We start from the raw sequence: 55,336 nt of genomic DNA, 5'->3' as shown, positions 1-55,336 counted from the left end.
CATCATCAGCCCAGGTCACAGCGGGACGGCTCCGATCCCTGGGACGGCTTGAGCCGTCCCACCCGAAAAGCCGTCCCAGGGCTGACCTGCGGAAATGACCCTGGGACGGCCGGGACGGCTACCCCCCTCAAAACCGCGCCAACGCACCCTTTCGCGCTCCCTGCCCCCGACCTCTGGGGCCACCTCAACAGCCGATCACGGAACCCGGAAGGACACGCCCAGCATGGCCACCGCCACCGCGAACAAGCCCCTGACCGTAGCCGAGCTGTGCGCCGAACTCGGCATCTCCCGCTCAACCTTCTACGACTGGCGCCAGAAGGGCCGCGCCCCCCGCTGCCTCAAACTCCCCAACGGCGACCTACGGATACGCCGCGCCGACTTCGACCGCTGGCTCAACAGCCTGGAGGACGCCCACTGATGAAGGACATCACATACGACGTCCGCGTCTATAAGACCGAGGTCTACAAGGGCAAGCGAGTGACCTCCTACACCGTCCGATGGAGCGCCGGAGGAAAGTCCTGGAAGGAACCCTTCCGGAACGCCGCCCAGGCCGACGCCTTCCGCTCCGAGTTGATGACCGCCGCTCGCAAGGGTGAGGCTTTCGCCATCGCCACCGGGCGCCCCATCTCCTGGAAGCGGCAAGAGACGGTCCTGAGCTGGTACAGCTTCACCCTCGCCTACGTAGACGCCAAATGGCCGTACGCTTCCCCCAACCATCGTCGGGGCATCGCGGAAGCCCTCACAGACGCCACTGAAGCACTCTTGACAGGCGAGAACGCGACCCCGGATAGGGACGTATACCGGGCCGCTCTCCGCTGGTCCTACAGCACGCGCGTTCGCGACAAGGCAGAAGCGCCGGCAGAACTCTCCGCCGCTTTGCGCTGGTTGGATCAGCACACGATCGCTCTGGCCGCATTCACCGAACTGGGGAAGGGCGCCACCCTGGCCCGCGCGGTGCTCGATCGGATCAGCCGGACGAAAGACGGGAAGCTCGCCGCGGCGAACACTGCGAACCGGAAGCGAATGGTCCTCAACAACGCTATGGAATACGCGCGGGAGATCGGAGCCCTGCCAGCCAACCCGCTCAAGGCTGTGAAGTGGACCAAGCCCCGAACGCTTTCCACCGTGGACCCTCGCACCGTGATCAACATCGAACAGGCTCGCCGGTTCCTCATGGCGGTGCGCAAGGACAGCAAGCGGGGAGAGCGAATGGAGGCGTTCTTCGGCTGCATGTACTACGCCGCCCTACGCCCGGAAGAGGCGGTTGACCTGCGCCGGGAACATCTCGTGAGCCTCCCTGACGACGGCTGGGGCGAGATGCGCCTGACCAACGCTGAGCCCCGCGCCGGGAGCCGCTGGACCAACAGCGGCCAGCCCAGGGAACGTCGCGCCCTCAAGCATCGGGCAGAAGGCGAGACAAGATCGGTCCCGATTCATCCGGAGCTGGTCACGCTGCTACGGGCGCACCTGAAGGCGTACGGCACCGGCCCCGATGGGCGCGTGTTCGTGGGACCCCGGGGCGGGCTCATGACCGATCGCGCCTACCTCAAGGTCTTCCATGACGCTCGTGGGAAGGCATTCTCAGCCGAAGAAGCCGCGTCGCCCCTGATGGATGTGCCGTACGCCCTGCGGCACGCCGCCGTGTCCACGTGGCTTAACGCGGGAGTCCCGGCGCCCCAGGTTGCCGAGTGGGCAGGGCACAGCGTGGACGTGCTCCTACGGGTCTATGCCAAGTGCATCCACGGGCAGGAGACCGAAGCCATGCGCCGGATCTTGGACGCCACGAAGCCCTGAAAACTTCGGCACGTATTCGGCACGATCACCCGTAGGGAGCCGTTGACGGCCGGACACCACCGGACACACGAAAAGAGCCCCGGACCCGCATCACTGCTGGTCAGGGGCTCTTTTTCCTGCTGGTGGCAGGTCCAGGGTTCGAACCTGGGTAGGCTGAGCCGACGGTTTTACAGATGCCGGGAAGTTGTTGATCGTCAACCGTTTCCGTTGCTGGTCAGCGGCCTATTGGACGGCCAGGAGAACCGGCGCCGCGCCTCTCGTGCCCCCTGTGTGCCCTGCGGTTCTGCGGACCGCTCCCCGTGCCCCGCCTGTGCGTCGAGGGCTTCGGCGACCTCCTTGTCACGTCCTTCCACGGCCCGCGCGTAGTGCCGAGTGGTCACACTCGCGTTGGAGTGCCCGAGCCGACGAGCCGCCGCCATGACGCCGTGCCGATCGGCTACCCACGTGGCATGCGTCGCGCGGAGATCATGGGGAGTTACGTCTTTGAGCTTCGCATCCTCGACCGCAGGGTCGAAGTGCCAACGCCTCCACGCGTTGTAGTGAAGGGGCTTGCCCGTCCGTCCGGTGAACAAGAGCGCGTCGGGGTCGTCGGGCAGCGTGGAGAGACGAGCCTTCAGGTTGGTCACGACGAAGGCGGGCAGAACGATCTCTCTCTTCTGGTGAGACTTGGGCGTGTCGAAGACGTGCTTGCCGGCGATCTCCGCCAGGGACTCGGCGACGAGGAGACGACCATTGTCGAGGTCGACGTGACGACGCCGGAGCGCGAACGCTTCACCGATACGCAGGCCGCCGTAGGCGAGGAGCTGCACGATCAGGTCATGCGGTGACCGCATGGCCGCGATCAGGGCCTTTACCTCACCCTCCGTCAGGATGTGCGGCTCAGTCTCGGGCATCCTGGGCAGCCGCACGCCCCGGCACGGCGACGTCTTGATCATCTCGTTGTGCACGGCAGCCGCCATGATCTGAGACATCAGGCGGTACGCCTGACGGACGCGCGAGGCGCTGAGCCCGCGCTTGGTCATGCTGGCGACCCATTCGCTGATCGTGATCGGGCGGACGTGGCCGACCTCCAGCTTGCCGAACCGCGGCTCTATGAGCGTCCGGAGAAGCGAGGCGTACGACGCTCTCGTCTTGGGCTTCAACGTCGGGCTGACAGAGGTCAGCCAACGCTCGCCCCACTCCTTAACGGTGATCTTCGCCTGATCCGGGCTGATCCACTCGCCGCGAGCTACCTCGGCCTCTTTGAGCCGTAGCCACCGGTTCGCGTCCTTCTCCTTGGCGAAGGTGTGAGGGGCTGTATGCCGCTGTCCGTCCGGTCCCCAGTAGCGCACTTGCCACCGGCCCGAGGGCAGTTGCCGTGCGTTGCCGAAAGCGCGTTCCCGCTTCGCCATCACGCGGCCCTCCCGCCCTCGTAGCCGTCGAGCGTGATAGCTGGCACGACTCCGGCCGCGATAAAGGCGTCAAGCGCCGCTTCGGGGATACGCACGTTCCGGCCGACGTGGACGAAGGTGATACGCCGTTCCTCGATCAGTCGTCGGGGGAAGCGCTCGGAGGTGTTGAGGCGTTCCGCTACCTCCTTCACCGTGAGCAACCGCCCCTTCAGGAGCTCTTGAAGGGACGGGAGCTCCTGTCCGGCCTTCCTGGTCACGCTGCCCTCCCTTCAGTTGCCGAAAAATCTTGGCCGTCGCCGAGCGCTTGGAGCTGGTTCATGTGGTTGCGCCAGCGCTGCCGTTCATGAACCGACCGCAGGAGGCGCACGCCGATCGGGGCCAGGTCGGGATCACCGGGCTTGACCGGCCGCCAGACGTAGCGGTGGGGGTCGACCGGTTCGTCTTCGATGCCGAGGGCTTCCAGGACCCAGGTGCGCCGGTCCTGCTTGTGCTCGGTCAGGGTCTTGTTGGACCACTTCCGCGACACGAGCACGCGCCGCCCCGCGTAGCCGAGGTGATCGGGCTTGTGCGCCTTACCCCTGCACCGCCCCGGAGCCATCCCCCGCTTGGCGCCCTTGGGCTGCACCCCGTACCGCAGCCAGTTCGGGCACGTCGGCGAGCACGGCTCGAACCGCAGCGCCTCAAGCAGCCGCTCCGCATGCGCCTTCCGGCGTGGGTCGTCGGTGCCGAGGGCGTCGCCTAGGCTCTTTGTCAGGTACTTCGAGAGGTACTGGATGAGCTGGTCAGCATCGGGGGTTCCGGCGAGCACACCCTTGATGTCGGCCTGATCGCCGAAGCGCAGCACGTGCAGGGGTTCGGCGTCCTCGTCGGCGTCGAGAGCGTCGAGAGCCTGTTCCCAGGTGGGTAGCACTTCCCCGGTGGTCGGGTCGAGGTAGCCGGCCCCGTCCTCCCACACCGGCAGGTGGTCACCCTCGAACCGGACCGTGTCCGTCGCAGGCCACCACACCTGGTGATACGTGGCGGCGATGATCTGCCGCAGCTCCGCACGCGGGAGGGTGCCGCGGATCGCCATGTGCAGGTGCGGGGCGAGCCGCTTCTGCGGCTCGACGGTGGCGAAGTACTGCACGTCATATCCGGCGACCCGGCGGAGGTTCTGCACGAAGCGGTCCACGAGCTTGGAGAAGTGAAGGGCGTCGCGGGCCGCCCGGCCGTAGTCATACTGGTCCGGGTCGAGGGGCGCGCCCTCCAGCACCCGCCCATACGACGGGAGCGTGAGTGTGACGAACATGGAGGGCCGGTAGGTCTTGCCGTCCGAGCCGGTGAAGGTCCGCCCGAGCGTGGTCTTGGTCATCTGCCGCTTGGGCAGGTCCGGGGCGTCCTGTCGCCGCTTGGTCGAGCGCGTGCGCTTGCCGGAGGTGCGGCCGAGGACGTTGCCGCGCATGCCCGCCCGGTTGATCTCCTCGTCCAGGTCCTCGATTGCGGCGTCCAGGTCGGTGGTGTCGCCGCCGGCCTTTTCGACCTCGTCCCGCCATGCCTGGGCGTCGGCCCGCAGTTCGACGAGGTGCCGCTGATAGTCGTCGGGGTTGTCGGGGAGGTTGATCGGTTCGTGGTCGAGGTGCCAGCCCTCCCGGCACTGCGCCCGCCGGAGTTGCCGGTTGCGCTTGGCGCACGGCGGGCACTTGCTCTCCAAGGTCGCCCCACAGGGGACGTCGATGACCTCGACCTGACCGGTGCGGATGTCCTGCCGGCGAAGCGGAACCGGGCGGATGCACACGCCGTACTGCTTGGCGATCTCTTCCACGACCTCACGGGCCAGCGGTTGAGCCATCCGGACGGCACGAGGGGTGGAGCGGTCGTGCGGGTTGGTCACCAGTCACCCCCGCACCCGTCGAGGGCGTCGACCAGGTCGAGGCCATCAACGATGACGGTGGCTTTCTCGCCGCACTCGTGGCACTCGACGATGCCGCGCACCGGGTCGAGCCACAGCACGTCCAGGGCGCCGCAGCCCGAGCAGCGCAGGCCGTCGAGGATGTGAGCCAGGCGCATCATCGGCCCTCCCCCGCGAACTCGGCGACCATCGCGGAGATGTCGGCGTCGGAGACGTAGGCCGCGCGCACCCGCACCGGATCGGGGGAGGTCTCCAATCGGACGTAGCCGACGCCCGCGCCCAGCTCCGGGACCGGTGAGATGTGATCGGCCAGGGCTCCCCGGTCGCGTGCGCCGTCGCCGAGGACCATGTCCACCTGTTCGGACTCATCGAGCCGGAGTGCGATTTTGTCGGGGAACAGGTTGCGGATGTTCATGACCTCCTTGCGCGGGTCCTGGAGCGCGGCCATGACCCCGACGCCCACCGCCCGGCCCTGCGTGGTCAGGGTCGCCAGGGCCGCCGTGATGCGCTGACGGAGTTGCTTGTCGGGCTGGTAGGCGGTCAGGAACGCCACCTCGTCCACGAGGACCAGGACGAACGGGTCCGCCACGGTCGGTGTGTGCGAGCGCTGGAGGCCGGCGAACCGGTCGGCCCGCTCCTGCATCACGCACACGGCCTCGTCGAGCAGATCGGCGCACTCCTTCGGATCGGCCGCGTACCGGGAGCCGAACAGCGCACGGCCGAAGGACAGCTCCATCCGCTTCGGATCGAGCGCCCACACCTGCACCAGGCCCGCCCGCATCGCCGGGAGGAGGCCGCGGATTGTCGACCACAGGTAGGAGCCCTTACCGGCCCCGGTCGCGCCCGCGATGAGGACGTGCGTGCCGTGGACCTTGAGCCGAAGCGGTGAGCCGTCCTCGCACCGGCCGACCTCCACCGGCCCCACCGAGGCAACCTCAGGGATAGGCACGGCGGGCAGCGGCTCGGCGAGGGGGTCGCGCCGGGGGAAGGTGAGCACGAGCCGCCCGGCCCGCGCGACGGCCACCCGGCAGGAGGGTGCGCCGAAGCCGTGGGCCAGGTGCTCGATGCGGTCGGCCCAGTCGGTGACGGCCTGGCCGTGGAGCATCTTCACGCTGACGCGGTCGGCCCAGCCGTCACACTCCACCCGCACCAGGCGAGGCAGGTAGTCACGGCCCCGGATGTGCCGCCCGAGGCCAGAGACGACCATGACCGGTTGCCAGTGCCGCCGGTAGACGGCGACGAGCCGCCACCAGGCGAGCAGGGGCCAGCCGACCAGGCGCAGGAACGAGGCCCGATCCAGCAGCGCCCACGACAGTCCGGCCGAGGGCAGGAATCCGGCCATCACCAGGGCCAGGCGCCAGCCGTACAGGGTCCAGATCACCCCGAGACCGACCGGGACGGCCACGGCGACCGGATGCCGCACGACGAGACGGACCAGGCCCGCAACCAGCCGCGACAGCCAGATCGCCAGGGTGACGATGGCGGGGGTCTGCATGACGGCCGGGCGGAAGACCACGGCCGTGTCCGGGGTGGTGGAGACGAGGTTGCGTGCCTCGTCGCCGGGAAGTTTCTTGAACATTAGGCTTGGTGTCCTCTCAGGCATTGGCGTGTATGAGAGATCCCGGGGGCCGCTGGAATGCCAGTTCCAGCGGCCCCGTCCTTGTGTCAGGCCGCCGGACCGGTGGCCTGAGCGTGTTCGGTGTGGTCGGCGTGCAGGCGCTCGCAGTCGGCCAGGTACCTTGCGGCGGCGTTGAAGATCTGCCGGGCGATGTCCAGGTCTTCGGCGGTAACCGGCCCGGCCGCCCCAGTGGCCGAGACCGTCACGTCCGCCTCGCCGGACTCCAGGACCAGGTACGGCCGCCCCGACTCCAGCACTCGCGCGCTGACCGCGGTGATCGAGCCGTAGAACGAGACGCCGATGCGGGGACGCTCACCGGGATCAACCGACATCGACAGGTGCGTGTACGGCCGCCAGTTCACGCCGCCACCTCCTTGCCGTTGCTGGCCGCCTTGGCGTGAGCGCGAGGAGCGCGCATCTCCCGTGCCCTGATGGAGTAGGCGAGCCGTCCTGACCCGTTGACGTACGGGGTCACGGTGAGCCCGTCGAACTCGACCGGGGTGAACGGCAGGCCCGCAACCGGGGCCGGGGGCACCGGCTGAACCGGAGCGAGGATCTTGACGGCCACGGTCTTCTGCGCCGCCTTCAGCGACGGGTCAGCGTCCATCACGGGGATCTGCCAGACGAGTTCGCCCGTCTGCTTGTCCCGCGCCTGGACGAAGCGGCCGTTGCTCGACGCCTCGAAGTCCTTGACCGGCTCGACCTCGCCCACGGCGTAGCAGCCGTAGGGGAAGATCTGGCCGAAGCTGATCGGAATGGGTCCCTGTAGAGCCATGATTACCGCCCTCCCTTCTTGTACTGTCAGCCACCTTGACTGACCAAGTTGTGTCTCCATTAAGCACTGAACCCACTTGGCTAGTCAAGCAGTCCAAGTGGGTTCAGGCGGGAAAGTTGGATTACCTAATCGGGTAGGCGTCCTCAAGTTCGTGACGATCGCCGGGAAGGACCGTCTCCACGACGGCCCACGGCTTGCCGGTCGCATCGCAGGCGACGGCATAGACAGCCAGCAGCGCGGCCGAGGTCTTGACGCCGAGAAGGTCGCGCTCTTCCTGAGTGGGGTTGCGTGCGGTCACATGCTCGACGATGTGGTCCAGCTCGACACCGGCCGCGGCTTCGACGTAGCGCCGTACACCCTGCTTGAGATCTTCGGGCTCTGTCAGCGGGCTACCTTCGGCCACGTCCGCCGGCACCCAGGTGGAGGAGATCTCAGATGCTTCGTCGTCGCGGGTGACGAGGGTCTTGCGGAGGACGACCGGCGACTTGGGCGTGATGTCGAGGTAGGCCGCAATGCGGTTGGGGGCCGGCACCGGCCCGGCCGACAGCAGCGAGCTTCCGACCTGGGTCTCTTTGCGGTCGAGCAGTTCCCGGCCCGTGCGGACCTGCCGTCCGGAGGCGATGGCGGGACGGCCGCGTACGAATCGGCCCTTGCCCTGATGGGTGACGATCCACCCCTGATCTCGGAGCACGCCCAGCGCCTTGACCACCGTGGGCCGCGCCATGCCGAATTCGGCCATGAGTTGGTGTTCGCTCGGCAGCGGTGAGCCGGGCGGATATGCGCCTGATTCGATGCGCCGTTCAAGCTCGGCGATCAGTTGGGCGTACTTGGGAGGAGTGTATTCAAATGACATCAGAGCCCCGCATTCAACATGCCTGTCTAGCCAAGCAGGCTAGCAGTGCAGGTGTGTCGTGCGAAGGCCCATTGCCGACAGGAGCCCGTAACCCAAGGGCAGCCGACCGCAGCCCTAACGGACCTCGCCCGTCAGCAGGTCGAACCAGGTCGCCCAGCCCTGCCGGACCGACCACCGGTGCGTCTCGGCGATCTCGGGTTCTTCGTCCTTCTGGACGGTACGGCGGATGTAGGCCAGCCCGCCGGACTGGCACAGTTCGTAGAACCTGGCCTGACAGTCGCAGGTCCAGGCCAGGATCAGGACCCGCTGCGCAGGTGTGGGCTTCCACCACTCCAGCTTGCGGAAGTATCCCCGGCGGATGGGGACGTGTGCGCTGTGCAGGCGGTCCGGCTCGTCGAGGTCGTTCACGAGGCATCTCCCGCCAGGTATGGCGGACGGGGGTACTGCTGGCGCAGTTGCCCGTACCGGTGAGCCACCCGCCGAGCAGCGGTGACGACGTCAGAGGCCGGGCCGAAGGCGTAGACGGGACGCCCGCTGGTCGAGGTACGGCCCGAGCGCCAGCGGAACCAGCGGCCATCGGTCCACACGACCAGTTCGACCCAGACCGACACCAGCGCCAGCCCGTACCCCTCATGGACGTCGGCGGCCACGCCGTACTGCTCCAGCTCCAGGCGCAGCCGCTCGGCGCACTGGGCAGCGGTAACGGCCAGGGGGCGACGGCCCGCCACGAGCCGATCGGCGCTCATGACGCCACCGCCCTACGGCCCGAGCCCGAGCACTCGAAACACTCGACCGTGGACAGCTCCACGATCACGCCGTTAAGCCGGTACTCGGCATCCGCCGACGCCCGCCGAACGAGCCGCCAGCCCTTCCCCCGGCAGGCCCCGCACCTCTCCGTCTCCGTAACCATGGGGCAAGGGTCGTAATTGCAGGTCGCTCAACCCATCCCGCGCCGATATTCCGGCCGGGCATGCCGATATCCCTTGACGGGTTAACCCCAACCCGGAAGCTTGGAAATACAGGCAGTCAAGCAGACGCAAGGGGAAGCGCCTTATGCCCGCAGAAGCGGCGGAACCGGTCATGATCCCGCCCGACCTCTGGCAGCGCCCCGAAATGCTCGACGCCCTGAAGAAACGGAACATCGGGCAGGTTTTCCGGCTTATCAGGCAATACGCGGGCGTGAGTCAGACTCGCATCGGCATTGCCGTGAACCTCAGCCAGGGCAAGGTCAGCGAGATCATGCGCGGAAGCGCGCAGGTCACCGCACTTGATGTGTTCGAGCGCATCGCCGATGGACTGCGCATGCCCGACCCGGCCCGGCTCGCTCTCGGACTCGCCCCCCGCTCGTCCGGCCGATCCCAGATCATCGACGCTGCCTCATCCCGTCGCGCTATCCCTTCTCGGGATGGGATGCCAGCGAGTCAGCTCCTTAGCGTCGAAGGCGTGGTGATTGGCCCGCGTCCAACTGACGACCTGTGGGATGTCGACCTTCTGACGCTGGCCTGGGTAGTGGGAAGGCTGGATGCCCGGATGGACCGACGAACGATGCTGCTCCTCGCGGCCGGAATGACCGCCGAAACCGCGGCCTCTATCGCGGACCCCTGGGAGCGCCTTTCCCGTGCGCTGAGGGGGCCGCAGGTGCTCGACGACGACACGATTGAACGGCTCGAAGCGCGCACCATCGGCTTCCACCGGCTCGAATACGTCATGCCCGCCCGAGCCATCTACCAAGGGCTCACGACGCACATTAACGAGCTGAGCACCCTGCTTCAGAGCGGCCCGCCCGAGCGCTACCGGCGCCGCTTGGCGGCAACAGCCGGCGAAGCCGCAACGCTGGCGTCCTGGATTGCCTGGGACCTCAAGCAGCCCGCGCAGTCGGCCTCATTCGAGCGCGTCGCCGCCCTGGCCGCCGAGGAGAGCGGGCACCGCGTCATCCAGGCATGTACGTACGCCTACCGGTCGTACGCCACGACCGGCCCCGAGGCCGTCGAGCACATCCGACGCGCCCAGCAGTTCCTCCCGGCCGAAGGAGACGACGCGACCCGCGCATGGTTGCTCGCCCGCGAAGCCGAAGAGCTGGCCTCACTCGGCGACGGCCAGGCCGTCGAGCTGTTGCAGCGAGCCGAGGAAGCCCACACCCGAGCCCGGCCCCACCGAGAGCGCGCATGGACCCGCTTCCTCGACGCCGGACGCATGGCCGCCTTCCAGCTCTCGACCTACGTACGGCTCGGCCACGAGCAGCACGTGACAGAGGCCGGCCAAGCCGCCCTTGCCGCTCTCGGCCAAGACGAGGACCAAAAGCGCGTGTCCGTCGTCTACGCCGACATCGCACAGGCACAGCTCCAAATCGGCGACGTGAGCGAGGGAGTCGCCTACGCCCGCCGCGCCCTCGAAGCAGCCCAGCGCACCGAATCCACCTGGGGCATGCAACACCTCGCCAAGGTCGAGAAGGCCCTTGCCGCCCGGCCAGACCATGCCGCCCGTGAACTACTCGGCGACATCCGCGCTACTCGCCGCGCTCTGGGACCGTCTCCCGCCTGATCCACTCCAGGTAATCCGGCGTCCCCTGCACGATCGGCACCGCGACGATCTCAGGCACCTCGTACGAGTGCAACTCACGCACGCAGGCCGCAAGGTCCTCGAAGCGATCAGCGGTCGTCTTTATGAGCAACAACCACTCCTCCGCCTGCTGAACCTCACCGGCCCACCAGTAGGTAGAGGAGATTGGCGCGACTACTTGAGCGCACGCCGCCAGACGTCGAGCGACGATCTCTGAACAGATCCGGTCAGCCTCGCCCCGACTGCTTGCAGTGACATGTACCTCGATCGCGGACGCTACTCCGGCCATTCCGCCACTCCGTAGACCTCAAGGGCCGCAGCCGTAGCCATCTTGACATCACGCTTCACGAAGGCATCAGCCAATCTCCTAGCATGGTCCGGCCTGATCGCCTCCGGCAGCGGTACTGGGATACGGCGAAGGTACTGTGCCTGAAACCGCAGCGTCTTCCCTCGCATCTTTACTGCATACGCATCTACGAAGGCTTCAGCAACCTTAGAAAGCAAAAGGCCGCCAAGCACCTTCAAATCCCATACTTCTGATGTGACGAAGTACAGATTGTGATGCGGGTAATGGCCGCCCTCATCTAGAACGGGATGGCTGATGAGCTTCATATCCGGGAATAGAAGTTTCGGACGATCTACGAGCCCGCGCTCCACCTTATCAATGGTCTTATACCACTTGTCTGGATTCTTCTTAGCTACGTAACGCCCACGCAGAGCAGCAGCGTTTCTTGCGAGATAGCTGCGCAGCTTGGGGAAATCATCGAGGTCTACGAGGTTGCCCTGATCATTCCAGGGATTGACGAGGTAGTGCCCCGACCACTCCAAGTATCCGGTTGTCGTGTCCCGAACCATCGCCAGGGGTAGCAAGCGCTCCTTCTCGACCGCGTCTCGCTCTTTCGTGATGAAAACCTTGTCGGCTCCAGTTGCAATGCCGATGCCTACTCGTACGCCCGAGGCCGAGTCTCCGAGTGCCGTGAAGCGCTTAGCGAGGTCTTCCAGTACAGCCAGCCGAGCAGGTGACCCTGTTGGCCAGAGATCGTCACCCGAGAACCAGTGCGGCAACCTTGCCGCCTCGTATGAAACACCTCGCGTTGTTTCGTCGCTGGCTTGCCCAATCCAGGTCATGACCTCGCCGGCGGCAGTCTCACCGAAGTCTCGCGTTGTGTCAGCAACGATCGCGGACCTTTGCCGGCCGCGACGAAGCACAGTCACTGCGGGATAGGCGGCAACTTGCTCTTCAAATGCATCGACATCATGCATAGTGATGCAAGCATCTAGAGCGTATTCGCTCGTTACTAGACGGCGTAGCTCTCTGCCATATTGGTTGCGCATCCAACGGTCAGCGCAGATGAAACCAAGTCGCCCACCGTCTCGCAGAGATCGAAGCCCGGCTTCGAAGAATCCGATGTAGATATCGGCGCGCCCAACCATGGTGGGGCATAGAGCGCGATACAGATTTGTGCGACTTTCAGGCACGTCTTCTAGCCGAATGTATGGCGGGTTACCTACTACGAAGTCCACACTCTTTTTAGCTCGACCCTCTAGTAAGTAGTCGCCACGACGCACCCAAGCGCGGGCGATTGTTAGAGCGTGGTCGTCGCTCCATCCTTCATGAACCAGCACGCGCCGAACTAGTGCGCGAGCTTTCTCGACGTTCCTAGGCAAGAGGTCGAACGCCGTGACGGCGGCTACTGCATCGAGAACTGGCCTCTCGTGTTTCCTACAGGACTCGCTTACGCGTCGCGCCACGGCCTCAAGGAATGCCCCAGCTCCACAGGCAGGCTCGACCAGTCGCATTGCCGCCAAGTCTCTGTCCGACCGGTAGTCGACAAGGTCAAGAATCATCTCGACCACCCACCTACGCGTGAAGACCTCGCCGTGCTCCACTGCTTCATCTGGGATCTCTGCCAGGATGGCCGGCGACACGACATTTAGATCAAGAGCGAGGGGTTCCACGCTGCCACCTTACGAGGATCTAGTGATCGACAGTTGCACCCGCCCTGCCGAGTGTCCAGCATGGCGAGCAGGGTCGGTCGCGTCCAGAGTTGGACCCTGGCTTGATCGACCGGCGCCGCTGTAGCCTTGATCGTCATCGGCCCTATCCCCACTGGGCCGAGAGGAGCAAGAGGCGTGCGCAAAGAAGACGTTCAGCAAGCAGTCGAAGCGTTCTGGAACACGCGAGGAGCCCAGGCCGCCGCACTCGAAGACCAAGGCAGAGCCGGCGGAGCCGCCCGCGCCAACGGGCACATGAGCAGCATCACCAGGCTGGTTGCGCAAGAGTTCTTAGATGCAGGTATCGCAGATCACTGCATCATCGAGCGGCAACCGTACTTGCCCGGCTACTACCGGGTGCGAAAGCAGTGGGATTTGGTCGTCATCTGCGACGGAATCTTGGTGGCAGCCATCGAGTTCAAGTCTCAAGTCGGCAGCGTAGGCAAGAACATTAACAACAGATTTGAGGAAGCTCTAGGCACAGCTACAGATACACATGCGGCACAAACTAAGAACGCAGCGTATGGCGAGGTCCCGCCGTGGCTAGGGTACGTCTTCGTTCTGGAGGAGACAAGCGAAACTGAGCAAGAAAACCGGTCCGTCAACGCGCTCTTTCCGACAGATCCGACATTCAAGGGCATGTCATACAATCAACGCTACCAGGAGATGGTTAAGCGTTTTATCGGAGACGGGGTCTATCAAGCAGGATGGTTCATCGCATCCAAGCGCACCGATGAGGGAATTGAGTACATCGAACCCCTAGCCACCGCCACCGCCGAAGCTTTTGCCGCCCAAATCAGAGGTCGCGTCGCTTATGTGGATGCTGTCCGCAATGCGGGTCACACATAGGTACGAGCGATCAGACCGCGCAGCTAAGCCTGAATCGGACTAGCCAACCAAGATCTCACGTACTTTTAGCACACCGATGGTAAGCGGAGGCAATGCCATGCGCCCAGTTATGTCGTATATATACTCGCGCGCGAATGGATAAAGGGCAATCTGCCCCGTGCTTTCTGCGTAGGCCTCAAGTTCGGAGGGACTAGGAGGGTCCTCTTTCCGATCAAGGTGCAGCATAAAAAGACCCGCGAGTTCAAACTCGATATTCGCGATAGCAGTATCGTTAGTTTCAAAAGGATCGCTAATTCCCGGTCGCTGCTCAGCGACAAGCAGCTGATACGCGGCCCTCACCACAAAAGAGCTACTGCCTTCTTCATACTCAACTACAGGCTTGAGGTCGAGGTTGTAGGCAAGTGGCGCATTAAGTCCCGGTAGGCGGACAATCTCCACCTTCGCGTTCAATAGACGAACGTCACTTATCTCAGCACGTGCAGATATACGGGCGGCCCTTCGCTGCGCATCTGCCATATCAGCAAGCTCGCTCATGCCGACGCTACCCAATCATCTCCAGAGGAGCTAGCCTCCCAAGCGCTAGCAAGGTCCCCTTTGCGGATAGAGACCACTTTAGCCTGCGTACTTCTCGTACCTCTATATGCCAAGGTGCTTGTCGATATCCAATCAGTTTCTGCCGTAATTATCACGACAAGCTTTATCCGTGCGCCTACTGCTCTCGCATACCTTTGAAGTGTTGACAGACGCGGATCGCTACCCTCGGTCTCGAATCCGGAGACTGTAGGCTGTCGCACTTGCATTCGCAGAGCTACCGTCTTTTGCGACAAACCCATCCGCCGTCGCAGCTTTACCAACTTATCGATGATGCCGTGGCGCTCCTCGGCATCTTCGTATGCAGCCCGAAAAACCGGGTTCTGCTTAGCACACTCGAGATAAGAACCGAACTCATCCTCAAAGTGATCTGGACCAGCTCCAGGCACGCCGTTCCCATGGATGCTCATCATCGGCTCCCACTCCAAGATCCCCTGCGCCTCGCCCACCCTAGGCATAGGTTCAAACCGATACTACCCCCAACCTGGCAGCTTAAGACAACCAGATGTTGAATGTTGAGACTCAGGTGGCCGGCTCCTTACCGAAGACTTCTCGCCAGCGTGCAGCTCTGGCCTTGGCCCTGTCCAGATCCGCCTTCGGCGTCTTGGCCTGGTTCTTGTAGAAGGCGGTTAACGCTACGCAGTGGGGTCCCCACAGCATGAACAGGACACGGTAGTGGTTGTTGAGGTGCCGGTGTCGCAGCTCGAAGATCCCGTCTCCGAGGGAGTCCACGTCCTTGAACCGCGACTCCCCCTTGAGATAACGGTCAACCCGTTTCGCCAACCCCGCCTGCCCCTCTGCAGGAAGATCTTCGAACTCATCCCTGGCACGGGGCCGCCCTCCCCGATCGCTGCGAAACCAGATCCACTTGCGCGCGGCCGGGGACGATGCGTCTCCCGTCGAACGCGCAGGCTCGCCGCTCCGCTTTCCCCCTCGGCCGCCCATCTACCTTCTCCATCGGCGCCTACTGTGAAAAACCGGGACCCCTCATACGAGGAGTCCCGGTCAAGCGATCATCAGCGACCGCTCTTGTTCTTCGTCGGATCGACGTTCACCCAAGTCTGGCCAGGCTTCGGCGTGGGCGGGAGACGGTGCCCCTTCGGGACCGTCACCTCGATCCCACCGCCCTTCGGGCGGTACTGCCCCGACGTGGGAGCCGGCTGTCCCGGCTTGCCCGTCTTCTTAGACATCGCCATCACCTCCATCCTGAGCCTGAGCGACCGATGGCAGGCGGCAAGGTGCGGCAGCCGCCGACCCCGCCTGTAAGGTGCTTCTGCATTCGCCATATGCGAGAAGACCCCGTTCGGGCGCTGACCCCCCGACGGGGTCTTCTGGGCTCGAGAACCAGCATACCGCCTCCCATATAGGTCGCAACCTATCAGGCAGCACACCGTGATCACTCGATTGCGATCATACGTTCGGAAAAGTGCGGTGATTTTCCAATCATCACCCTGAAGGCGTGGGTCTTGCCGAATTGGCCTCTTAAGGATCAAGGCGGCGGCGCGACGCGCCGCCGCACAGCGGCCCATCGCCCGCCCGCCGTCCGGGCGTGCGGCCTGGGGGCCGGTCCCGGCCGGCAGCGGCTCGGGCCGCCCGCCGTGCGCACACCCCGCCGTACCAAAGCATCTCGCCGACGTGAGCGTCACACCGCCGCATGGGCAACAGCATCCCGTTATTGCCCGCGCTCGCTCCTACGTCGAAAGAATGCGCAGGTAGGGCTCGAGCTCAGCCTGCGCCTTGTCGATCCCGTTCGAGAGTGTCCACAAGTGGTACCACTCGTTGTCCTCGGGCATCAGTGCGCGCCGCACCGTACGCTCAGCCTGATGTCTCAACTCTTCCGAGACCTCAAACCGTATCGGTTCAAGGTCTTCATCAAGCTCCAGCGGATACCCTCGTTGAGCGGCAAGACGGTAAGCCACCAGCGCTACCCCGGCCAGAGCTTGTTCGGTCTCCCAGCTATCAAGACCGCCTTCGACACCGATCACGCACGCAAACTTGGACCCCAGCAGATCGGGCAGGTCCTCCGGCCGGGCCTCTCCTAATTCATCAAGCAGATCACCCGCCGCATCGTTGTCCAGCGGGCCAGTGCCCCATGCCCCCATGACCGCCCTCGTCCCCTGTCTGCCGTCCTGATTCGATCAGTATGCCTCCGGCGGGGGCCTCGGCTCCGGGATGATCGCCCGCGCTGCGGCCGAGTCCGTAGCTGGCTGAGGTGGAAGCCTGATCATCCCGCCCGCCACGACCCAGGCAAGCCCAGCAGACCGGCTCCTACGGCCCAAGCCCGTCTGTGACCCCTGACGTCCAATTGCCGAGGAACGGCGACCGGCTGACGTACACGCGAAGACGGGCTTGCCCCTCCGTCCCCGGCCCGCTGCCGCTCCGCGGTGGGTCGAGGCAGACGGGATGATCAGGGAGGCGAGGCGTGCGCGTCCGCGCAGGAGCACCCCGATCGCGTGCCCCGAGCGTGCCCTAAGCCAGGGTCAGACACGGGGAATCAGGGGTACTCACGGATCAAGAAACGAAGAAGCCCCCGACCGGCATTTCTACTGGTCAGGGGCCACTTTTCCTGCTGGTGGCAGGTCCAGGGTTCGAACCTGGGTAGGCTGAGCCGACGGTTTTACAGACCGCTCCCTTTGGCCACTCGGGCAACCTGCCTTGTCTTCCGCTCGCCGCGGCGACAGGTAGAAGAATAGCGGACTTCCCGGGTGCACGTGACATGGGTTCCGGCTCGCCCCTCGCGTGGCGGGCGGGGGTCCCGGAAACCCGGAAGCGGGCGCGGCGGTCCACCGGTCATAGTGGAACGGTGATCAGACAGGCCGAGTCGGCGGATCTCGCGGCGCTGGCGGAGATCGAGAGAGCGGCGGACGGGATGTTCGTACCGCTCGGCATCGTCTTCCCGCCGGGCACCACGGTCGTCGAAGAGTGCGTCGATCCCAGGCGTGTCATCGTGGCCGGTCGGCCGCCGGTGGGGTTCGCCCTGCTCGGGGTGGTCGACGGCCTGACCCACCTCGACCAGATCGCCGTACATCCCGATCACGGCAACCAGGGGATCGGAACGCGGCTCCTCGATGCCGTCTGCGCGGCGGCCGGAACGTTCGCGGATACCGCCGCGGTGACGCTGACGACCTTCCGGGACGTGCCGTGGAACGCCCCCTGGTACGCCCGGCGCGGCTTCCGCGTCGTACAACCCCACGAGTGGGGGCCGGAGCTCACCGCGCTGATCGAGCATGAGCGGGCCCTCGGCATAGAGGTGTCGCCCCGCGTCGTCATGAGGAAAGACCTCTGATCACATCGGGGCCCACTAATCTCGAAGGGCAACGGAGAGAGGACACGGACACCGATGGCCGACAGCAGTTTCGACGTGGTGAGCAAGATCGACCACCAGGAGGTCGACAACGCCCTGAACCAGACGGTCAAGGAGGTCGGGCACCGCTTCGACTTCAAGGGCACGGGCGCGAGCATCTCCTGGTCGGGGCAGAAGGACATCGAGATCAAGGCGAACAGCGAGGAGCGGGCCAACGCGGTTCTCGACGTCTTCAAGGAGAAGATCGTCAAGCGCAACCTGTCCCTCAAGATCCTTGACGCGGGCGAGCCGAAGCTGTCCGGCAAGGAGTATCGCCTGATGGTGTCCCTCAAGGAGGGCATCGACCAGGAGAACGCCAAGAAGATCTCCAAGCTCATCCGGGACGAGGGCCCCAAGGGCGTGAAGGCGCAGATCCAGGGCGAGGAGCTCCGGGTCAGCTCCAAGAAGAAAGACGACCTCCAGCAGGTCATCTCCCTGCTCAAGGGCAAGGACCTCGACATCGCCCTCCAGTTCGTCAACTACCGGTGAGACGCGTCACAGCACGACACTGACGGAAAGGCCCTGACCTGCGGGTTCAGGGCCTTCGTCGTTTCCGGGCATCCCCGCGCCACGACTATTTGGTTGCCCGAAGCAACGATCACTATATGATTGCTTAGGGAAACTAAGTTTGATCACACGGGGAAGGACTTCGATGGCGACTGCGATGACCAGGGAGACGCCGCCGGGCACGGCGGCCCCCGCGATGACGCACCGGGAGATCCTGGAGGCGCTCTCGGGGCTGATGTTGGGGTTGTTCGTCGCGATCCTGTCGTCGACCGTCGTGTCGAACGCGCTCCCCACGATCACGGCGGACCTGCACGCGAACGAGACCACCTACACGTGGGTGATCACCGCGACCCTGCTCGCCACGACGGTGTCCACCCCGATCTGGGGCAAGCTCGCCGACCTGATGAGCAAGAAGATCCTCATCCAGCTCGGACTGACCATCTACGTCATCGGCTCGGCGATCGCCGGTCTGTCGCAGAACCCCAGCATGCTGATCGCGGCACGAGTGATCCAGGGCCTCGGCGCCGGCGGCCTCACCGCGCTCACCCAGGTCATCATGGCCGCGATGATCTCGCCGCGGGAGCGCGGACGCTACTCCGGCTACCTGGGCGCGGTGTTCGCCGTCGCCACGATCGGCGGCCCGCTCGTCGGCGGCCTCATCGTCGACACCTCGTGGCTCGGCTGGCGCTGGTGCTTCTACGTCGGCGTGCCGTTCGCGGTCCTCTCGCTGATCGTGCTGCAGAAGACCCTGCACCTGCCGGTCCTCAAGCGCGACGTGCGCATCGACTGGGGCGGCGCGACGCTGATCACCGCCGCGGTCTCGCTGCTGCTGATCTGGGTCTCCTTCGCCGGCAACAAGTACGACTGGCTGTCGTGGCAGACCGGCGCGATGGTCGGCGGCGCGGTCGTGCTCGCGCTGCTCTTCCTCGTGGTCGAGTCGAAGGTGAGCGAGCCGATCGTCCCGCTGCGCCTGTTCCGGGTCCGGACGGTCAGCCTCAGCGTGGTCGCCAGCGTGCTGGTCGGCGTCGCGATGTTCGGCGGTACGACCTTCCTCAGCCAGTACTTCCAGCTCGCCCGGGGCGAAACGCCCACGGTGGCCGGTCTGATGACGCTGCCGATGATCCTCGGTCTGGCGATCTCCTCCACGGTCTCCGGGCAGATCATCACCCGCACCGGCCACTGGAAGGTCTTCCTGGTCTCCGGCACCTTCTTCCTCACCGCCGGGTTCGCCCTGATGGGCACGCTCCGGTACGACACCGACTACTGGCTCGTCGCGATTTTCATGTTCTGCGTCGGCATCGGCATCGGCATGAGCCAGCAGAACCTCGTTCTCGCGGTGCAGAACCAGGTGCGCGCGGAGGACCTCGGCGCGGGCAGCTCGGTGGTCTCGTTCTTCCGCTCCCTCGGCGGCGCGATCGGCGTCTCCGCCCTCGGCGCCCTGATGGGCGACCGCGTCAAGCACTACCTGGAGGACGCCCTGGCCGCGCTGGGCGTGCACGGCGGCACCGGCCAGGAGAGCGGCGCGATCCCCAAGCTCTCCGCGCTGCCCGCCCCGATCCGCACGGCGGTGGAGAGCGCGTACGGCCACGGCATCGGCGACCTGTTCCTCTACGCGGCCCCGCTCAGCCTCCTGGCGTTGATCGCCGTGCTGTTCATCAAGGAGGTCCCGCTGCGGACCAGCGCGATCACCGTCCGCGCCGACGCGCCGGAGACCGACGAGACCCTCGACCCCGAGGTCGCCTCCCAGCCGAACGGCGCCGTGACCGGACGCCACGCCCAGCGCGACAGGCAGCAGCACGACCTGCAGCGGCCGATCACGGCCGAGCCCGAGTTCGCCTCGCCGAACGGCCACGCCGCCACGCAGCTCCTGAACGCACAGCCCCTGAACACACAGCCTCTGAACGCACAGGTCCTCACCGCCACGCAGGCCCAGCCGTACGCCGCGCTCGCGATGGAGACGCACGAGCCGGGCGGCGTGGGCATCCGCGGGTTCGTCAAGGGCCAGGACGGCGTGCCCGTGGGCCGCGCCACGCTCACGCTGATCGACGTGCGCGGCCACCAGCTCGGCCGTACGGTCACCCGGGACGACGGGGGCTACGCGCTCCAGGCGCCGGGCAGCGGGACGTACGTGCTGATCGCGTCGGCGGGCGACCGGGAGCCGCAGGTCGCGACGCTGGTCGTGGGCGACCAGCCGCTCGACTTCGACATGGTGCTCGCGGCCTCGGGCCGGCTCGTCGGCACCGTACGCGGGGCGGACGGGGCGCCGGTCGCCGACGCGGTGGTCGTCGTGACCGATGTGCGAGGGGAGGTCGTGGCCAGCGGTTCGACCGACCCCCAGGGCGGCTTCTCCTTCTCCGGCATCGTGGCCGGCACCTACACGCTCACGGTCAGCGGCGCGGCCTACCGTCCTGCCGCCGTCCCGATCGAGGTGCTGGGCACCGGCCAGACCCGGCACGACGTCGTGCTCCTGCCCGGCGCGCGGGTGCGGGGCACGGTCCGCGTCAAGGACGGCGTGCCGCTGGCCGACGCCAGGGTCACGCTGCTCGACGCCGCCGGCAACGTGGTCGGCGTGGCGACCACCGGCGAGGATGGCGAGTACGCCTTCACCGATCTGACCGGCGGGCAGTACACGATCGTCGCGAGCGGCTACCCGCCCGTGGCGAGCACGCTGAACCTGGGCGGCCAGGGCGACGAGCCGTACGACGTGTGGCTGGGACACGAGCGATGAGCGTCTCCGAGACGATGCCCAGGGGACTGCACGCGCTGGTCAGGAGCAAGGACGGCTGGGCCGTGCAGCACGCGGTCGTCACGGTGACGGACACGGTCGGCCATCAGGTGGCGCGGGCGGAGGCGGACGCCGACGGGCAGGTCGTCACCGCCCCGCTGCCGCCGGGGGTCTACACGGTTGTCGCGACCGCGATCGGGTACGCGCCCGCCGCGTCCACCGCGATCGCGACCGCCTCGGGGGCCGCCGAGGCCGGCACGCTGGTGCTGGCCCGGCAGGGCGGCACCGAGCTTCCGCCGCCCGGCGTGTGGACGATCGACCCCGAACACTCGAAGATCTCGGCCACGGCCCGGCACCTCGGTCTCAGCAGCGTGCAAGGGCGGTTCACCGAGTTCTCCGGCCGGATCGAGATGGGCGCCACGCCGGAGGAGTCGTCCGTGGTCGCCGAGATCGTCGGTGAATCCATCGACACGGGCAGCCGGATGCGCGATGATCACCTGCGTTCCGCGGACTTCCTCGACGTCCCGGTGCACCCGGTGATCACCTATCGGAGCACCGGGCTGTCGCCGGCAGGCCCGGACCGCTGGACGGTGCACGGCGTGCTCACGCTGAGCGGCGTCAGCCGCCCGGTGGATCTCGACATGACCTACCTGGGCACGGGACCGGACCTGTGGGGCGGGCTGCGCGCGGCGTTCCGCGCGGTCACGGAGCTGCGCCGCGAGGATTTCGCGATGACCTACAACCAGGTCGTCCAGGCGGGGATCTCGCTGATCGGGGCGACACTGAAAGTAGAGCTGGACATCCAGGCGGTGCGCGGGTAAACCCCCTGCCACACGCAGTCAGGAGGAGGCAGGCCATGACGGAGGCGGAGATCGCTCCCCGACCGCCCACGGCCGGCGAAAACGAGGCGTACTGCGCGGTGGAGCGGCAGCTCGCCATCCTGCTCCGGCGCGCCAAGGCGTTCTCCGTCGGGATGGGGCGCAAGGTGCATCCCGAACTGGACCCCGGCGCGTACGGCCTGCTGGTCCGCATCGACCAGAGCTCGCCCATGCGGTCCAGCGACCTGGCCGCCTACCTGCGGGTCGGCCGGGCGACGATCAGCCGCCAGCTCAAGGTGCTGGAGGAGCTGGGGCTGATCAGCCGTAGCCCCGACCCCGAGGACGGCCGGGCCCACCTGCTGGCCCTCACTCCCGAGGGCAGCAAGCGGCTCGACGACGCGCGATCCGCGCGCGAGGGCCAGCTGCGCACGCTGCTGGGCGCCTGGCCGGAGGATGACGTACGGCTGCTCGCGCGGATGCTCGAACGGTTCAACATACTCACGGAAGGCCTGCATCCCTGACATCAGGTTTCACGCACGTTACGGGCTACAACCCATGCAGTGGCCAATCCGTCATAAGGGACGCTTAAACTGCGCCTCAGACGTTTTCGCACCATAGCAAGGAGGCCGGTGTGGCTCCCTGGTCCACTTATCGGAAAGCGGCGAGCATCGGGGCGGTGGCTCTGGCGGCGACGCTGACCGTCACCGCGTGCGGGAGCGACTCCGCCGACTCGGGCACGGCGACGGCCTCGGCCGCCCCCGGCGGTGTCGCCCTCGTGAACGCTGGAAAGATCACGACCTGCACGAACATCCCGTACGAGCCGTTCCAGTTCAACCAGGGCGACAAGGTCGTCGGGTTCGACGTGGACATCGTCGACCTGGTCGCGAAGAAGCTGGGCGTGACCCAGGACATCGTGGACATCGACTTCGCGGCGATCAAGAGCGGCGCCGCGCTGAACGCCCGCAAGTGCGACGTGGCCGCCGCCGGCATGACGATCACGCCGGAGCGGCAGCAGAACCTGCTGTTCTCCGAGCCCTACTTCGACGCCACCCAGGCGCTGATGGCCAAGAAGGGCAGCGGGATCACCTCGCTGGACGACGTCAAGGCCAAGAACCTCAAGCTGGGCGCGCAGGCGTCCACGACCGGCCTCGACTACGTCAAGAAGCAGGGCTTCGAGCCGATCGAGTTCGCCGACTCGCCCAAGGAGCTGCTCGGCCTGCAGACCGGCCAGGCGGACGTGATCGTGCAGGACCTCCCGGTCGTGCTGACCTGGCTGAAGAAGTCCGACGTCGGCGCCAAGTTCGAGCAGGTCGCCAGCCTGGACACCGGTGAGCAGTACGGCATCGGCATGAAGAAGGACAACACGGCGCTCAAGAAGGTCGTCGACGAGGTCCTCGCGGCCGCCAAGTCCGACGGCACCTACAACGAGATCTACAAGAAGTGGTTCGGCACCGAGCCCGGCGGCGCGTCCGGCGGTGGTTCGGGTGCCGAGACCGGAACCGAGTCGCCCGCCGCCGGATCATGAGTGCTGTGAGCGAGCAGCAGGCGCCCTCCCCAGCTGAGCCCCGCAAGGGGCTCAGCCCGCGCAAGAAGCAGCGCATCAGCCGGGCCGTCCAGTACGCCGTGCTGGTGGTGATCCTCGTCGTCCTGGCCGCGCTGGCCGACTGGAAGGCGATCGGCGAGTCGTTCCTCAACCTCGACGTCGCCGGCAAGGGCCTGCCCGACCTGTTCACGGTGGCCTTGCGCAACACCGTGATCTACACGCTGTCGGGCTTCGCCCTCGGCTTCGTCCTGGGTCTGGTGCTGGCCCTGATGCGGCTGTCCTCGGTCGCGCCCTACCGGTGGCTGTCGGTGACCTACATCGAGATCTTCCGTGGTCTGCCGATCCTGCTCATCTTCCTGATGATCGGCAGCCTCCCGCTGGCGTTCCCCGGCTTCGAACTCCCCGGCGGCGTGTACGGCAGCGCCGCGCTGGGGCTCGGCGTCGTCTCGGCGGCGTACATGGCGGAGAACTTCCGGGCGGGCATCCAGGCGGTGCCGAAGGGGCAGATGGAGGCGGCGCGGTCGCTCGGCATGCCGCACATGCGGGCGATGATCTCGATCATCATCCCGCAGGCGATCCGGATCGTGCTGCCGCCGCTCACCAACCAGCTCGTCATGCTGCTGAAGGACTCCTCGCTGGTGCTGATCCTCGGCGTCACGGCCGCCCAGGTGGAGCTGGCGAAGTTCGGCAACGACCAGTCCTCCACGTACGCCAACCCCACACCGATCCTCGCGACCGGTCTGACGTACCTGCTGATCACGATTCCGCTCGGGTATGTCGCGAGGCGGATGGAAGCGCGTCAGGGAGCGGGCCGATGAGCACCGTCGAGATCAAGAACCTGCACAAGTCGTTCGGCACGCTCGAGGTGCTGCGCGGCATCGACTTCACGGTCGAGAGCGGCCAGGTCGTCTGCGTGATCGGGCCGTCCGGCTCGGGCAAGTCCACGCTGCTGCGCTGCGTGAACCTGCTGGAGCAGCCGACTTCCGGCACGGTGGTCGTGGACGGCGTCGACCTGACCGACCCCGACGTCGACATCGACGCCGCCCGGCGGCACGTCGGCATGGTGTTCCAGCAGTTCAACCTGTTCCCCCACCTGACCGTGCGGCGCAACGTCACGATCGCCCAGGAGCGGGTGCTCAAGCGGCGCAAGGACGAGTGCGACCGCGTCGCCCGGGAGAACCTGGAGAGGGTCGGCCTGCTGGAGAAGATCGACGCCTACCCGCCCCAGCTGTCCGGCGGCCAGCAGCAGCGTGTGGCGATCGCCCGCGCGCTCGCCATGAACCCCTCGCTGATGCTGTTCGACGAGCCGACCTCCGCCCTCGACCCCGAGCTGGTCGGCGACGTGCTGTCGGTCATGCGGAAGCTCGCGGAGGACGGCATGACCATGCTCGTCGTCACCCACGAGATGGGATTCGCCCGCGAGGTCGCCGACCGTGTGGTGTTCATGGACGGCGGTGTCATCGTCGAGGACGGGCCGCCCCAGCAGGTCATCGCCGACCCGCGGCACGAGCGGACCCGCGAGTTCCTGAGCCGGGTGCTGCACCCCGGCGTCTGACGCCCGGAGCGCCCCCTTCGCCGAACAACGTCGGTACGTCGACGGCGTATGTCGGCAAAGGGGGCCGGGCCGGATGGGCGCGCTCGTGTCACCGGCGGTAGCCGGCCATCCGCTCCAGACGTGCGATCCGCGCGGCGACCGGCGGGTGGGTGGCGAACAGCCGGCCGATCCGGGTGCCCCGGAACGGATTGACGATCATCATGTGGCCGGCGGAGGCGAGCCTGCCGTTCTCCGGGAGCGGCAGCCTCCGGACCTCCATCTCGATCTTGCGCAGCGCGGAGGCGAGGGCCAGCGGGTCGCCGGTCAGCCGTGCGCCCGCGTCGTCGGCCGCGAACTCCCGCGAGCGCGCGATCGCCATCTGGATCATCGTGGCCGCGACCGGGCCGAGGATCATCACGAGGATGGCGCCGAGGAACCCTGGACCCTCGTCGTCGTCCGAGCCGAAGAACAGGCCGGCGTATCCGAAATACGTGATCATCGTCGCGAGCGCGCCCGCGACCGAGGAGATCAGGATGTCGCGATTGTGGATGTGCGACAGCTCGTGGCCGAGCACGCCCTTGAGCTCACGCTCGTCCAGCAGCCCGAGGAGGCCGTGCGTGACGCACACCACCCCCTTGCGCGGGTTGCGCCCGGTCGCGAACGCGTTGGGCTGCATCGTCGGGGACACGTACAGGCGGGGCATCGGCGCGCGGGCCTCGGTGCACAGCTCGCGGACGACGCGGTAGAGGACGGGCTGTTCCACCTCCGCCACGGGCCGGGCCCGCAAGGCCGACAGCGCGATCCTGTCGGCGCAGAAGTAGGCGACGCCGCTGACCGCGAGGGCGGCCACGACCGCGATCCGGGCGCCCATGCCGCCTCCCAGCCAGGCCCCGGCGACCAGGAGCGACGCGGACAGCGCTCCCAGCAGGACCGCGGTGCGCAGGCGGTTGTGGTGCACGCCTCCTCCTCCCGGTTCGGTGCGTCGAGCTCGGCGTCTCGGCTGGGTGTCTCAACCCGGTGTTTCAACCCGGTGTTTCAGCCCGCTGTGTCCAACTCGATGCGTCCAGCCCTACCAACGCGCACGGCCTGGACGAACGTTCCCCGTGACGCGCCTCACCCTGAGACGGACAGCACCACCTGCGGGGCGACGGAGAAGACCACGGTGACGGCGACCGTGACGGCGACGGCGACCCCCGCCGCCGCCCTCGTCGGGACCGTACGGCTCTCGCCCGCCGCGGGCGGCGCGAACAGCCGGGCGGTCCAGGCGATGTAGTAGTAGAGCCCGGCCACCGTGTTGGCCGCCATGACCAGTGCCAGCCAGCCGAGCCCGCCGTCCACGACGGCCCGGAAGACGACGATCTTCGCGAACAGACCGGCGAGCCCGGGCGGCAGCCCGGCCAGGCAGACGAGGGCGAAGGCGAGGGACAGCCCGGCGGCCGGGCTCCGCAGCGCCAGCCCCCGATACGCCTCCAGGTCCTGGCCTTCGGGCAACCGCGCCACCAGCAGGACCACCGCGAAGGCGATCAGGTTCATCGCGGCGTAGAAGACGAGATAGGCGACCGACGCGCCGACGGCCGCGCGGGGGGCGACGGCGTACACCGCCAGCGGCGCGAGAATGTAGCCCGACTGCGCCACCGACGACCAGGCCAGCAGCCGGACGGCCCCGCGCTGCCGCATCGCGAGGACGTTGCCCGCCGTCATCGTCAGTGCGGCGACGACCGCCACTCCCGGCGCCCACAGCGCCGCCTTTCCCGGCAGCGCGTACGTCAGCAGCAGGATCAGCCCGGCGAAGCCCGACGCCTTGGACACCACCGACAGCAGCGCCGCGACCGGGACCGGGGCGCCCCGGTAGACGTCTCCCGCCCAGAAGTGGAACGGCACCGCGGCGATCTTGAACGCGAAGCCCGCCGCCACCAGCACGATCGCCACCACCGTGACCCGGGCCATGTCCCCGGCGGCGCTCCCGGCTATGCCCCGGGTCATGTCTCCCGCCGTCCGGAGCGCGGCGTCGATCCGGTCGAGGTGGACCGAGCCGGTCACCCCGTAGAGCAGCGAGACGCCGAACAGCGTGACCGCGGTGGAGACCACCGAGACCAGGAAGAGCTTGAGGGCCGCCTCGGCGGCGCGGCCGTCATGGCGACGGAGCGCGGTCAACGCGAAGACCGGCAGCGAGACCAGCTCCAGCGACACGACCAGCATGATGAGATCGCGGGAGGCCGGCAGCAGCACCGCCCCGGTCAGCGTGGCCAGCAGCAGGAAATACCACTCCCCTGCCGGGATCCTGCCGCGCTCCGCGGGCCCGGCGTCGCGTCCTGCGGCGATCTCCGTCATCGACAGCAGCACGACGACCACCCCGGCGGCCAGCACGACCGCCGCGATCACCAGGGAGAAGCGGTCCGCGACGAACGAGCACGACGCCGGGGCGGCCCTGCCCGTGGCGGACGCCCCGCCGAGCGAGGCGGGGACGCAGAACGTGCGCCGGGTGCCGCCGCCCGCGGCCTGGACGGCCACGACCGCCAGGGCGGCGACCATGCCGCCGAGTGTGACGAGACCGAGCACCCGCGCCCCGCCGGGGCGGGCGGGCAGGAACGCGTCGAGCAGCAGCACGAGCCCGGCCACCAGCGCGAGGACCAGCGGTGCCGCCACGGCGGCGTAGTCGATCGACTGGATCACGCCACCACCCGTCATGGCGCCACCCCCGATCCGAGGAGCGACTGCACGGCGGGCGTGGTGACGGCGAGCAAGGCCTTCGGCCACAGGCCGAACAGCACGATCAACGCCACCAGCGGGAGCCACGCCGCCAGCTCGTAGACCGTGGCGTCCCGGAAGGGCCGCCGCCCCTGGGCCGCCTCCGATGCGTCGGTGGAACCCACCCCGAGCGCCCGGGCGGCGCCCCTCGCACCGGCCTCTCCAGCGGCCAGCGCGGCCTCGGCTTCTCCCTCCAGGGCGGCCACCGAGGCTTCGGCCTCCCGTTCCAGGGCGGCCACCGCGGCTTCGGTCGCGACCGGCTCGACCGGCTCCGCGCCCTCCCCCAGCTCGCTCAGCACCTCGCGTACGCCCTCGGCGGTGGCGAGCGGAGGCCCCGGCGGCTCATCCGGCTGCGCCGGTGCGAGAGGCCCGGCGGGTTCGAGAGACGCAGCGGGCGCGACGGTCTCGACCGCCCGGCCGTGCGTCACCCGCGAGAGCATGACCAGGAAGTAGGCCGCGGTGAGCACCATGCCGAGCCCTCCGACGGCCATGAACACGAGGAACAGCGGCCGGGAGAGCCCCGCGGCCGGGCGGAACGCGCCGAGCAGCGTGAGCATCTCCCCCCAGAACCCGGCGAGGCCGGGCAGGCCCAGCGAGGCGACGCAGGCGAAGGTCAGCAGCGACCCGACGTACGGCAGGCGGCGCAGCATCCCGCCGCCCAGCCGGACCATGTCGGCCGTGCCGTACCGCTCCTTGACGGCTCCGGCGAGGAAGAAGAGCAGGCCGGTGATCAGCCCGTGGGCGACGTTGGCGAACAGGGCGCCGTTCAGGCCCACCGGCGTGAGCGAGGCGAACCCGAGCAGCACGAAGCCCATGTGGCCGACCGACGAGTAGGCGATCATCCGTTTGAGATCGCGCTGGGCGAGGCAGGCGAGCGAGCCGTACGCGATGCCGGCCACGGCGAACGCGCCGAGCCAGGGGGCCAGGGCCGCCGCGCCCTCGGGGAGCACCGGGATCGCGATCCTGGCGAAGCCGTAGGAGCCCATCTTGAGCAGCACGCCCGCGAGCAGGACAGAGCCGACGGTCGGCGCCTCGGTGTGCGCGTCGGGCAGCCAGGTGTGCAGCGGCCACATGGGCGTCTTCACCGCCAGGCCGAGACCGATGGCGAGGAACGCGAGGATCTGGGCCGACCGGGCGATGCCCGCGCCGTGGCGCCCGGCCAGCGCGACCATGTCGAGCGTGCCGGCCTGGGTCCAGACAACGAGCAGGCCGATGAGCAGGACCGCGGAGCCGAGCAGCGTGTAGAGGATGAACTTCACCGCCGCCGATCGCCTGCCCGTGCCGCCCCACAGGGCGATCACGAAGTACATCGGGACCAGCACGACCTCGAAGAACACGAAGAACAGCAGCAGGTCGAGGGCGAGGAACGTGCCGAGCATGCCGACTTCGAGCACGAGCAGCGTGACGACCAGCCCACTCACCCGGCCGCCCGCGGGCGGGTGCCCCGCGAGGTGGACGAAGCACAGGAACACGAGCAGCGCGGTCAGCACGACGAGCGGCAGCGAGACGCCGTCCACACCCAGGTGGAACCGCAGGCCGAGGCCGGGGATCCACGGCCAGTCGGTCTGCAGTTGCATCTCGGCGGGGCGGGCGTAGTCGAAGACCGCGGCGAGCGCGACCGCGAGGACCAGCACCGCCGCCGAGACGGCGATCCCCCAGGCCACCGCACTGTCCCGTACGGCCGGGACGAAGGCGGCGACGGCTCCCAGCAGCGGGACGGCCACGAGTGCGATCGGCAACCAGTTCACGTCGTCACCACCGCGACCACCGCGAGAGGCCGCGCGCCACCGTTCCGAACCCGCCGCGTCACGTCAGCACCACCGCCGCCACCGCGATCAGCACGAGTCCCGCCAGCAGGCCGGTGACGTAGAGCTGCGCGTTGCCGTTCTGGGCGAGCCGCACCAGGCCGGAAAGGCCGAGCGTCGCCCGGCCGGACCCGCGGACCGCGCCGTCCACCACCCGCGCGTCCGTGCGGGCCACCCCCCTGGCCAGGCGCAGGACGGGCCGGGCGATCAGCGCCGCGTACGCGGCGTCCACGTAGAAGGCCCGCTCGCACGGCGCCCGGAACGGCCCGAGCAGCCGGGCGGGATCCTGCTCGGGCGCGGCCCGCCACAGGGCGTACACGATCCCGGCGCCGAGCAGCGCGACGGCGAGGCTGACGGCCGCCGGCCCCCACTCGACCTCCACGCCGGCCGCCGATCCCGCCGCCGATCCCGCGAGGCCGAGCAGCAGGGAGGGCACGGCCAGCACACCGGCCGGCCACAGCATCGACCGGGGCGCCTCCCGGCCGTCGAAAACGTGGGCGACACCGGGCGGCGGCTCCGCGAGCGGCTCGATCCGGGCGGGACCGAAGAACGTGCGCAGCCATGCCCGGGCGGCGTACGCACCGGTCACCCCCACCGTCAGCAGCGCCGACGCGTACACGAACGGCTGGGCCGGTCCCGTCCCGTGCTCGACGGCCGAGATCACCGCGTCCTTGCTGAAGAACCCGCTCGCGGGCGGCAGCCCGGCGAGCGCGGCGAAACCGATGGTCATCGTCCAGAACGTCACGGGAAGAGCCCGGCGCAGCCCGCCCATGTGGCTGATCAGGTTCGACCCGACGTGATGGATCACCAGGCCCGCGCAGAGGAACAGCAGGGCCTTGAACGCGCCGTGCGACACCAGGTGGAACATCGCCGCCCGGTCGGACCCGGCGGCCAGCGCCGCGGCCATGTAGGCGAGCTGGCTGATCGTCGAGTAGGCCAGCACGCGCTTGAGGTCGTCCTGCGCGAGCGCGGCGAGGGCCGCGCCCAGCATGCCGACGGCGGCGACCACACCCAGCACGTCGAGCGTGGGCGGCGCCGCGAGGAAGGCGGGATAGAGCCGGGCCACGACGAAGATCCCGGCCGCCACCATCGTGGCCGCGTGGATGAGCGCGCTGATCGGGGTCGGGCCGGCCATCGCGTCGGGCAGCCAGGTCTGCAGCGGCACCTGCGCGCTCTTGCCCGCGACCCCGGCGAGCAGCAGCAGCGTCGCGACGACCAGAGTGCCCCGGGGGATGTCGGCGCGCAGCACGTCGTCGATCCGGAAGCCGCCCGCCGCCGAGCCGAGGACGAAGATCCCGAACAGGAAGCCGACGTCGCCGAGCCGGGTGACCAGGAACGCCTTCACCGCCGCCCGGGAGTTGGCCCGGTCCTCCCACCAGTGCCCGATGAGCAGGTAGGAGCACAGGCCCATGATCTCCCAACCGACGTAGAGGACGATCAGGTCCCCCGCGTAGACCACCAGCAGCATGGCGCTGGTGAACAGGCTGACGAACGCGCTGTAGGACGGGTAGCGGGGTTCGTCCCGCATGTACCCGACCGAGTAGACCTGCACCGCCAGCGCGACCACGACGACCAGGATGCCCGCGAGCACTGACAATCCGTCGGCCCGCAGAGTCAGGGAGATCGGCACAGAACCGGTCTCGACCACCGTCAGCGTGCCCTCGACCCGGCCGGGGAGCAGCTCCGACCAGAAGCGCCTTTCCGACGCACCCGCTCCACCCGCTCCACCCGCTCCACCCGCGAGGGCGGCGGCGAGCCACACCGTGAGCGCCGCCGACACCGCGGCCGGGACGATCGCGAACCACGCCGCCCGCCGGTACGCCGTCGGTTCGCTGCGAGCGCCCAGGTTCCGGGTGCCGAGGCGGGTCGCGAGCAGCCCGGCCGCCGCGGCGGCGAACGGCAGCAGGACGATCAGAGCCACCACGACGATCACGAGGCGTCCTCCCCATCCGGACGCCCCGAGCCGGGCGCGCGCACGACTTCGGCAAGCGCCCGCAACCGGTCGACATCGACGGTCCGGCGCGTGCGGAAGACGGCCAGCACGATCGCCAGCCCCAGACCCACCTCGGCCGCGGCGATCACGATGACGAACAGCGTCAGCACCTGGCCGCCGTGCAGGCGGTCCCCGAGCCAGACGTCGAAGGCCACCAGGTTGAGGTTGACCGCATTGAGCATCAGCTCGACCGACATCAGCACGAGGATCGCGTTGCGCCGGGCCAGCACGCCGTACACACCGATGGAGAACAGCAGGGCGGAGACCACCACCGGGTAGACGACGTGCACCTCGCTCACCGCCTCCGAGCCGTCGGCCTGGTCGATAAGGCCGGCACGATCGACCAGGCCGATAACCGGGTCATTCCCGCCCCCTGATGTCCGTACGGGACAGGACGATCGCGCCGATCAGCGCGGCGAGCAGGAGCACCGACAGCGCCTCGAACGGCAGCACCCAGGTGCGGAAGACGCTCGCTCCCAGGGGTTCGGCCGCCCCCTGCCCGGGACGGAGCGGCGCGTACGCCGAGCGGAAGCCGGTGACCACCACGGTGACGAGCACGGCGGCGGTCGCGACGGCGACCAGCGCGGCGGCCCACCGGTTGCCGGAGTCGAGGCCTGTTGAGGGCCCGATGGGCGCGCGGGTCAGCATGATCCCGAACAGCAGCAGCACCACGACCGCGCCCACGTAGATGAGCACCTGCACCCAGGCGACGAACTCGGCGGTCAGCACCAGGTAGCCGCCCGCGAGCGCGCCGAAGCAGACGACCAGCCACAGCGCGGCGTGGACGAGTTGCCTGGTCGTGACGACCAGCAGGGCGGAGCCGACCGCGACGGCGCCGAGCAGCAGGAAGACGACCTCAGGCCCCGAGGGCGGCCACAACCCCGGCGCCTGGGAGGTCATCGCTCCCCCTCGGGCCCGTCCTTCTTCTGCTGCGACGACCCGGCGTTCTTGGGCAGCGAGCCTGGTGGCCGGATGGAGCGGATGTCGCGCATGGCCCTCGGCGGCTCACGGCGCGGGCGGCTCTCCGCGCCCTTCGCGGGTTCCGCCGGTCCGGCCGGTCCCCGCGCTGTGTCCTGTGGCGCCTTGCCCACGGCCTCCTGCACGGTGTCTTGTGCGGCGGTGTCCTGTGCGGCGGTGTCCTGTGCGCTCTCCTGCGCCGCCGACGCGCCCTCTGCCGGTCCCTTCACCGGCGCGGGCGGCGCCGTACGGCGGGCCGGCGCCGGGCGGGACCCGGCCGACAGTTCCTTCGGCGGCTCGGCGCCCACCTCATGGGCCGGTGGCGGCGGCACCGTGGCCGCCCACTCGCCCAGCCTGTCCTTCTCGTGCAGGAGATCGCGGATGTCGTATTCGGCGTACTCGAACTCGGGCGACCAGAACAGCGCGTCGAAGGGGCACACCTCGATGCAGATGCCGCAGTACATGCACAGCGAGAAGTCGATCGCGAAGCGGTCGAGCACGTTGCGGGCGCGCGGACGGCCGCCCTCGGGCGCCGGCAGGGTCTCCTTGTGGGAGTCGATGTAGATGCACCAGTCCGGGCACTCGCGGGCGCAGAGCATGCAGACGGTGCAGTTCTCCTCGACCAGGGCGATGACGCCCCGGCTGCGGGCGGGCAGGTCGGGATGGACCTCCGGATACTGCTGCGTCTCCGACTTGTGCAGCATGTGCCGCATCGTCACGGCCAGGCCCTTGGCCAGCCCTTCTCCTGGAATGCGCGCCACAGGCTCATCATCGCGCACTATCGGCGGCGAGTGAACGTGTGACTCCATCCCAGCTGTTTTCCACATCGTCCACACCGTAATCCCCAGAGTTGTCCACAGGATGTGCGGAGAAGGGGGCAGCGCAAAGACCGACAAATACGTATCGTCTGGACCATGAACGGCTATGGGGGGCCGGGAGGTTACCCGCCCGGACCGCAAGGACCGCAGGGCCAGCAGAGACCACAGGGGCCGCAAGAACCACCGCACCGACCGCCGGGGCCGCATGGGCCGCTAGGGCCGCACGGACAGGGACCACAGGGGCAGGGACCACAGAATCCGTACCGGCATCGGGGGCCGGGACCGTACGGGGAGCAGTGGCCGGGTCCTTACGGCGCCCACCCCGCGGCGCCCGCACAGCCGCCCGCACGGCCACACGCACCGCCGCCCATGCCGCCGCACGTACAGTCGCCGGTGCCGCCGCCCCCTCCACCGCCGATGCCGCCGCCGATGCCGCCGCCCGTGCAGCGGCCTTCCAACGCCCCCAGCTACCTGTGGGCGCTCGCTCCGCTGTACACGTGCGGCTTCGGCACTCCCTTCAGCATGCTGTACGCCGCCATCCGCAGGCGCAGCTGGGGGTACGGGGCCGCCGCCGCCGGATACGCCACGGCCACCGGCGCCTGGATCTACCTGGTCGAGCTGTACGAGGACACACAGGAGCCGGCTCTGGTGTCCCTCGTCATGATCTTCTGCATGCTCGCTCCCTGGCTGATCGGCACCGTGCACTCGCTCGCGGTCAGGAGACAGGTCTTCGGCGACGCCCCGCCGTACGAGACCGGGAACGAGCAGGCGATCGCGCTCGCGCAGCACCGCCGCGCCCTGCGGCAGCAGGCCAGGGAACTGGCGGAGCACGATCCGGTGATGGCGCGCGAGCTGCGGATCGGACGGCCCGACCTGCCCCGCCAGTACGACGACGGCGGCCTGGTCGACGTCAACCACGCCCCCGCCCCGGTGATCGCGAACCTCCCCGGCCTGACGCCCGCGCTCGCCGAGCAGATCGTGCGCGCACGCGACCAGGTCGGCGGCTTCGTCTCGGCCGAGGACGTCTCGGCCGCCGCCTCCCTGCCCCCGAACCTCACCTCCGATCTCGCCGAATACGGCATTTTCCTCCCATAGTCATGCGGTAATCCCGGTTGTCGTCGCATATCCCTGGCCGAGCGATCGGTGTTTCCTTAGGCTTTACGGTGCGTCAGCCGCGAGAACCGGGAGGGTCTGTGACGTCACCCGAGATCGCCGAATGCAGGGCGGACATGGCTGCGGCCGCGACCGCCGTGCGGGAGATCCTCCAGGCGCTCACCGCCGTTCCCGCATTGTTCGGCGACCAGACCTGGCAGGGCCCGCCGGCCGATCGCTGGGCAGCCGGCTGGAACGCCCGGAGGACGCAGCTCACCAGGCTGTTCGACGCCGTGCTGACCGAGCAGCCACGTCTGATCGCCCGTGTGGAGGAGGCGGAGCGCCGCAAAGCCGCCTCGTAGGCCGCCGCACCGGGAAGGATCGCCGTGGGGGACTTCGTCGGAGTCGATCCCGATAATCTCAAGGAGCTGACCAAAAGGCTGGAACAGCTGCACGAACTATTGGCCCGGCATAGTCCCCTCATACAGCAGAAAATGCAGAAATGGGGGAGCGAAGTCGCCGTCACCTCATTGCCCGGCCTCATCGCCGCCGCGCTCGACGACGTCCGCGACATGGACGCCCGTACGGCCAGGGCGTACGAGCTGGCGAGGGAGCAGGGCTGGAGCGCACTGAGCAGCGCGCCCGGCGTCCTCGGCCCCGCCTTCACCCGGCCGCCCGGCGTACGGCTCGACTGGGAGGCCACGGGGCAGAGCGGAAACCAGGGCAAGCGCGATGCGGAGACGCTGGCCGCCGCCCTCGCGGCCAAGGACCCCGAGGACGCTCGCACCGCCCTCCGGGAGCTGCCGGAGAGTCTGCGGCGGCACCTGGCCGACAAGGACTACCAGGCGGCCTTCTGGGCGGGGGCCGGCCCGCTCGCGCTGCGCGCGGCCCGCGCGCTGTACGAACGAACGGGAAGCGCCCTCTTCAGCGCGGAGAGCGTGAGCGTGCTCCGGGCGCTCGGGGCGTCCCTCGCCGCCGCCAGTCAGATGCGCGTCGGTTCGGGCAAGGACCGCCGCCCGTTGCTGCCCGCCGCGATCCGCGCCGGCCTCACCGGGAACTCCGACCCCTGGTCGGTCGGAATGCTGGTGAAGTACGGCCCCGAGGGCAGGTCGTGGGACTCCCGCCTGCTCGCCGACCTGACCCGCGCCATGCTCGACGCCCGCGCCGCCGGCAAGACGATCTGGCCGCCCGCCCGCGGCAAGCTGGAGACCGACGTCGACGCCTCACGTCATCAGCGGCTCATGGCGGAGTACGACGCCGTCGGGGCCGTCCTCCAGCGGGCCGCGGAGAACGGCATGGCCGCCCGGCACGTGCTGGGCGACCCGGCCACCGGCCTCAAGTACGCCCGCATGCTCGTCAACGACGACTGGCACACCCCCGGCTACGACCCGGGACCCTTCCTGAGCTCATACGTGCACCCGGGCGGCGCGCTTCCGCTCACCGGCCAGGTGGACCTCTCCGCGCCCACCGCGGCCTTCCTCAAGGCCGCCGTCTCCGCGGAACGCGGCACCTCCGCCGACGCCAAGGAATCCGCCTGGTCCGTCGTCCACATCGTCCAAGCCACCGCCGAGTTCTCCAAACTCCACCCAGAGAGCACCCTCCCGACGGTCATCCGGCAGTCCTTGATTCACACAGCGCAGCGCTACATGGCGGACTTCGCGCAGGGAGCGAGTCGTGAGTACGGGTCGGGCGCGACTCCTTTGGGCGATGTCGAAGGCAATCCCTGGGTGGCGATCGTCAACCGGTCCGAACTGGAGAGGTTTCTCGACCAGGCGTTATGTGATCCTCGAGAACTGGGTGTGTTCAAGGGGCTGGCGGATGCCCGGATAGCGGCCGCGGTGACGGCGACGGTGAAGGCTCCGGGAGATGAGAACTTCTTGCGTGAGATGGCCGGCCTCTATGGGCTCGTACAGCGCGTCGAGAGCGGCCGGCGGTTCGCGACGGCGCAGAAGCAGGATGAAGAGGCGACCCGCAACCAGGTGGCCCTTTCCATACTTTCAGGAGGCTTCGGGGCGCTGAGCTTCTCCAATCCGTGGGGTCCCGGCACCATCGCCCAGTTCCTCACAGGGGTGACCGCACCGGTCGTGAACGATTCCTTTGACACCGGGCACACAGCCGAAGCTCTGCGGAAAGGCAACGAGGCCTTTCGCGACGCCGTCTTCGGAGTGGAGCTCCCCGTCGTACAAGGGCTGGTGGATGCGGGTGTCCTTGAACCACCAGCGGACGCGGCGTGGTTCAGTGACGGGAAGGTCGTGCCCAATCGCAATCTGACCGCCTGGCTGAGCGCGCACGGAGAGACAGTGCTCGATGGGAGACGGCTCGACGACTGGGTGGAGGAAGCGAGGAGCGCGATGGGGGACCAGCGATGACGAGCCGCGCGGCTGTCTTGGTGAGCATCGCGGCGATTTTGCTGCTAGCGGGATGTGAGCGTGGCGAGCAGCGTCCCGTTCCGTCCCCCGATGACGTTCAGCGCCGCGGGGAGGCGCTCGTCGCAGTCGTCCAATGCCTCGTAGACCACGGCGTCATCCCCAGAAGCGAGCTTTCCGCCAGGAGCTGGCTGGTCGACGGTCGAATTCAGCCCGACCCCGCCTTCACGACCTGGGTCGCGAGCCATGCGGATACGGTTTACCGGGGCAAGACGCTGCAGGTGTGGGAGGACGAGGCGACGGCGGGGTGGCCGGGGTGGAGGTGCCCGTTGTGAGGCCGCTCAGGCGGTGAGGACCCTGACGACTCCGGTGAGGGCGAGTTGGAGGAGGGCGAGGGGCACCAGGACGGTCCAGGCGAACTTCTGCAGCTGGTCCTCACGCATACGGGGGTAGCTGACCCGGACCCAGATGACGACGAAGGCCAGGGCGAAGACCTTGAGGAGCGTCCAGACCGGGCCGGGCAGGAGGGGCCCCTGCCAGCCGCCGAGGAACAGCACGGTCGTCAGGGCGGACAGCACCACGATCCCGGCGTACTCGGCCAGCATGAACAGGGCGAAGCGGAACCCGGCGTACTCGGTCATCGGGCCCATGATGATCTCGGATTCCGCGATCGGCATGTCGAACGGCGGCCGGCGCAGCTCGGCCAGGCCGGCGACGAAGAACACGAAGGCGCCGATCGCCTGCCAGGGCAGCCACCACCAGCGCCACTGCTCGGCGATGCCCTGCAGGGACAGCGTGCCCGCGGCCATCGCCACGCTGGCGGCGGCGAGCACCAGCGGCAGCTCGTACGACATGAGCTGGGCGGCGGCCCGGATGCCGCCCAGCACGCTGTACTTGTTGGCCGAGGCCCACCCGGCCATGATCGCGCCGAGCACGCCGACGCCCATCACCGCAAGCACGAAGAACAGCCCGGCGTCGAGGTCCACGGCCGCCAGCCCGGGGCCGACCGGGATCACGACCATCACGACGAGGTACGGCACGAGCGCCACCGCCGGGGCGATCGCGAAGATCCGCCGGTCGGCGGCCGCCGGGATGACGTCCTCCTTCTGGACGAACTTGACGCCGTCCGCGAGGAGCTGCGCCCACCCGTGGAAGCCGCCGGCGTACATCGGCCCGAGGCGGGCCTGCATGTGGGCCATGGCCTTGTGCTCCATCTGCCCGACGATCAGTGGCAGCAGCAGGAACGCCGCCACCACGACGACCAGCCGGACCGCTATGTCGAGCACCTCGGCCATGGGACCCCTCTCACCCGGAGGCCCAGTCGGGTGGCACCCCCGGCGGCAGCATCCTGCGGCGGCTCGGCGAGCCGTGGTCGGACTCCCCCGGTTCCTTGGCCCCGGGCCAGGCCTTGGCGACGCGCGCGGCCAGCACGAAGTCCTTGCGCAGCGGGTGGCCCTCGAAGCCGTCGGGCAGCAGCAGCGAGCGCAGGTCCGGATGGCCGTCGAAGACCACGCCGAACATCTCGTACGTCTCCCGTTCGTGCCAGTTCGCCCCGCGGAAGACGCCGGTGGCGGTCGGCAGGCGAGGGTCCGCGCGCGGCACCCGGGTACGCACGAGCAGGTGCGCGAACGCGACCGGGTCGAACACATGGGCCACGACGGCGAACGCCTCGGGCGGCTCGTCCACGCCGGTCAGCCAGTCGAAGAACTCGAAGCCGGCCGAACGCGCGAACGCCAGCGCGTCGACCCACTCTGCGGAGTCCACGTCGAGCACGTCCTGACCGAAGGAGTCGGTGAGGCGTGAGCCGTACCGCTCGCGCACGGCCTCGATGGCGCTCACGCGTCCGCCTCCGGCAGGTAGCGGTCCTCGAGCGTCTCGCCCGCGATCTTCTCCTGGAGCTTCATGATCCCGTGCAGCAGCGCCTCGGGGCGGGGCGGGCACCCGGGGACGTACACGTCCACCGGGATGATCTGGTCGACACCCTTGGTGACGCAGTACGAGTCCCAGTAGGGCCCGCCGGAGTTGGAGCAGGCGCCGAACGAGATGACGTACTTGGGGTCGGGCATCTGCTCGTACAGCCGGCGTACGGCGGGGGCCATCTTGTCGGTCACCGTGCCCGACACGATCATCAGGTCGGCCTGCCTGGGGCCGTTGGCGAACGGGATCACCCCGAACCGGATGAAGTCGTGCCTGCTCATCGACGTGGCGATGAACTCGATGGCGCAGCAGGCCAGCCCGAAGTTGAAGACCCACAACGAGTAGCGCCGGCCCCAGTTCAACACGAACTTCATGGGCTTGGGCGCGAGCCGGGACACCGGCCCCACCGTGGGCATCGGGAGATCGTTCACGGGCATGCGGTCACCGCCATGCCGTCCATTGTCCTCCCCGGAGCCGGTCGGGTCACGTCCAGCCCAGCACCCTCTTGCGCCAGGCGTACAGGATGCCGAGCGCGATGAACGCGAGGAAGACGAACATCTCCACCAGAGTCGTCATGCCGTACCCGGGGGCGGCGAAGACGGTGGCCCAGGGGAAGAGGAACACGGCGTCGACGGCGAAGACCACGTAGAGGTACGTGAAGACGTAGTAGCGGATCTGCGACTGCGCCCAGCCCTCGCCGACGGGATCGACTCCGCACTCGTACGTCGTGAGCTTCTCGGGGGTCGGCCGGCTGGGACGTAACATCCGGTTCACGAACAATCCGCCCGCGAAGATCGCCACGCCGACGAGGAAGAGGACGACGACCACGGCATATGAGCCGAAGTATCCACTCATACCGCCTCCCAATCTCGAGGATAACCCCGGCACGATCTCAAGGGCTGAACACCTGACGGTCACATGCGAGTCCCCCGCATATAGTTGAGGATCGTGACCCGAATCAAGCTCGTCGCCCGTCTGCACCTGGACCTGTGCCGGCTCGCGTCGGGCCTGTGTCGCCCGGACGGTTCGCGAAGCTGACGGTGCGCCGCCCCCCGGCGGCCGAGGCACCAGCGGGAACGCGCCACAGGTGCGGAAAGTCCCGGCAGAGCGCACCCCAAGTGCGTATTTGCGAAAAACCAGCGTGACCCCGATGGATCTAGCATGGACATGACAACGTGCCACCAGCAGGCAGGCCTGGGCGCGTCAAGGAGGACTGAGGAGCTGTGACCAAGCAGGTTCAGCAACTCGACCGCGTGATCATCCGGTTCGCGGGTGACTCCGGCGACGGAATGCAGCTCACCGGTGATCGGTTCACGGCGGAGACGGCCCAGTTCGGCAACGACCTGTCGACGCTCCCCAACTTCCCGGCGGAGATCCGCGCTCCCGCCGGCACCCTCCCCGGGGTGTCGAGCTTCCAGTTGCACTTCGCCGACCACGACATCCTGACCCCCGGCGACGCGCCCAACGTGCTCGTCGCCATGAATCCCGCCGCGTTGAAGGCGAACCTCGGGGACCTCCCCAAGGGCGCCGACATCATCGCGAACACCGACGAGTTCACCAAGCGCAACCTGTCGAAGGTGGGCTACGACGGCAACCCGCTCGAGGACGACTCGCTGAGCGAGTGGCGCCTGCACGCGGTGCCGCTGACCTCGCTGACGGTCAAGGCTCTCGAGGGCTACGACATCTCCAAGAAGGACGCCGAGCGGGCCAAGAACATGTTCGCGCTCGGGCTGCTGTCGTGGTTGTACCACCGGCCGACCGAGGGGACGATCCAGTTCCTCGAGGCCAAGTTCGCCAAGAAGCCCGAGATCGCCAAGGCGAACATCGCGGCCTTCCAGGCGGGCTGGAACTACGGCGAGACGACCGAGTCGTTCTCGGTCTCCTACGAGATCAAGCCGGCCACGCTCCGCCCGGGCACCTACCGGAACATCTCCGGCAACCAGGCCCTGGCGTACGGGCTGATCGCGGCGTCGGTGCAGTCGAAGCTGCCACTGTTCCTCGGGTCCTACCCGATCACCCCGGCCTCCGACATCCTGCACGAGCTGTCCAAGCACAAGCGGTTCGGGATCAGGACGTTCCAGGCCGAGGACGAGATCGCCGGCGTGGGCGCCGCGCTGGGCGCGGCCTTCGGCGGGTCGCTCGGCGTGACCACGACCTCCGGCCCGGGCGTCGCGCTCAAGGCCGAGACCGTGGGCCTCGCGGTGACCACGGAGCTTCCGCTGATCGTCGTGGACGTCCAGCGGGCCGGGCCCTCGACCGGCATGCCGACCAAGACCGAGCAGACCGACCTGCTGATGGCGTTGTACGGCCGCAACGGCGAGTCGCCGGTGCCGGTGCTGGCGGCGGCCACTCCGTCGGACTGCTTCACGATGGCGATCGAGGCGGCGCGGATCGCACTGAAGTACCGCACGCCGGTCATGCTGCTGTCGGACGGCTACCTGGCCAACGGCTCGGAGCCGTGGCGCATCCCGGAGATCGACGAGCTGCCGGACATCTCGGTGCTGTTCACCACCGAGCCCAACGGCGACGACGGCGCTTACCTACCGTTCAAGCGTGACCCGGAGACGCTGGCCCGCCCGTGGGCGGTGCCTGGCACGGCGGGGCTGGAGCACCGGATCGGCGGCATCGAGAAGGCCGACGGCACCGGCAACATCTCCTACGACCCGGACAACCACGACAAGATGGTGCGGCTGCGTCAGGCCAAGATCGACGGCATCGACGTGCCCGACCTGACGGTCGACGACCCCGACGGCGACGCCCGGGTGCTCGTGCTCGGCTGGGGCTCGACGTACGGGCCGATCGCGGCGGCCGCACGCCGGGTGCGCGCGGCCGGGCACAAGGTGGCCCAGGCGCACCTGCGGCACCTCAACCCGCTGCCCGCCAACACCGGCGAGGTGCTGCGCTCCTACGACAAGGTGCTGCTGCCGGAGATCAACCTCGGTCAGCTCGCCATGCTGCTGCGGGCCCGTTATCTGGTCGACGTGATCAGCTACAACCGGGTGCGCGGGCTCCCGTTCAAGGCCGCCGAACTCGCCGCCGTCATTCAGGACGTGATCGAAAGTGACTGACACCCTCAATGGCAAGGGCCTGGCCCTCATCCCTCGTACGGACGCCAAGCAGACGCTGAAGGACTTCAAGTCCGACCAGGAGGTGCGCTGGTGCCCGGGCTGCGGTGACTACGCGATCCTGGCGGCGGTGCAGAGCTTCCTGCCCGAGCTGGGGCTCAGGCGCGAGAACATCGTGTTCGTCTCCGGCATCGGCTGCTCCTCGCGGTTCCCGTACTACCTGAACACCTACGGCTTCCACTCGATCCACGGGCGGGCGCCGGCCATCGCGACGGGCCTCGCCGCCTCCCGGCCCGACCTGTCGGTGTGGGTGATCACCGGTGACGGCGACGCGCTGTCGATCGGCGGCAACCACCTGATCCACGCGCTGCGCCGCAACGTCAACCTGAACATCCTGCTGTTCAACAACAGGATCTACGGCCTGACCAAGGGGCAGTACTCCCCGACCTCCGAGATCGGCAAGATCACCAAGTCGACGCCGATGGGCTCGCTGGACAAGCCGTTCAACCCGATCTCGCTGGCGCTCGGCGCGGAGGCCGGGTTCGTCGCCCGGACCATCGACAGCGACCGCAAGCACCTGCAGAGCGTGCTGCGCCAGGCCGCCGAGCACCGGGGCGCCTCGCTGGTGGAGATCTACCAGAACTGCAACATCTTCAACGACGGCGCCTTCGACACGCTGAAGGACCCCGGCACCCGCGACGAGATCACCGTCCGGCTCGAACACGGGCAGCCGATCGTCTTCGGCACCGGCGACAACGAGCGCGCCGTACGGCTGTCGCCCACGGGCGGCGTCGAGGTCGTGCGCCGCGCCGAGGTCGCCGACAGTGAGATCCTCGTGCACGACGCCCACAACCCCGACCCGTCGCTCGCGTTCGCGCTGTCGCGGCTGGACGAGCCGGCGTTCGAGCACGTGCCGATCGGCGTCTTCCGCTCGGTCGACCGGCCGTCGTACGACCACCTGCTGAACGAGCAGGTCCAGACGGCCACCGCCGAGAAGGGCACCGGCAGCCTCGCCGACCTCCTGCACGGCGGCGACACCTGGACCATCGGCTGAGCGAACCACCAGAAAAGGGACCCGTCTTCGGACGGGTCCCTTTTCGCATTAGCGGCCCCGAACATTGTTCTCGCCGTCAACCGGGGTCTCGACAGGACCGTCTCCCTTGCCGAGACGCAGCATGATCGAGCATCCAGGGAGAGCGCATGGCCCGGTCCCCTTCCTCCGGACCGCCGTCACCCGCACGGCCGGAAGAACCACCTTGGGTGGGAAGGAAGGTCCTGGTCACAGGAGCGTCGGGATTCATCGGCGGGCGTCTCGCCCTTCGGCTCGACGGCATGGGCGCCGAGGTGCACGCCGTCAGCAGAAACCCTGTTCATCGACAAGGACTGGGCCTGTCCGAACGGGCGATCCGGCACGCGGCCGACCTCCGCGACCGGGAGACGACCGGGACGCTGCTCCGGAAGATCCGCCCGGACGTCGTCTTCCATCTGGCCGGCGAGGTCGACGGAGCGAGGGACCTCGACCTGGTGCTGCCCACGCTGGAGAGCAATCTCCTGGGCACGGTGAACCTGCTGACTCACGCCTCGGCCCTCTCTAGAGTCCGGGTGATCCTCTGTGGCTCCAGTGAGGAACCCCGGCCCGCGAACGAGCAGTCCCCGCCCCCGTCGCCGTACGCGATGACCAAGTGGGCGGCCACCGGCTACGCACAGCTGTTCCACCGGCTGTGGGGCGTCCCGGTCACCGTGCTGCGGCCGACGATGGTCTACGGCCCCGGCCAGCGGGACGCCCGGAAGCTGGTGCCGTACCTGGCGCTGTCCCTGCTGCGCGGCGAGGAGCCGGGTCTCACCAGCGGGAGCAAGCGGGCCGACTGGGTGTACGTGGACGACGTGGTCGACGCGTTCGTCCTGGCCGCTGAGACCGACCGGGCCGCCGGGCAGGTGCTGGACGTCGGCACCGGCGTTCTCACCTCCGTCAGGGAGACCGTGGAGTTGCTCTTCCGCATCTCCGGCACCTCGCTCCGGCCGCGGTTCGGCGCGGTCGCCGACCGCCCCCTCGACGTGGCCCAGACCGCCGACACCGGCCCGGCTGCGGAGATCCTCGGCTGGAAGGCCGTCGTCGGCCTGGAAGAAGGGCTGCGACGGACCCTGGCCTGGTATGCCGAGCACAGGTAACAGAAGACTCCAGAAAGGCGATAGCCGTACCGTGACCGTTATCTTCTCAGGTCCCTCTCTGACGGACGAAGAGCGCCGCACACGCCTCTACGAGGGGCAGGTCTTCCTGTATCCGGCCCGTCCCGAGTCCCTGGCGCTGATCGAGTTCGTGCGGGAGCTGATCGGCGACGCGTTCGGCGGGTTGGACCCGGAAACGGCCCAGTACGAACTGCCCGTGGAGAAGTTCGCCGCGATCCTCGCCGAGCTCAAGCCGAGGTTCATCCACCACCCGCGCTCGAAGGAACTGCTGCGGGCGCTGCTGTTCTCCTTCGGCTGCGACGCCGACCGGACGTATTTCGACGTGCCGAGGATGCGGTCGTCCACCTCCGACGACTACCTCACCACAGGGATCGCCTACGCGTTCCACCCCCACCGGGACACCTGGTATTCGGCGCCTCTGAGCCAGGTCAACTGGTGGATCCCGATCTACGAGGTCGTGCCCGAGAACGTGATGACGTTCCATCCGCGATATTGGAGCGCTCCGGTCAAGAACGGCTCCGCCGGCTACGACTACTACGAGTGGAACCGGACCAGCCGCTTCAACGCCGCACAGCACATCGGCACCGACACCCGGGAGCAGCCCAAGCCCGAGGAGCCGATCGAGCTGGAACCCAGGGTGACCGTCGTGCCCGAGCCGGGCGGTGTGATGATTTTCTCCGGCAACCAGCTGCACTCCTCGGTGCCGAACACGTCGGGCAAGACCCGCTTCAGCATCGACTTCCGTACGGTCAACGTGGACGACGTCATCGCGCGGCGCGAGGCGCCCAACGTCGACTGCGCGTGCACCGGCACCACGCTCCGCGACTTCCTGCGCGTCTCCGACCTGGAGCGGCTGCCGGAGGATGTCGCGCTCGCCTACGAGGGCAAGGGCTGATGACCGTTCCGGCATCGGACGGTTTCCGCACGCCCCGAGGAGCCCCCGCATCAGAGAGGCCCCGCCCATGAGTCGCCTGAACGCCCTGCGCAACCGCTTCGTCGACGCTCCCGACTCACTGGGCGCGAAGGCCCGGGCACGGCGGTGGAGCTGGTTCGCCGAGTGCTTTCCCGACCTCGACCGGATGAACGTGATCGACCTCGGAGGGACGGCCGGGGCCTGGATGCGCGCCCCGGTCAAACCGGCCCACGTGCACATCGTCAACCTGGAGAAGCCGCCGTCGGACCTGCCGTCCTGGCTACGCGCCGACGTCGCGGACGCCTGCGACCTGCCGGCCTCGATCAGGAGCGGCACCTACGACCTGGTCTTCTCCAACGCGGTGATCGAGCACGTGGGCGGTCACCAGCGCCGCCAGATATTCGCCGACACCGTGAACGCCCTGGCCGACCGGCACTGGGTGCAGACGCCCTACCGCTACTTCCCGGTCGAGCCGCATTTCCTGTTCCCCGGCTTCCAGTTCCTCCCGCTGACGGCCCGGACGGAGATCCTCCGCCGCTGGCCGCTCATCCACACGCCGACCTCCGACCGGGAGGCCGCGCGGCGCATCGTGATGGACGTCGAGCTGCTCAGCGTGACGGAGATGCGGCACTACTTCCCCGGCTCGCGGATCCGGTTCGAGCGGCTGGCCGGCCTGGTGAAGTCGGTGATCGCCTACAAGCGCGCGTAACGCCGGACGAGCGGCCGGGCCCCGCCGGGGGCCCGGCCGCTCGTCGTCGTCACGACTTGCCGGGGTCCACGACCCCGCCGTCCTCCCAGATGTTGCCCTGCCAGACGTTGCCGGAGCCCTCGTGGTCCCAATAGGCCACCGGGCCGGCGTGCCCGCCCTTGGGCCAGATCTGGCGGCTGAAGACGTTGTCGATGACCTTGACGTTCGACGAGGTGCCCTTGGTGCCCGCCCCCGCGTACAACGCCCAGCCCCCACCCGCCAGCAGGTTGCCCTCCACCGTCACATCGCGGATCACCCCGAAGTCCTGGAACAACGCGATGGCGCCGGTCTGGTCGAGCGTGTTGATGACCGTGTTGTTCCGGATGATCAGCTGCGTGCCCTTGGCCGGCGCGCTGGTACTCATGATCATGTCCGTGTGGTCGCCCGAGTAGTACTTGGGGTCGTGGAGGTAGGAGTCCTCCACCACGCCCTGCTCGGTGCAGATGCCGTTCGAGATCGTGTGGATGTCCACGCGCCGGATCGTGATCATCTTGCCCTGGTTGAGGATGCCGAACTGGGTGCGCACCTTGCCGTTGCCGAAGACCTCGACGTCCTCGACCGTCAGCCCAGAGCGGCCCTCACGCTGGAGGATCCCCCAGTAGTCCCGCTGCCCGCGCACCCGAGTGTTGCGGATGGTCACGTTGTCCGCGTCCACCGTGATGTCGCCGTAGACGTCCAGACCGTCGATGACGGTGCCGTCCTTCGTGATGACGAGCGAGTCGGACCTCTTGAGCGCGACACCCGCAGGGACGCCCGTGTTGCCCGGGCCCGGCCAGTCGCCCGTACGGGGCGGCGTCGTCGCGTTCGAAGGCGTCGGGGAAGGACGGGCGGACGCGGACCTCGACGGCGTCGGCGAGGGCCGGTCCGGGGAGGGGGTGCGCGACGGACTGTACGACGGGCTGTGTGACGCGCTGTGCGAGGGCGTCACGTCCGGCGAGGGACTCGCGCTACGCGAGGGGATCGCACTGCGCGAAGGGACGGGGCCGGAAGATGGACTGCGCGTGGGACGGACTGTCGGCCGGTGAGTCGGCCAGAAGGTCGGGCGTGTCCTCGGGCGCGCCGTCGGGCGTGTCGTCGGGAGGAGAGTCGGCGACGCGTCCGGCGGAGGGCCGGCCGAGATGCCCGGACGCGGGGAGGCCGACGGTCTCGCCGTCCAGGACACCCTCGGAGTGGGCCGCACAGTAGGCCCCACAGTGGGCCGCACGGTGGGCCGGTGTCCCCTGCGCGGCGGCAGGGTGGTCCACCAGGTGACCTCCGGATTCGGGTTCCGCCGTCCCGTGGGAGCCGGCGTCGCCCCTTTACGCCCCCGGCGGGAGGAGGGCGAGGCCCGGACCGCCTCGGCGCCTGCCGCCCGCGCCCGCGCGTCCTGCTCCCCGCCGTCCCGCGTGCCGGCGCCCGTCAGCGCGACCGTCCCGTCGGACGCGTCCTGGCCTCCGACGCCGCATCCGCCGCCGGCGAGGACGACGAGGGCGGACAGACCCGCCACGACCAGCAGCCCGCTTTTCCGGGCGTCCTTATATATCCGCACAGTCGACTCCTTCCGGTCCACGGTTATGCCGACTGTCCGCCTCTATAGGGGGAGGCTCCTTCGGGAGGGTAGCCACACGCGACACACAATGTGGGCTGTTTTCGCAAAAGGAACCATTTTCAGCGCAATCTACATGCGTCCCAATCCGCGTATAAATTGCATTCAGGCGACAAAGGGTGTTATTCGGGCGTTACCTTCCCGCCGCCCTCCCAGACGTTGTCCCGCCAGACGTTCCCGCGGCCATGGGCGTCCCAATACGCCACCGGACCCGCGAATCCACCCTTGGGCCACACCCTGCGGCTGAAGACGTTTCCGATGACCTTGATGTTCGACGAGATTCCCTTGACGCCCGCCCCTGCGTACAACGCCCAGCCGCCACCCGCCAGCAGGTTGCCCTCCACCGTCACGTCCCGGACCACGCCGAAATCCTGGAACAGCGCGATGGCGCTGGTCTGGTCGAGCGTATTGACCGCCGTATTGTGGCGAATGATCAATTCGGTTCCCCGGGCGGGCGGCCCGGACGACATGATCATATCGACGTGATCGTCTTTGTAGAGTTTCGGATCATGGACGTAGTTGTCCTCGATGAGGCCCTGCTCCGTGCTGATCCCGTTGGAAATCGTGTGGATATTCGCCCGCCGCACGGTGATCATCACACCCTGGTTGAGAACGCCGAACTGTGTGCGTTCCCTGCCGTTGCCGAAGATCTCGACGTCTTCGACCGTCAGCCCGGAGTGCCCCTGCCGCTGGAGGATCCCCCACCAGCCCGGCGTGCCGCGGACCCTGGTGTTGCGGATGGTGACGTCGTCGGCCTCGACCGTGATCGCGCCGTTCACCTCCAGGCCGTCGATGACCGTGCCGTCCTCGGTCACGGTGATCGATCCGGACGGGCGCAGCCTCGTCCCCTTCGGCACTCCGGTGTTGTCCGGTCCCGGCCAGGCCGCCGGCCGCGACGGTGAGGGCGAGGGGCTCGGCGTGGTGCGCGCCGACGGCGTCGCCGGGGGGGTGGGGCGCCCCGGGCCGCCGTCCGTGGTCGCCTGGCACGCGGTCTGCGAGGTCACCAGTACGGCTCCCGCGAGCAGGACCGCCGTACGCCTCGTCACCGCGCGGCGCACGCCGGGCCGATTCCGCGGGCGATGCGGACGCACCGGCATGACGTTATGCGACTCACCGCGCTCTCCCCCCCTGCGCCCGTCGTACGGGCATGTCGGCGCCGGGAGTCCGGGCGGATCTCCGGCCGCCATCACCGTACCGGGCGGGTCCGCCGCACGCCGGGAATACCGGCGGCGAGCCTCCCGCGCCCCGTCCGGCTACGGCTTGCCGTCGCGGTTGAGCAGGTCCACCAGCGCCGGGGGCGTCCAGCGCTTCACCGTCTGACGGACGTTGCTCTTCCACTGCTCGCCGGGCCGCTGCTTGAAGAGGGTCGTGTGGTCCGCGCCCGCCTCCTCCTCCGGCCGGCCGTTCGTGTAGTAGTACAGCGCCATCGAACGGCGGGCGCGGTCGTCCGGGCACGTCAGCGGGTCGGGGTGCCCGTGGTTCGCGTCGTCGGTGGTGGCGAAGACGACGAAGCGGTTGAAGACCGGCAGGATCTTGTGCTCGCACCCGGTCATGTCCTTGTCCCAGAGCTGCAGGTGACCGCCGTAGTCCTCTTTCCAGTCCTTGTTGAGGTAGAGCAGCCCGTTGAGCCGGCGGTCGAGGTTGAGCCTGCGGTGCCGGTTGAAGTCGGCGTGCACCTTCAGGAAGCCGCCGGGCTTGATCTGGTGCAGGCCGCCACCCTCGAAGTGCGGATCGGAGACGAGCTGCGTGATCCCCGTCAGCCGCTCCAGGAACTCGACGAACACCTGACCGTTGAACTCGGCGAGCAGGTGGCGGGTGGCGGGGCCCATCCGCTCGGTGTCCGACAGGGCGAGCTTGATCTCGCGCGAGCTGTCGAACTGCTGCCAGCTCGCGTCGCGCGGCTCCGGGAACTCCTCCAGGATCGGCTCGAGCACGCCGGGCGGCAGGAAGTCGTCGATCACCACGTGCCGGAACGGCGCGGCGTCGAGGAAGTCCTGGCGCCGCCGATCGGCCAGCGGGAACAGGTCCTCCCGACGGAAGGTGAACGCCTGGGTCTCCTGCATCGATTTCTCCCTCGCCGCCGGCTGAAAGGTGTCTCGCTCGATCCGTCGCCCCCGTGCTCGCCACCGCGCGATCCACCGGACGCTCTCCCTGGCGGCTCGGAACGGCGAGGCTCCCGACTTGAATATCGTGCGGCGAATCCGCCCGCGTTACAGCGCCGCGTCCGGCCGGAGCCCCGGCCTGGTCGCGTTCCACGCGCGACACCAGGGCGAAGATCGCGGAATGCATTGCCTGCCGGATGCACCGCCTCTACCATGCGCCTGGCGGGCAGTTCCCGACCCCCCGGAGGGCCGCATGTCCGAGACCCCGCGGATCGCGGTCGTCGTCGTCACCTACAACAGCGCGAGTGTGCTGGCAGACTGCCTGGATTCGCTCACCGCGGGCGCGCGGGGCGCCGACCTCGTGCAGGTGGTCGTCGCCGACAACGCGTCACGGGACGAGTCCGTGCCGCTCGCCGAGCGGGCCGGGGCGACGGTGGTGCCGCTGGGCCGCAACGCCGGCTACGCGGCGGCCATCAACGCGGGTATCGCCGCCCTCGACCGCGAGGGACACCTCGGCCGCGTCGACGCGGTCGCCATCCTCAACCCCGACTGCCGCACCCACGAAGGGGCGCTCACCCGTCTCGCGGCCGCGCTGCGCGCCCCCGGCCGCGGCATCGCCGTACCCCGGCTGGTCAGCCCGGAGGGCCACACGCATCCCTCCCTGCGCCGCGCCCCCACCGTACGCGGCGCGCTGGCCGAGGCGGTGATCGGCGGACGGCTCGCGGACCGCGTCGGACGGCTCGGCGAGGTGATCACCGATCCCCGCCGGTACCGGACGCCGGGCGCCGCCGTGTGGGCCACCGGGGCCGCCCTGCTCGTCTCCGTGGCGGCCGTACGCGACCTCGGGCCGTGGGACGAGTCCTTCCTGCTCTACAGCGAGGAGACCGAGTTCGCGCTGCGGGCGGCCGACCGGGGCTGGACGCTCTGGTACGAACCCGAGGCCGTGGTCGAGCACATCGGCGGCGAGGCGAACGTCAACCCCGTGCTGGCCGCGTTGCTCACGACGAACCGGGTGCGGCTGTTCCGGCGGCGGCGCGGGCCCGTCTCCTCCTTCGCCTTCTATCTGGCCGTGGTTCTCGGGGAGGCGCTGCGCGCGCTCGCCGGCCGGCGTACGGCACGGGCCTCGCTGGTGGCCCTGCTGCGGCCCTCCAGGCGCATGCGGGTGCTGCCGCAGTGAGCGGACGGCGCGGCCCGGCGGAGGCGGCGTAACGGCCGGCCCGTCCGCCGCGACTACAGACATGTGAAAGTGACGCGACTCGCCCTGGAGGGCGTGCTGCTGTTCGTCCCCACGCCTCACCACGACGAGCGCGGCTTCTTCACCCGGACCTTCGACGCGGCCGTCGCCGCCGAGCACGGGCTCGACCCCGCCGCCTTCATCCAGGACAGCCAGTCACGCTCCCGCAAGGGGACCGTCCGCGGCATGCACGGCCGTTCGGGGCGTGGTGAGGCCAAGCTCGTCCGCTGCGCCCGAGGCGCCGTCCTGGACGTGCTGGTGGACGCCAGGCCCGGCTCGCCGACCTTCGGCCACCATCTGCCGGTGCTGCTCGACGACGAGACGTTCGCCCATCTGTACGTGCCCCCGGGGCTCCTGCACGGTTACCAGGCGCTGACCGAGGCCGACGTGTGCTACCGCATCGACCGCGAGCACGACCCGTCGGAGGATCTCGCCGTGCGGTACGACGACCCGGATCTCGCGCTTCCGTGGCCGCTGCCGGTCGGCGCGATCAGCGGCCGGGACCTGTCAGCCGGGTCCTGGGCCGAGCTGCGCGACCGCCTCGGGGCGTAGCCCGGCACGCGCCGCCTCCGCCGCCGGGGTCGGGGCGGGGGCCGGGGCGGCGTTCTCGGCCTTCAGCGCGCGCAGCAGCGCGCCCGCGGCCCCGATCAACAGGAACATCAGGCTGGTGACGCCGGGATAGGACAGCAGGTCGAACGTGGCCGCGCCGACGAGCGGAACCAGCAGGCAGGCGGCGATGGTCAGGGCCAGGTTGCGGACGTGCGGATCGCCGCTGAGCCGCCGGGCGCGCAACGCGACGACCACCCCGCAGACGATGACGCCGACGAAGGCCAGCACGCCGACCACCCCGGTCTCCACCAGCGAGAGCAGGTACTGGTTGTCGAACACCTGGTGCTTGTAGGGATACCAGGTCCCGATGCCCCGGCCGAAGACCGGATGCTTGGAGACCTCGGTCAGCGCGAACGGATAGTCGTGCGTGCGGTAGAGGATGCTGTCGTCGGAGCCGGCGTTCGCGAACAGGTTGTAGAAGGTGCCGAGCAGTCCGGGGGCCGCCACCTTCATCACGCCGAGGAACACGGCGAGCGCCCCCAGGCTCACCAGGCAGCGCTTGAGCGGCCAGCCGGTGAACAGCACCGCGCCGACCACGACCATCCCGAGCACGGCCGACCTGGAGACCGAGAACATCAGCCCGGCCGCGATCAGGGCCGCGCACAGCCACCAGCGCCGCCACGGCTCGCCCCGGTCGCGCGCCTGCAGCGCGAAGTGCGCCGCGAACGGCAGGACCATCGAGCAGAAGACGCCGAACTCGATCGGGTGGCCCAGCGTCGCGGCGACCCTGCGCAGGTCCGCCCGCGACATCACGGTCTCGGTGCCCTCGACCGAGGTGTGCCGGAATCCGGGAAGGGACATGTAGGTCGTGGGGTCGAACTCCAGCAGGTACTGGCACGTGGCGACGACCGACACGATCGCGCCGGCCACCACGACCGTCTTGAGCACGAAGTCGAGCCGATCCCGTCCCCTGACGCCGTCGCACATCATGAGCACGAGCCCGACGTACCCGGCGAACAGCACCAGGGAGTGGTCCGCCAGGTTGAGCTCGTCCGAGGGCAGATATCCGAGGCTGGCGAAGCCGTAGCAGGTCAGGAACGCCATTCCGTACGCGAAGATCGCCGTGCGGGCCGGGGTGGCGCCCTTGGCGGCGCCGAGGGTGGTCGTGAACTGTGCCAGGAGCCACACGAGGAGGAGCAGGAGGGCGATGACGTCGGCGAGCGTCAGCGACATCGGCAGCCCGCGCAGGACCAGCCGGGCCGGGATGAGCAGCAGGGAGAGCACGAACAGGCAGACGAGCGTCGCGCCGTCGGCACGCCGGCGCGACCCGCGCAGCGGGCTATGCAGCGGGCTGTGCAGCGAGCTGTCGATCCTCACGAGACTCCCGATGGTCACGGCTGTCAGCGCCGGAGCAGCGGCGCCGACTCCGTCCGCGCGCCGGCTGGATAGGCGGATCCGTTGAGGGACGGCTGGGGCTTCGCGGCGCCGGAGCGGCGGGCGCGGCGCGACCGCGCCCAGCTTTCGACGGCGAAGGCGGCGGCCATGCTCAGGAACAGGCCCATCGCCAGCGCGACGCACGCCGCCCGCAGCCTGCTCCCCGTCTTCTCCTCGGGTGTGGTCGGCGGCACGACCTCGAACGCCCTGAGATAGGTGGCCCGTGGCGCGCCCAGCGCCCGCTGCTGCTCGACCAGCTTGTCCTGGGCGATCCGGCCGAGCCGCGCCACCACGTCATGGGCCTCCTGCGCCGTCGGGGCCTCCGCGGATATGACGACGAACGGCAAGGTGATCATCAGTTCGGGGTTGGTCGTGCCGTTGCTGACCTTGAACGTGGTCCGTCCGCCGGGCGTCACCCCCACCCGCTGCGCGACCTCGGCCGAGCTGAGGCCCTGGATGAGGATCGAGGCGGAAAGGCCCAGCCCGCTGTCGACGTTGACCAGCGGATTCGTCACGGGGTTGGGGAACTTGGGGTCCGCGGGCAGGCTTCCCCCGTCGCGGGGGACGGTCAGCACAAGACTCGAGGAGCACACGAAGGTCTTCGGAAACATGACGTAGACGCCGGCCGCCCCCGCGAGCACGAGCACGAAGACGGGGAAGGTGACGTACCACCGCCGGAACAGGACGAGGACCGTCGCCCAGAAGTCCATGCGTCAGTCCTTGTCGTCGTCCGTGCGCGCGTCTCTGGTCACACTCGCGAAGCGACGGTCGTCGTCGGCGCGCAGCGCCTCGGCCGCGTCCTGCCCCTTCACCGGCTCCGTCACGACGACGATCTCCTGGGTGTCCCACAGGACCACGTCCTCGTCCTCGTACGCCGAGACGGCGGGAGCGACGGGAACCGCCGGGCGCGCGGCGGCGGACGGCGCGGGCTCGCGCGGGGGTGGCGGGGCCTTGCGGAGCAACGGGAGCTCGCCTCTGCGCGTCAGAGCGTAGGCCAGGCCGAGACCCGCGCAGGCGACCAGAAGGCCGACGCCGGCCGCGAGCTGCCACCGCGTGGACATCATGGCCTCCGGCTTGGAGGCCGGCACGATGTTGGCGACCGTGAGATAGGTCGAGGGCGGAGCGCCGAGCGTCTGCTGCCACCCGGTCAGCTCGTCGCGGACCCGTCGCTGCGCCTTCGTCAGAACGCTGGAGGCGACCGCCGGGGACGGCGCCACGACGTGGATGTAGATGTACGGCCCGCTGATGTCCAGAACCCGGGGGTTGCTTCGCCCGTCGTCGATCGTGATCGTCGTGGGCCCGTCCTTGGGCGCGCCGAGCTGCGTCCACACGTCCTGCGTGTTCATGGACTGGATGACGATGCTCGCGGCCGTCTTCAGCGCATCGTTGAACTGCAGGAGCGGGTTGCCCCGGGGCAGGGGGCGGTTCGGGTCCCGGGAGTAGACGCCGCCGTTGACCGGCGTCGCCAGCACCAGCGAGGTGTCCGCCTCGTAACGCGTCGGGGCGATGACGAAGGTGACCGTGCCGGCCAGGATGGAGATCGCCAGCAGAGGGAGCCCGATCGACCATTTCCGTAGGAGACCGGCGGTCGTCGTCCAGAACTCCACGTATCCCCCCGGCCTGTCCAGTGCCGTCGGCCTGCCAGCAGGCGTCCGGACCCTGCTTGGATACATCGTCACGCGCGGCTGTCACGTTACAACGTTCCGACGTCCCGCGCCGGGTGGTTACATTCGGCGGGATCCCCCCGATATACGTTGCGGCGACCGGTCCGGGCGACGACGGGAGTGCGGCGGATGGAGTCCACTGCGGGTCAGGCGACGGCTCCGTCCACCCGGGCGGCACGCGCGCCCGCGCGCCTGCCGGGCCTCGACGGGATCCGCGGGATCGCGGCCCTGTTCGTGGTCCTGCACCACTGCTGGCTGCTGTCCTTCCCGGGGTTCCCCGCCGACACGGGCCCCGCGTGGGCCGGTTGGCTCGTCTACGGACACCTCGCGGTGGTGATGTTCATCGTCCTGTCGGGGTTCTCGCTGGCGGTCTCGCCGGCGAGGTCGGGCTGGCGGCTGAACGGCCTGCGCCGGTTCGCCTACCGGCGGGCGTGGCGCATCCTCCCGCCCTACTGGGCGGCCCTGCTGTTCAGCCTCGTGGTCGCGTGGACGCTGATCCCCCAGCCCGGGCAGGGCAGTCCGACGGTGAAGTCCGTCGTCGTCTACGGCCTGCTGGTCCAGGACCTGTTCGGCTCGCCGAGTCCCAACGGCGCCTTTTGGTCCATCGCGGTGGAGGCGCAGCTATACGTCGTGTTCCCGCTGATGCTCCTCGTGCTGCGGCGAGCCGGCGCGGCCGTCCTGCTCGCCGTGCTGACCGTCGTCGTGGCCCTCATCGGGCTGCTCGCGCCGAGTGTCCCCGCGGTGGACCTGTTCATGCGGCTGACCCCGCAGTTCGCGGTGCTCTTCGCGATCGGCGCGGTCGCCGCGGGAGTGGCCGCGGGAGTGGCGGCCGGCACGACACCGGGCGTCACGGCGCCCGGGACCGCGCACCGGGAGGCGTCGCCGTGGCCGTCGCGTCTCCCCTGGCTGGCGCTGGGCGCCGCGGCACCCGTCGTCCTGCTGATCGTCGTGCGTGGTCCGGCGTGGACGGTCGACCACTACTTCTGGGTCGATCTGGCCGTCGGCCCGGCGGCCGGGCTGCTGCTCGCCTCCGTGGCTGCCGGTCGGCCCCGGCCCCTCGTGCGCCTGCTCGACACACGGGCGCTGCGCCGGCTCGGCTCGTTCTCCTACAGCCTCTACCTCATCCACGCGCCGATCGTGGTGGTGGTGAACCGCATGGTCCTCGCCCCCCGGCTCACCCCGGGCGTGACGATGTTCCTGGCCACCCTCGTGCTGACCGTGCCGCTCGCGCTGCTCGCGGCGTGGCTGTTCGCGTCGGTATTCGAGCTGCCGTTCCAGCGCCACCGCGGCTGGAGCGCGCTGCGGGCGGCGGTCCTGCGGCGGTAGCCGCCGCCCGATTCCTCCGGTCTAGAGGGGCAGCTCGGTCTGGCTGTCGG

60 protein-coding genes and 1 tRNA gene (2 of these 61 running past the window's edge) are annotated in these 55,336 nt (G+C 68.8%); 25 read left to right on the top strand and 36 right to left on the bottom strand.

Translation table 11 applies throughout. From position 1 onward, the window contains the following. From ACIBK1_RS06710 to ACIBK1_RS06700, 3 genes are all read left to right on the top strand, one after another. On the top strand, positions 1 to 52 hold the 3' end of the coding sequence (locus ACIBK1_RS06710) for a DUF3631 domain-containing protein (protein ID WP_396732872.1). Its footprint begins 1,127 nt before the window's first position; 52 of the gene's 1,179 nt are visible here — the last part of the coding sequence; its start codon lies off the left edge, out of view; it ends in the stop codon at positions 50 to 52. A 171-nt stretch (positions 53 to 223) separates the two neighbouring features. After that, positions 224 to 418 (top strand): helix-turn-helix transcriptional regulator, encoded by a 195-nt coding sequence (locus tag ACIBK1_RS06705; protein ID WP_183544922.1) that lies wholly within the window; start codon positions 224 to 226, stop codon positions 416 to 418. Further along, on the top strand, positions 418 to 1,794 hold the full coding sequence (locus ACIBK1_RS06700; protein WP_396732868.1) for a tyrosine-type recombinase/integrase: 1,377 nt from the start codon (positions 418 to 420) through the stop codon (positions 1,792 to 1,794). The genes ACIBK1_RS06705 and ACIBK1_RS06700 overlap by 1 nt, the downstream gene beginning before the upstream one ends. Positions 1,795 to 1,988: 194 nt before the next feature. Here the strand turns inward: ACIBK1_RS06700 and ACIBK1_RS06695 are convergent, their stop codons facing one another. From ACIBK1_RS06695 to ACIBK1_RS06650, 10 genes are all read right to left on the bottom strand, one after another. Beyond that, positions 1,989 to 3,185, bottom strand: a complete 1,197-nt coding sequence (locus ACIBK1_RS06695; protein ID WP_396733167.1) for a tyrosine-type recombinase/integrase — start codon at positions 3,183 to 3,185, stop codon at positions 1,989 to 1,991. Beyond that, complete coding sequence (locus ACIBK1_RS06690) at positions 3,185 to 3,442, bottom strand: excisionase family DNA-binding protein (RefSeq protein WP_396732865.1); 258 nt, start codon at positions 3,440 to 3,442, stop codon at positions 3,185 to 3,187. The genes ACIBK1_RS06695 and ACIBK1_RS06690 overlap by 1 nt, the downstream gene beginning before the upstream one ends. Then, complete coding sequence (locus ACIBK1_RS06685) at positions 3,439 to 5,055, bottom strand: replication initiator (protein ID WP_396732862.1); 1,617 nt, start codon at positions 5,053 to 5,055, stop codon at positions 3,439 to 3,441. Before ACIBK1_RS06685 ends, ACIBK1_RS06690 begins: the two co-directional genes overlap by 4 nt. After that, positions 5,052 to 5,234 carry a hypothetical protein gene (locus tag ACIBK1_RS06680; protein ID WP_182907538.1) on the bottom strand — a complete coding sequence of 61 codons (183 nt, stop codon included), beginning with the start codon at positions 5,232 to 5,234 and terminating at the stop codon, positions 5,052 to 5,054. The genes ACIBK1_RS06685 and ACIBK1_RS06680 overlap by 4 nt, the downstream gene beginning before the upstream one ends. After that, positions 5,231 to 6,652, bottom strand: coding sequence for an FtsK/SpoIIIE domain-containing protein (locus tag ACIBK1_RS06675; protein ID WP_396732859.1), 1,422 nt, complete (start codon positions 6,650 to 6,652; stop codon positions 5,231 to 5,233). The genes ACIBK1_RS06680 and ACIBK1_RS06675 overlap by 4 nt, the downstream gene beginning before the upstream one ends. A gap of 86 nt (positions 6,653 to 6,738) precedes the next feature. Further along, entirely contained in the window at positions 6,739 to 7,053 is a 315-nt protein-coding gene (locus ACIBK1_RS06670; RefSeq protein ID WP_396732856.1) for a hypothetical protein, read from the bottom strand. Further along, positions 7,050 to 7,466, bottom strand: a complete 417-nt coding sequence (locus ACIBK1_RS06665; protein ID WP_396732853.1) for a plasmid replication, integration and excision activator — start codon at positions 7,464 to 7,466, stop codon at positions 7,050 to 7,052. The genes ACIBK1_RS06670 and ACIBK1_RS06665 overlap by 4 nt, the downstream gene beginning before the upstream one ends. A gap of 121 nt (positions 7,467 to 7,587) precedes the next feature. Further along, positions 7,588 to 8,319: a GntR family transcriptional regulator gene (locus ACIBK1_RS06660; protein WP_396732850.1), complete on the bottom strand. Its 732-nt coding sequence runs from the start codon at positions 8,317 to 8,319 to the stop codon at positions 7,588 to 7,590. 114 nt (positions 8,320 to 8,433) lie between these two features. Next, a complete protein-coding gene (locus tag ACIBK1_RS06655) occupies positions 8,434 to 8,727 on the bottom strand; it encodes a hypothetical protein (RefSeq protein ID WP_396732847.1) in 294 nt (97 codons plus the stop codon). Continuing rightward, the gene (locus ACIBK1_RS06650) at positions 8,724 to 9,065 is read right to left on the bottom strand and encodes a hypothetical protein (protein WP_396732844.1); all 342 of its coding nucleotides are present in this window, start codon (positions 9,063 to 9,065) and stop codon (positions 8,724 to 8,726) included. The genes ACIBK1_RS06655 and ACIBK1_RS06650 overlap by 4 nt, the downstream gene beginning before the upstream one ends. A 334-nt stretch (positions 9,066 to 9,399) precedes the next feature. Here ACIBK1_RS06650 and ACIBK1_RS06645 point away from each other — a divergent pair, with 334 nt between their 5' ends. Next, on the top strand, positions 9,400 to 10,860 hold the full coding sequence (locus ACIBK1_RS06645) for a helix-turn-helix domain-containing protein (RefSeq protein ID WP_396732841.1): 1,461 nt from the start codon (positions 9,400 to 9,402) through the stop codon (positions 10,858 to 10,860). Here ACIBK1_RS06645 and cutA read toward each other — a convergent pair. Beyond that, positions 10,826 to 11,167, bottom strand: a complete 342-nt coding sequence (gene cutA / locus ACIBK1_RS06640; RefSeq protein WP_396732838.1) for a divalent-cation tolerance protein CutA — start codon at positions 11,165 to 11,167, stop codon at positions 10,826 to 10,828. The genes ACIBK1_RS06645 and cutA overlap by 35 nt on opposite strands. Then, complete coding sequence (locus ACIBK1_RS06635; RefSeq protein ID WP_396732835.1) at positions 11,155 to 12,837, bottom strand: class I SAM-dependent DNA methyltransferase; 1,683 nt, start codon at positions 12,835 to 12,837, stop codon at positions 11,155 to 11,157. Before ACIBK1_RS06635 ends, cutA begins: the two co-directional genes overlap by 13 nt. A 174-nt stretch (positions 12,838 to 13,011) precedes the next feature. Between ACIBK1_RS06635 and ACIBK1_RS06630 the strand changes: the two genes are divergently transcribed. After that, on the top strand, positions 13,012 to 13,722 hold the full coding sequence (locus tag ACIBK1_RS06630) for a PaeR7I family type II restriction endonuclease (protein ID WP_328708493.1): 711 nt from the start codon (positions 13,012 to 13,014) through the stop codon (positions 13,720 to 13,722). A gap of 39 nt (positions 13,723 to 13,761) precedes the next feature. On the opposite strand, the gene ACIBK1_RS06625 is transcribed toward ACIBK1_RS06630, so the two are convergent. The 5 genes from ACIBK1_RS06625 to ACIBK1_RS06605 form a co-directional block, all read right to left on the bottom strand. Further along, positions 13,762 to 14,256, bottom strand: coding sequence for a hypothetical protein (locus tag ACIBK1_RS06625; protein ID WP_328708494.1), 495 nt, complete (start codon positions 14,254 to 14,256; stop codon positions 13,762 to 13,764). Further along, positions 14,253 to 14,723, bottom strand: coding sequence for a helix-turn-helix domain-containing protein (locus ACIBK1_RS06620; protein ID WP_396733164.1), 471 nt, complete (start codon positions 14,721 to 14,723; stop codon positions 14,253 to 14,255). Before ACIBK1_RS06620 ends, ACIBK1_RS06625 begins: the two co-directional genes overlap by 4 nt. Before the next feature lie 112 nt (positions 14,724 to 14,835). Next, positions 14,836 to 15,258 (bottom strand): type II toxin-antitoxin system RelE/ParE family toxin, encoded by a 423-nt coding sequence (locus tag ACIBK1_RS06615; protein WP_328708495.1) that lies wholly within the window; start codon positions 15,256 to 15,258, stop codon positions 14,836 to 14,838. A gap of 746 nt (positions 15,259 to 16,004) precedes the next feature. After that, entirely contained in the window at positions 16,005 to 16,415 is a 411-nt protein-coding gene (locus ACIBK1_RS06610) for a DUF4259 domain-containing protein (protein WP_328708496.1), read from the bottom strand. 468 nt (positions 16,416 to 16,883) lie between these two features. Next, positions 16,884 to 16,968 (bottom strand) — tRNA-Tyr (locus ACIBK1_RS06605). Positions 16,969 to 17,116: 148 nt separating this feature from the next. Between ACIBK1_RS06605 and ACIBK1_RS06600 the strand changes: the two genes are divergently transcribed. From ACIBK1_RS06600 to ACIBK1_RS06565, 8 genes are all read left to right on the top strand, one after another. Then, complete coding sequence (locus ACIBK1_RS06600; protein WP_396732829.1) at positions 17,117 to 17,599, top strand: GNAT family N-acetyltransferase; 483 nt, start codon at positions 17,117 to 17,119, stop codon at positions 17,597 to 17,599. 54 nt (positions 17,600 to 17,653) lie between these two features. Then, positions 17,654 to 18,145 (top strand): YajQ family cyclic di-GMP-binding protein, encoded by a 492-nt coding sequence (locus ACIBK1_RS06595; protein ID WP_030510067.1) that lies wholly within the window; start codon positions 17,654 to 17,656, stop codon positions 18,143 to 18,145. A 163-nt stretch (positions 18,146 to 18,308) separates the two neighbouring features. Further along, positions 18,309 to 20,891: an MFS transporter gene (locus tag ACIBK1_RS06590; RefSeq protein ID WP_197042774.1), complete on the top strand. Its 2,583-nt coding sequence runs from the start codon at positions 18,309 to 18,311 to the stop codon at positions 20,889 to 20,891. After that, entirely contained in the window at positions 20,888 to 21,709 is an 822-nt protein-coding gene (locus ACIBK1_RS06585; RefSeq protein WP_357314953.1) for a YceI family protein, read from the top strand. Before ACIBK1_RS06590 ends, ACIBK1_RS06585 begins: the two co-directional genes overlap by 4 nt. A gap of 35 nt (positions 21,710 to 21,744) precedes the next feature. Next, on the top strand, positions 21,745 to 22,227 hold the full coding sequence (locus ACIBK1_RS06580; RefSeq protein WP_036407935.1) for a MarR family winged helix-turn-helix transcriptional regulator: 483 nt from the start codon (positions 21,745 to 21,747) through the stop codon (positions 22,225 to 22,227). A 110-nt stretch (positions 22,228 to 22,337) separates the two neighbouring features. Beyond that, a complete protein-coding gene (locus tag ACIBK1_RS06575) occupies positions 22,338 to 23,231 on the top strand; it encodes an ABC transporter substrate-binding protein (protein ID WP_051762086.1) in 894 nt (297 codons plus the stop codon). Continuing rightward, positions 23,228 to 24,067, top strand: coding sequence for an amino acid ABC transporter permease (locus ACIBK1_RS06570; RefSeq protein ID WP_030510072.1), 840 nt, complete (start codon positions 23,228 to 23,230; stop codon positions 24,065 to 24,067). Before ACIBK1_RS06575 ends, ACIBK1_RS06570 begins: the two co-directional genes overlap by 4 nt. Further along, on the top strand, positions 24,064 to 24,804 hold the full coding sequence (locus ACIBK1_RS06565) for an amino acid ABC transporter ATP-binding protein (protein ID WP_030510073.1): 741 nt from the start codon (positions 24,064 to 24,066) through the stop codon (positions 24,802 to 24,804). Before ACIBK1_RS06570 ends, ACIBK1_RS06565 begins: the two co-directional genes overlap by 4 nt. A gap of 88 nt (positions 24,805 to 24,892) precedes the next feature. Here the strand turns inward: ACIBK1_RS06565 and ACIBK1_RS06560 are convergent, their stop codons facing one another. From ACIBK1_RS06560 to ACIBK1_RS06530, 7 genes are all read right to left on the bottom strand, one after another. Then, the gene (locus ACIBK1_RS06560; RefSeq protein WP_357322900.1) at positions 24,893 to 25,741 is read right to left on the bottom strand and encodes a M48 family metalloprotease; all 849 of its coding nucleotides are present in this window, start codon (positions 25,739 to 25,741) and stop codon (positions 24,893 to 24,895) included. A 155-nt stretch (positions 25,742 to 25,896) separates the two neighbouring features. Continuing rightward, positions 25,897 to 27,471, bottom strand: coding sequence for an NADH-quinone oxidoreductase subunit N (locus ACIBK1_RS06555; RefSeq protein ID WP_396732824.1), 1,575 nt, complete (start codon positions 27,469 to 27,471; stop codon positions 25,897 to 25,899). Further along, entirely contained in the window at positions 27,468 to 29,279 is a 1,812-nt protein-coding gene (locus tag ACIBK1_RS06550; RefSeq protein ID WP_396732822.1) for a NuoM family protein, read from the bottom strand. The genes ACIBK1_RS06555 and ACIBK1_RS06550 overlap by 4 nt, the downstream gene beginning before the upstream one ends. Before the next feature lie 58 nt (positions 29,280 to 29,337). Next, positions 29,338 to 31,269: an NADH-quinone oxidoreductase subunit L gene (locus tag ACIBK1_RS06545; RefSeq protein WP_396732820.1), complete on the bottom strand. Its 1,932-nt coding sequence runs from the start codon at positions 31,267 to 31,269 to the stop codon at positions 29,338 to 29,340. Further along, the gene (nuoK, locus tag ACIBK1_RS06540) at positions 31,266 to 31,619 is read right to left on the bottom strand and encodes an NADH-quinone oxidoreductase subunit NuoK (protein WP_030510078.1); all 354 of its coding nucleotides are present in this window, start codon (positions 31,617 to 31,619) and stop codon (positions 31,266 to 31,268) included. Before nuoK ends, ACIBK1_RS06545 begins: the two co-directional genes overlap by 4 nt. A 70-nt stretch (positions 31,620 to 31,689) precedes the next feature. After that, positions 31,690 to 32,229 (bottom strand): NADH-quinone oxidoreductase subunit J family protein, encoded by a 540-nt coding sequence (locus ACIBK1_RS06535; protein ID WP_363417027.1) that lies wholly within the window; start codon positions 32,227 to 32,229, stop codon positions 31,690 to 31,692. Further along, positions 32,226 to 33,047: a NuoI/complex I 23 kDa subunit family protein gene (locus ACIBK1_RS06530; RefSeq protein WP_396732818.1), complete on the bottom strand. Its 822-nt coding sequence runs from the start codon at positions 33,045 to 33,047 to the stop codon at positions 32,226 to 32,228. Before ACIBK1_RS06530 ends, ACIBK1_RS06535 begins: the two co-directional genes overlap by 4 nt. Positions 33,048 to 33,545: 498 nt before the next feature. Between ACIBK1_RS06530 and ACIBK1_RS06525 the strand changes: the two genes are divergently transcribed. The 3 genes from ACIBK1_RS06525 (at position 33,546) to ACIBK1_RS06515 (ending at position 36,565) form a co-directional block, all read left to right on the top strand. Beyond that, positions 33,546 to 34,199, top strand: a complete 654-nt coding sequence (locus ACIBK1_RS06525; protein WP_197042775.1) for a ComEA family DNA-binding protein — start codon at positions 33,546 to 33,548, stop codon at positions 34,197 to 34,199. A 98-nt stretch (positions 34,200 to 34,297) separates the two neighbouring features. Continuing rightward, positions 34,298 to 34,558 (top strand): hypothetical protein, encoded by a 261-nt coding sequence (locus ACIBK1_RS06520; protein WP_030510082.1) that lies wholly within the window; start codon positions 34,298 to 34,300, stop codon positions 34,556 to 34,558. A 132-nt stretch (positions 34,559 to 34,690) separates the two neighbouring features. Continuing rightward, on the top strand, positions 34,691 to 36,565 hold the full coding sequence (locus ACIBK1_RS06515) for a hypothetical protein (RefSeq protein ID WP_396732814.1): 1,875 nt from the start codon (positions 34,691 to 34,693) through the stop codon (positions 36,563 to 36,565). 338 nt (positions 36,566 to 36,903) lie between these two features. Here the strand turns inward: ACIBK1_RS06515 and nuoH are convergent, their stop codons facing one another. From nuoH to ACIBK1_RS06495, 4 genes are read right to left on the bottom strand one after another with little or no spacing between them, the layout of a single operon-like run. Then, entirely contained in the window at positions 36,904 to 37,857 is a 954-nt protein-coding gene (gene nuoH, locus ACIBK1_RS06510) for an NADH-quinone oxidoreductase subunit NuoH (RefSeq protein WP_030510084.1), read from the bottom strand. 10 nt (positions 37,858 to 37,867) lie between these two features. Beyond that, positions 37,868 to 38,401: an NADH-quinone oxidoreductase subunit C gene (locus tag ACIBK1_RS06505; protein WP_030510085.1), complete on the bottom strand. Its 534-nt coding sequence runs from the start codon at positions 38,399 to 38,401 to the stop codon at positions 37,868 to 37,870. Further along, positions 38,398 to 38,916 (bottom strand): NADH-quinone oxidoreductase subunit B, encoded by a 519-nt coding sequence (locus ACIBK1_RS06500; RefSeq protein ID WP_030510086.1) that lies wholly within the window; start codon positions 38,914 to 38,916, stop codon positions 38,398 to 38,400. Before ACIBK1_RS06500 ends, ACIBK1_RS06505 begins: the two co-directional genes overlap by 4 nt. Positions 38,917 to 38,962: 46 nt before the next feature. After that, a complete protein-coding gene (locus tag ACIBK1_RS06495; protein ID WP_030510087.1) occupies positions 38,963 to 39,334 on the bottom strand; it encodes an NADH-quinone oxidoreductase subunit A in 372 nt (123 codons plus the stop codon). 368 nt (positions 39,335 to 39,702) lie between these two features. Here ACIBK1_RS06495 and ACIBK1_RS06490 point away from each other — a divergent pair, with 368 nt between their 5' ends. From ACIBK1_RS06490 to ACIBK1_RS06470, 5 genes are all read left to right on the top strand, one after another. Then, positions 39,703 to 41,547 (top strand): 2-oxoacid:acceptor oxidoreductase subunit alpha, encoded by a 1,845-nt coding sequence (locus ACIBK1_RS06490; RefSeq protein ID WP_030510088.1) that lies wholly within the window; start codon positions 39,703 to 39,705, stop codon positions 41,545 to 41,547. Continuing rightward, complete coding sequence (locus ACIBK1_RS06485; RefSeq protein WP_030510089.1) at positions 41,540 to 42,598, top strand: 2-oxoacid:ferredoxin oxidoreductase subunit beta; 1,059 nt, start codon at positions 41,540 to 41,542, stop codon at positions 42,596 to 42,598. The genes ACIBK1_RS06490 and ACIBK1_RS06485 overlap by 8 nt, the downstream gene beginning before the upstream one ends. 206 nt (positions 42,599 to 42,804) lie before the next feature. Further along, positions 42,805 to 43,713, top strand: coding sequence for an NAD-dependent epimerase/dehydratase family protein (locus tag ACIBK1_RS06480; RefSeq protein WP_396732810.1), 909 nt, complete (start codon positions 42,805 to 42,807; stop codon positions 43,711 to 43,713). Positions 43,714 to 43,744: 31 nt separating this feature from the next. Then, positions 43,745 to 44,626: a phytanoyl-CoA dioxygenase family protein gene (locus tag ACIBK1_RS06475; protein WP_396732807.1), complete on the top strand. Its 882-nt coding sequence runs from the start codon at positions 43,745 to 43,747 to the stop codon at positions 44,624 to 44,626. A gap of 67 nt (positions 44,627 to 44,693) precedes the next feature. Then, a complete protein-coding gene (locus ACIBK1_RS06470; protein WP_396732804.1) occupies positions 44,694 to 45,353 on the top strand; it encodes a class I SAM-dependent methyltransferase in 660 nt (219 codons plus the stop codon). Positions 45,354 to 45,402: 49 nt separating this feature from the next. Here ACIBK1_RS06470 and ACIBK1_RS06465 read toward each other — a convergent pair whose 3' ends face one another. From ACIBK1_RS06465 to ACIBK1_RS06455, 3 genes are all read right to left on the bottom strand, one after another. Further along, positions 45,403 to 46,320 carry a hypothetical protein gene (locus ACIBK1_RS06465; protein ID WP_396732801.1) on the bottom strand — a complete coding sequence of 306 codons (918 nt, stop codon included), beginning with the start codon at positions 46,318 to 46,320 and terminating at the stop codon, positions 45,403 to 45,405. Positions 46,321 to 46,339: 19 nt separating this feature from the next. Then, positions 46,340 to 46,636, bottom strand: a complete 297-nt coding sequence (locus ACIBK1_RS06460; protein ID WP_396732798.1) for a hypothetical protein — start codon at positions 46,634 to 46,636, stop codon at positions 46,340 to 46,342. A gap of 463 nt (positions 46,637 to 47,099) precedes the next feature. Next, positions 47,100 to 47,792 carry a right-handed parallel beta-helix repeat-containing protein gene (locus tag ACIBK1_RS06455; RefSeq protein WP_143734326.1) on the bottom strand — a complete coding sequence of 231 codons (693 nt, stop codon included), beginning with the start codon at positions 47,790 to 47,792 and terminating at the stop codon, positions 47,100 to 47,102. Between ACIBK1_RS06455 and ACIBK1_RS06450 the strand changes: the two genes are divergently transcribed. After that, on the top strand, positions 47,770 to 48,297 hold the full coding sequence (locus ACIBK1_RS06450) for a hypothetical protein (protein ID WP_396732795.1): 528 nt from the start codon (positions 47,770 to 47,772) through the stop codon (positions 48,295 to 48,297). The two genes, ACIBK1_RS06455 and ACIBK1_RS06450, sit on opposite strands and share 23 nt — an antisense overlap. On the opposite strand, the gene ACIBK1_RS06445 is transcribed toward ACIBK1_RS06450, so the two are convergent. Further along, positions 48,231 to 49,040 carry a 2OG-Fe(II) oxygenase gene (locus tag ACIBK1_RS06445; RefSeq protein WP_396732792.1) on the bottom strand — a complete coding sequence of 270 codons (810 nt, stop codon included), beginning with the start codon at positions 49,038 to 49,040 and terminating at the stop codon, positions 48,231 to 48,233. The two genes, ACIBK1_RS06450 and ACIBK1_RS06445, sit on opposite strands and share 67 nt — an antisense overlap. A 292-nt stretch (positions 49,041 to 49,332) precedes the next feature. On the opposite strand from ACIBK1_RS06445, the gene ACIBK1_RS06440 reads away from it, so the two are divergent. Further along, positions 49,333 to 50,256 (top strand): glycosyltransferase family 2 protein, encoded by a 924-nt coding sequence (locus tag ACIBK1_RS06440; RefSeq protein ID WP_396732789.1) that lies wholly within the window; start codon positions 49,333 to 49,335, stop codon positions 50,254 to 50,256. A gap of 69 nt (positions 50,257 to 50,325) precedes the next feature. Then, positions 50,326 to 50,865: a dTDP-4-dehydrorhamnose 3,5-epimerase family protein gene (locus ACIBK1_RS06435; protein WP_231514045.1), complete on the top strand. Its 540-nt coding sequence runs from the start codon at positions 50,326 to 50,328 to the stop codon at positions 50,863 to 50,865. Here ACIBK1_RS06435 and ACIBK1_RS06430 read toward each other — a convergent pair. Genes ACIBK1_RS06430 through ACIBK1_RS06420 form a run of 3 tightly spaced genes read right to left on the bottom strand, consistent with a single transcriptional unit; the run spans position 50,821 to position 53,975 of the window. After that, complete coding sequence (locus ACIBK1_RS06430) at positions 50,821 to 52,239, bottom strand: O-antigen ligase family protein (RefSeq protein WP_363524978.1); 1,419 nt, start codon at positions 52,237 to 52,239, stop codon at positions 50,821 to 50,823. The genes ACIBK1_RS06435 and ACIBK1_RS06430 overlap by 45 nt on opposite strands. A gap of 23 nt (positions 52,240 to 52,262) precedes the next feature. Next, complete coding sequence (locus ACIBK1_RS06425; protein ID WP_357328406.1) at positions 52,263 to 53,006, bottom strand: GumC domain-containing protein; 744 nt, start codon at positions 53,004 to 53,006, stop codon at positions 52,263 to 52,265. 3 nt (positions 53,007 to 53,009) lie between these two features. Next, positions 53,010 to 53,975: a hypothetical protein gene (locus ACIBK1_RS06420; RefSeq protein WP_396732786.1), complete on the bottom strand. Its 966-nt coding sequence runs from the start codon at positions 53,973 to 53,975 to the stop codon at positions 53,010 to 53,012. Between the two features lie 114 nt (positions 53,976 to 54,089). Between ACIBK1_RS06420 and ACIBK1_RS06415 the strand changes: the two genes are divergently transcribed. Beyond that, positions 54,090 to 55,286, top strand: a complete 1,197-nt coding sequence (locus ACIBK1_RS06415) for an acyltransferase family protein (RefSeq protein ID WP_396732784.1) — start codon at positions 54,090 to 54,092, stop codon at positions 55,284 to 55,286. 21 nt (positions 55,287 to 55,307) lie between these two features. Here the strand turns inward: ACIBK1_RS06415 and ACIBK1_RS06410 are convergent, their stop codons facing one another. Next, positions 55,308 to 55,336, bottom strand: the final stretch of a protein-coding gene (locus ACIBK1_RS06410) for a hypothetical protein (RefSeq protein ID WP_051762090.1). It continues 826 nt past the right edge of the window; 29 of the gene's 855 nt are visible here — the last part of the coding sequence; the start codon falls outside the window, past its right edge — the gene reads right to left on this strand; its stop codon occupies positions 55,308 to 55,310.

Origin of the sequence: Microbispora rosea, from assembly GCF_044460045.1 — a bacterium.
GTDB classification, from domain to species: domain Bacteria; phylum Actinomycetota; class Actinomycetes; order Streptosporangiales; family Streptosporangiaceae; genus Microbispora; species Microbispora rosea.
This window is presented reverse-complemented; position numbering and strand designations above follow the sequence as displayed.

What these genes read in the sequence shown, in the direction of transcription:
- ACIBK1_RS06705 (WP_183544922.1), top strand. Translation starts at nt 224, where the DNA reads ATGGCCACCGCCACCGCGAACAAGCCCCTGACCGTAGCCGAGCTGTGC.
- ACIBK1_RS06700 (WP_396732868.1), top strand. Translation starts at nt 418, where the DNA reads ATGAAGGACATCACATACGACGTCCGCGTCTATAAGACCGAGGTCTAC.
- ACIBK1_RS06695 (WP_396733167.1), bottom strand. Translation starts at nt 3,185, where the DNA reads ATGGCGAAGCGGGAACGCGCTTTCGGCAACGCACGGCAACTGCCCTCG.
- ACIBK1_RS06680 (WP_182907538.1), bottom strand. Translation starts at nt 5,234, where the DNA reads ATGATGCGCCTGGCTCACATCCTCGACGGCCTGCGCTGCTCGGGCTGC.
- ACIBK1_RS06675 (WP_396732859.1), bottom strand. Translation starts at nt 6,652, where the DNA reads ATGTTCAAGAAACTTCCCGGCGACGAGGCACGCAACCTCGTCTCCACC.
- ACIBK1_RS06665 (WP_396732853.1), bottom strand. Translation starts at nt 7,466, where the DNA reads ATGGCTCTACAGGGACCCATTCCGATCAGCTTCGGCCAGATCTTCCCC.
- ACIBK1_RS06660 (WP_396732850.1), bottom strand. Translation starts at nt 8,319, where the DNA reads ATGTCATTTGAATACACTCCTCCCAAGTACGCCCAACTGATCGCCGAG.
- ACIBK1_RS06650 (WP_396732844.1), bottom strand. Translation starts at nt 9,065, where the DNA reads ATGAGCGCCGATCGGCTCGTGGCGGGCCGTCGCCCCCTGGCCGTTACC.
- ACIBK1_RS06645 (WP_396732841.1), top strand. Translation starts at nt 9,400, where the DNA reads ATGATCCCGCCCGACCTCTGGCAGCGCCCCGAAATGCTCGACGCCCTG.
- cutA (WP_396732838.1), bottom strand. Translation starts at nt 11,167, where the DNA reads ATGGCCGGAGTAGCGTCCGCGATCGAGGTACATGTCACTGCAAGCAGT.
- ACIBK1_RS06625 (WP_328708494.1), bottom strand. Translation starts at nt 14,256, where the DNA reads ATGAGCGAGCTTGCTGATATGGCAGATGCGCAGCGAAGGGCCGCCCGT.
- ACIBK1_RS06620 (WP_396733164.1), bottom strand. Translation starts at nt 14,723, where the DNA reads ATGAGCATCCATGGGAACGGCGTGCCTGGAGCTGGTCCAGATCACTTT.
- ACIBK1_RS06615 (WP_328708495.1), bottom strand. Translation starts at nt 15,258, where the DNA reads ATGGGCGGCCGAGGGGGAAAGCGGAGCGGCGAGCCTGCGCGTTCGACG.
- ACIBK1_RS06610 (WP_328708496.1), bottom strand. Translation starts at nt 16,415, where the DNA reads ATGGGGGCATGGGGCACTGGCCCGCTGGACAACGATGCGGCGGGTGAT.
- ACIBK1_RS06595 (WP_030510067.1), top strand. Translation starts at nt 17,654, where the DNA reads ATGGCCGACAGCAGTTTCGACGTGGTGAGCAAGATCGACCACCAGGAG.
- ACIBK1_RS06590 (WP_197042774.1), top strand. Translation starts at nt 18,309, where the DNA reads ATGGCGACTGCGATGACCAGGGAGACGCCGCCGGGCACGGCGGCCCCC.
- ACIBK1_RS06585 (WP_357314953.1), top strand. Translation starts at nt 20,888, where the DNA reads ATGAGCGTCTCCGAGACGATGCCCAGGGGACTGCACGCGCTGGTCAGG.
- ACIBK1_RS06580 (WP_036407935.1), top strand. Translation starts at nt 21,745, where the DNA reads ATGACGGAGGCGGAGATCGCTCCCCGACCGCCCACGGCCGGCGAAAAC.
- ACIBK1_RS06570 (WP_030510072.1), top strand. Translation starts at nt 23,228, where the DNA reads ATGAGTGCTGTGAGCGAGCAGCAGGCGCCCTCCCCAGCTGAGCCCCGC.
- ACIBK1_RS06565 (WP_030510073.1), top strand. Translation starts at nt 24,064, where the DNA reads ATGAGCACCGTCGAGATCAAGAACCTGCACAAGTCGTTCGGCACGCTC.
- ACIBK1_RS06555 (WP_396732824.1), bottom strand. Translation starts at nt 27,471, where the DNA reads ATGACGGGTGGTGGCGTGATCCAGTCGATCGACTACGCCGCCGTGGCG.
- ACIBK1_RS06535 (WP_363417027.1), bottom strand. Translation starts at nt 32,229, where the DNA reads ATGACCTCCCAGGCGCCGGGGTTGTGGCCGCCCTCGGGGCCTGAGGTC.
- ACIBK1_RS06515 (WP_396732814.1), top strand. Translation starts at nt 34,691, where the DNA reads ATGCAGAAATGGGGGAGCGAAGTCGCCGTCACCTCATTGCCCGGCCTC.
- nuoH (WP_030510084.1), bottom strand. Translation starts at nt 37,857, where the DNA reads ATGGCCGAGGTGCTCGACATAGCGGTCCGGCTGGTCGTCGTGGTGGCG.
- ACIBK1_RS06500 (WP_030510086.1), bottom strand. Translation starts at nt 38,916, where the DNA reads ATGCCCGTGAACGATCTCCCGATGCCCACGGTGGGGCCGGTGTCCCGG.
- ACIBK1_RS06495 (WP_030510087.1), bottom strand. Translation starts at nt 39,334, where the DNA reads ATGAGTGGATACTTCGGCTCATATGCCGTGGTCGTCGTCCTCTTCCTC.
- ACIBK1_RS06470 (WP_396732804.1), top strand. Translation starts at nt 44,694, where the DNA reads ATGAGTCGCCTGAACGCCCTGCGCAACCGCTTCGTCGACGCTCCCGAC.
- ACIBK1_RS06450 (WP_396732795.1), top strand. Translation starts at nt 47,770, where the DNA reads ATGACCGTGCCGTCCTCGGTCACGGTGATCGATCCGGACGGGCGCAGC.
- ACIBK1_RS06445 (WP_396732792.1), bottom strand. Translation starts at nt 49,040, where the DNA reads ATGCAGGAGACCCAGGCGTTCACCTTCCGTCGGGAGGACCTGTTCCCG.
- ACIBK1_RS06440 (WP_396732789.1), top strand. Translation starts at nt 49,333, where the DNA reads ATGTCCGAGACCCCGCGGATCGCGGTCGTCGTCGTCACCTACAACAGC.
- ACIBK1_RS06425 (WP_357328406.1), bottom strand. Translation starts at nt 53,006, where the DNA reads ATGGACTTCTGGGCGACGGTCCTCGTCCTGTTCCGGCGGTGGTACGTC.
- ACIBK1_RS06415 (WP_396732784.1), top strand. Translation starts at nt 54,090, where the DNA reads ATGGAGTCCACTGCGGGTCAGGCGACGGCTCCGTCCACCCGGGCGGCA.